At 42.7% G+C, this 57671-nt stretch carries 47 protein-coding genes and 11 tRNA genes (1 of these 58 running past the window's edge); 32 read left to right on the forward strand and 26 right to left on the reverse strand.

The window, feature by feature from the left end; all coding sequences use genetic code 11:
* Window positions 1-5: 5 nt before the first annotated feature.
* The 3 genes from CTN01_RS14740 (at window position 6) to CTN01_RS14750 (ending at window position 331) form a co-directional block, all read left to right on the forward strand.
* A tRNA-Thr gene (locus CTN01_RS14740) sits at window positions 6-81 on the forward strand.
* A gap of 55 nt (window positions 82-136) precedes the next feature.
* Window positions 137-212: transfer RNA gene (locus CTN01_RS14745), tRNA-Phe, on the forward strand.
* A 43-nt stretch (window positions 213-255) separates the two neighbouring features.
* Window positions 256-331: transfer RNA gene (locus tag CTN01_RS14750), tRNA-Asn, on the forward strand.
* Between the two features lie 34 nt (window positions 332-365).
* On the opposite strand, the gene CTN01_RS14755 is transcribed toward CTN01_RS14750, so the two are convergent.
* Entirely contained in the window at window positions 366-566 is a 201-nt protein-coding gene (locus CTN01_RS14755) for a hypothetical protein (RefSeq protein ID WP_045150708.1), read from the reverse strand.
* Between the two features lie 138 nt (window positions 567-704).
* On the opposite strand from CTN01_RS14755, the gene CTN01_RS14760 reads away from it, so the two are divergent.
* From CTN01_RS14760 to CTN01_RS14795, 8 genes are all read left to right on the forward strand, one after another.
* Window positions 705-780 (forward strand) — tRNA-Phe (locus CTN01_RS14760).
* Window positions 781-823: 43 nt separating this feature from the next.
* Window positions 824-899, forward strand: a tRNA-Asn gene (locus CTN01_RS14765).
* Window positions 900-949: 50 nt separating this feature from the next.
* Window positions 950-1025: transfer RNA gene (locus CTN01_RS14770), tRNA-Thr, on the forward strand.
* 55 nt (window positions 1026-1080) lie between these two features.
* Window positions 1081-1156 (forward strand) — tRNA-Phe (locus CTN01_RS14775).
* A 42-nt stretch (window positions 1157-1198) separates the two neighbouring features.
* Window positions 1199-1274 (forward strand) — tRNA-Asn (locus CTN01_RS14780).
* 10 nt (window positions 1275-1284) lie between these two features.
* Window positions 1285-1360 (forward strand) — tRNA-Thr (locus CTN01_RS14785).
* Between the two features lie 57 nt (window positions 1361-1417).
* A tRNA-Phe gene (locus tag CTN01_RS14790) sits at window positions 1418-1493 on the forward strand.
* 47 nt (window positions 1494-1540) lie between these two features.
* Window positions 1541-1616 (forward strand) — tRNA-Thr (locus CTN01_RS14795).
* Window positions 1617-1766: 150 nt separating this feature from the next.
* On the opposite strand, the gene mrcB is transcribed toward CTN01_RS14795, so the two are convergent.
* Both mrcB and hrpB read right to left on the reverse strand, forming a co-directional pair.
* A complete protein-coding gene (mrcB, locus tag CTN01_RS14800) occupies window positions 1767-4244 on the reverse strand; it encodes a penicillin-binding protein 1B (RefSeq protein ID WP_045149829.1) in 2478 nt (825 codons plus the stop codon).
* A gap of 115 nt (window positions 4245-4359) precedes the next feature.
* Window positions 4360-6858: an ATP-dependent helicase HrpB gene (hrpB, locus tag CTN01_RS14805; RefSeq protein WP_045149828.1), complete on the reverse strand. Its 2499-nt coding sequence runs from the start codon at window positions 6856-6858 to the stop codon at window positions 4360-4362.
* 115 nt (window positions 6859-6973) lie between these two features.
* Here hrpB and sfsA point away from each other — a divergent pair, with 115 nt between their 5' ends.
* From sfsA to panC, 7 genes are all read left to right on the forward strand, one after another.
* Window positions 6974-7687, forward strand: coding sequence for a DNA/RNA nuclease SfsA (gene sfsA, locus CTN01_RS14810; protein WP_045149827.1), 714 nt, complete (start codon window positions 6974-6976; stop codon window positions 7685-7687).
* A 129-nt stretch (window positions 7688-7816) separates the two neighbouring features.
* Complete coding sequence (gene dksA / locus CTN01_RS14815; RefSeq protein WP_006647288.1) at window positions 7817-8266, forward strand: RNA polymerase-binding protein DksA; 450 nt, start codon at window positions 7817-7819, stop codon at window positions 8264-8266.
* A 311-nt stretch (window positions 8267-8577) separates the two neighbouring features.
* Complete coding sequence (gene gluQRS, locus CTN01_RS14820) at window positions 8578-9462, forward strand: tRNA glutamyl-Q(34) synthetase GluQRS (protein WP_045130556.1); 885 nt, start codon at window positions 8578-8580, stop codon at window positions 9460-9462.
* 54 nt (window positions 9463-9516) lie between these two features.
* Window positions 9517-10950 (forward strand): polynucleotide adenylyltransferase PcnB, encoded by a 1434-nt coding sequence (pcnB, locus tag CTN01_RS14825; RefSeq protein ID WP_258179843.1) that lies wholly within the window; start codon window positions 9517-9519, stop codon window positions 10948-10950.
* The gene (folK, locus tag CTN01_RS14830; protein WP_045083974.1) at window positions 10947-11432 is read left to right on the forward strand and encodes a 2-amino-4-hydroxy-6-hydroxymethyldihydropteridine diphosphokinase; all 486 of its coding nucleotides are present in this window, start codon (window positions 10947-10949) and stop codon (window positions 11430-11432) included. The genes pcnB and folK overlap by 4 nt, the downstream gene beginning before the upstream one ends.
* A gap of 25 nt (window positions 11433-11457) precedes the next feature.
* Window positions 11458-12252, forward strand: a complete 795-nt coding sequence (gene panB, locus CTN01_RS14835; RefSeq protein WP_045149826.1) for a 3-methyl-2-oxobutanoate hydroxymethyltransferase — start codon at window positions 11458-11460, stop codon at window positions 12250-12252.
* A 10-nt stretch (window positions 12253-12262) separates the two neighbouring features.
* Window positions 12263-13150, forward strand: a complete 888-nt coding sequence (gene panC, locus CTN01_RS14840) for a pantoate--beta-alanine ligase (RefSeq protein WP_045083973.1) — start codon at window positions 12263-12265, stop codon at window positions 13148-13150.
* A 68-nt stretch (window positions 13151-13218) separates the two neighbouring features.
* On the opposite strand, the gene CTN01_RS14845 is transcribed toward panC, so the two are convergent.
* Window positions 13219-13989 (reverse strand): ABC transporter permease, encoded by a 771-nt coding sequence (locus tag CTN01_RS14845; RefSeq protein ID WP_045130555.1) that lies wholly within the window; start codon window positions 13987-13989, stop codon window positions 13219-13221.
* On the reverse strand, window positions 13986-14918 hold the full coding sequence (locus CTN01_RS14850; RefSeq protein ID WP_005371306.1) for an ABC transporter ATP-binding protein: 933 nt from the start codon (window positions 14916-14918) through the stop codon (window positions 13986-13988). The genes CTN01_RS14845 and CTN01_RS14850 overlap by 4 nt, the downstream gene beginning before the upstream one ends.
* A 117-nt stretch (window positions 14919-15035) precedes the next feature.
* Here CTN01_RS14850 and can point away from each other — a divergent pair, with 117 nt between their 5' ends.
* Complete coding sequence (can, locus tag CTN01_RS14855; RefSeq protein WP_005371304.1) at window positions 15036-15725, forward strand: carbonate dehydratase; 690 nt, start codon at window positions 15036-15038, stop codon at window positions 15723-15725.
* A 49-nt stretch (window positions 15726-15774) separates the two neighbouring features.
* Here can and hpt read toward each other — a convergent pair whose 3' ends face one another.
* Window positions 15775-16302, reverse strand: coding sequence for a hypoxanthine phosphoribosyltransferase (hpt, locus tag CTN01_RS14860; protein WP_005371302.1), 528 nt, complete (start codon window positions 16300-16302; stop codon window positions 15775-15777).
* A 224-nt stretch (window positions 16303-16526) separates the two neighbouring features.
* Between hpt and CTN01_RS14865 the strand changes: the two genes are divergently transcribed.
* A complete protein-coding gene (locus CTN01_RS14865; protein WP_045149825.1) occupies window positions 16527-17135 on the forward strand; it encodes a TetR/AcrR family transcriptional regulator in 609 nt (202 codons plus the stop codon).
* 82 nt (window positions 17136-17217) lie between these two features.
* Here CTN01_RS14865 and CTN01_RS14870 read toward each other — a convergent pair whose 3' ends face one another.
* The 6 genes from CTN01_RS14870 to CTN01_RS14895 all read right to left on the reverse strand — a co-directional run bounded on the left by CTN01_RS14870 (window position 17218) and on the right by CTN01_RS14895 (window position 23432).
* Window positions 17218-18255: an ABC transporter ATP-binding protein gene (locus tag CTN01_RS14870; protein ID WP_045149824.1), complete on the reverse strand. Its 1038-nt coding sequence runs from the start codon at window positions 18253-18255 to the stop codon at window positions 17218-17220.
* Window positions 18255-19883 (reverse strand): ABC transporter permease, encoded by a 1629-nt coding sequence (locus CTN01_RS14875; RefSeq protein WP_045149823.1) that lies wholly within the window; start codon window positions 19881-19883, stop codon window positions 18255-18257. Before CTN01_RS14875 ends, CTN01_RS14870 begins: the two co-directional genes overlap by 1 nt.
* Before the next feature lie 166 nt (window positions 19884-20049).
* Window positions 20050-21063 carry a Fe(3+) ABC transporter substrate-binding protein gene (locus tag CTN01_RS14880; RefSeq protein WP_045128640.1) on the reverse strand — a complete coding sequence of 338 codons (1014 nt, stop codon included), beginning with the start codon at window positions 21061-21063 and terminating at the stop codon, window positions 20050-20052.
* 170 nt (window positions 21064-21233) lie between these two features.
* Window positions 21234-22463: an ammonium transporter gene (locus tag CTN01_RS14885; protein ID WP_045149822.1), complete on the reverse strand. Its 1230-nt coding sequence runs from the start codon at window positions 22461-22463 to the stop codon at window positions 21234-21236.
* Between the two features lie 50 nt (window positions 22464-22513).
* Window positions 22514-22852, reverse strand: coding sequence for a P-II family nitrogen regulator (locus CTN01_RS14890; RefSeq protein ID WP_005371288.1), 339 nt, complete (start codon window positions 22850-22852; stop codon window positions 22514-22516).
* 211 nt (window positions 22853-23063) lie between these two features.
* The gene (locus CTN01_RS14895; RefSeq protein ID WP_005371287.1) at window positions 23064-23432 is read right to left on the reverse strand and encodes a YacL family protein; all 369 of its coding nucleotides are present in this window, start codon (window positions 23430-23432) and stop codon (window positions 23064-23066) included.
* A 191-nt stretch (window positions 23433-23623) separates the two neighbouring features.
* Between CTN01_RS14895 and CTN01_RS14900 the strand changes: the two genes are divergently transcribed.
* Window positions 23624-24757 carry a glycerate kinase gene (locus tag CTN01_RS14900; RefSeq protein WP_045149821.1) on the forward strand — a complete coding sequence of 378 codons (1134 nt, stop codon included), beginning with the start codon at window positions 23624-23626 and terminating at the stop codon, window positions 24755-24757.
* Between the two features lie 80 nt (window positions 24758-24837).
* Here CTN01_RS14900 and acnB read toward each other — a convergent pair whose 3' ends face one another.
* The gene (gene acnB, locus CTN01_RS14905; protein WP_045149820.1) at window positions 24838-27435 is read right to left on the reverse strand and encodes a bifunctional aconitate hydratase 2/2-methylisocitrate dehydratase; all 2598 of its coding nucleotides are present in this window, start codon (window positions 27433-27435) and stop codon (window positions 24838-24840) included.
* Between the two features lie 446 nt (window positions 27436-27881).
* On the opposite strand from acnB, the gene CTN01_RS14910 reads away from it, so the two are divergent.
* The gene (locus CTN01_RS14910) at window positions 27882-29801 is read left to right on the forward strand and encodes a methyl-accepting chemotaxis protein (protein ID WP_045149819.1); all 1920 of its coding nucleotides are present in this window, start codon (window positions 27882-27884) and stop codon (window positions 29799-29801) included.
* 70 nt (window positions 29802-29871) lie between these two features.
* On the opposite strand, the gene lpdA is transcribed toward CTN01_RS14910, so the two are convergent.
* From lpdA to ampD, 5 genes are all read right to left on the reverse strand, one after another.
* A complete protein-coding gene (gene lpdA, locus CTN01_RS14915; RefSeq protein ID WP_005371283.1) occupies window positions 29872-31302 on the reverse strand; it encodes a dihydrolipoyl dehydrogenase in 1431 nt (476 codons plus the stop codon).
* Window positions 31303-31497: 195 nt separating this feature from the next.
* Window positions 31498-33399, reverse strand: coding sequence for a pyruvate dehydrogenase complex dihydrolipoyllysine-residue acetyltransferase (aceF, locus tag CTN01_RS14920; RefSeq protein ID WP_045149818.1), 1902 nt, complete (start codon window positions 33397-33399; stop codon window positions 31498-31500).
* Between the two features lie 14 nt (window positions 33400-33413).
* Entirely contained in the window at window positions 33414-36080 is a 2667-nt protein-coding gene (gene aceE / locus CTN01_RS14925; RefSeq protein WP_045083962.1) for a pyruvate dehydrogenase (acetyl-transferring), homodimeric type, read from the reverse strand.
* Window positions 36081-36152: 72 nt separating this feature from the next.
* Window positions 36153-36929 carry a pyruvate dehydrogenase complex transcriptional repressor PdhR gene (gene pdhR, locus CTN01_RS14930; protein ID WP_045083961.1) on the reverse strand — a complete coding sequence of 259 codons (777 nt, stop codon included), beginning with the start codon at window positions 36927-36929 and terminating at the stop codon, window positions 36153-36155.
* Between the two features lie 330 nt (window positions 36930-37259).
* On the reverse strand, window positions 37260-37805 hold the full coding sequence (ampD, locus tag CTN01_RS14935) for a 1,6-anhydro-N-acetylmuramyl-L-alanine amidase AmpD (RefSeq protein ID WP_005371268.1): 546 nt from the start codon (window positions 37803-37805) through the stop codon (window positions 37260-37262).
* A gap of 250 nt (window positions 37806-38055) precedes the next feature.
* Here ampD and nadC point away from each other — a divergent pair, with 250 nt between their 5' ends.
* The 9 genes from nadC (at window position 38056) to mutT (ending at window position 45695) form a co-directional block, all read left to right on the forward strand.
* A complete protein-coding gene (gene nadC / locus CTN01_RS14940; protein WP_045149817.1) occupies window positions 38056-38943 on the forward strand; it encodes a carboxylating nicotinate-nucleotide diphosphorylase in 888 nt (295 codons plus the stop codon).
* Window positions 38944-39257: 314 nt separating this feature from the next.
* Window positions 39258-39704 carry a pilin gene (locus tag CTN01_RS14945; RefSeq protein ID WP_045149815.1) on the forward strand — a complete coding sequence of 149 codons (447 nt, stop codon included), beginning with the start codon at window positions 39258-39260 and terminating at the stop codon, window positions 39702-39704.
* Window positions 39704-41389 (forward strand): type IV-A pilus assembly ATPase PilB, encoded by a 1686-nt coding sequence (pilB, locus tag CTN01_RS14950; protein ID WP_045149814.1) that lies wholly within the window; start codon window positions 39704-39706, stop codon window positions 41387-41389. Before CTN01_RS14945 ends, pilB begins: the two co-directional genes overlap by 1 nt.
* Before the next feature lie 43 nt (window positions 41390-41432).
* Complete coding sequence (locus tag CTN01_RS14955) at window positions 41433-42656, forward strand: type II secretion system F family protein (protein ID WP_045149813.1); 1224 nt, start codon at window positions 41433-41435, stop codon at window positions 42654-42656.
* A 117-nt stretch (window positions 42657-42773) separates the two neighbouring features.
* Window positions 42774-43643, forward strand: coding sequence for a prepilin peptidase (locus CTN01_RS14960; protein ID WP_107342186.1), 870 nt, complete (start codon window positions 42774-42776; stop codon window positions 43641-43643).
* Between the two features lie 3 nt (window positions 43644-43646).
* Window positions 43647-44252, forward strand: coding sequence for a dephospho-CoA kinase (gene coaE, locus CTN01_RS14965; RefSeq protein WP_045149812.1), 606 nt, complete (start codon window positions 43647-43649; stop codon window positions 44250-44252).
* Between the two features lie 64 nt (window positions 44253-44316).
* Window positions 44317-45063 (forward strand): cell division protein ZapD, encoded by a 747-nt coding sequence (gene zapD / locus CTN01_RS14970; RefSeq protein WP_080896225.1) that lies wholly within the window; start codon window positions 44317-44319, stop codon window positions 45061-45063.
* A 7-nt stretch (window positions 45064-45070) separates the two neighbouring features.
* Window positions 45071-45286, forward strand: a complete 216-nt coding sequence (gene yacG / locus CTN01_RS14975; RefSeq protein ID WP_045149810.1) for a DNA gyrase inhibitor YacG — start codon at window positions 45071-45073, stop codon at window positions 45284-45286.
* Between the two features lie 4 nt (window positions 45287-45290).
* Entirely contained in the window at window positions 45291-45695 is a 405-nt protein-coding gene (gene mutT, locus CTN01_RS14980) for an 8-oxo-dGTP diphosphatase MutT (RefSeq protein WP_045149808.1), read from the forward strand.
* A 107-nt stretch (window positions 45696-45802) separates the two neighbouring features.
* Here mutT and secA read toward each other — a convergent pair whose 3' ends face one another.
* The gene (gene secA, locus CTN01_RS14985) at window positions 45803-48538 is read right to left on the reverse strand and encodes a preprotein translocase subunit SecA (protein ID WP_045128625.1); all 2736 of its coding nucleotides are present in this window, start codon (window positions 48536-48538) and stop codon (window positions 45803-45805) included.
* Between the two features lie 429 nt (window positions 48539-48967).
* Between secA and CTN01_RS14990 the strand changes: the two genes are divergently transcribed.
* Window positions 48968-49426, forward strand: a complete 459-nt coding sequence (locus CTN01_RS14990; RefSeq protein WP_039872783.1) for a DUF721 domain-containing protein — start codon at window positions 48968-48970, stop codon at window positions 49424-49426.
* Window positions 49427-49497: 71 nt separating this feature from the next.
* Here the strand turns inward: CTN01_RS14990 and lpxC are convergent, their stop codons facing one another.
* From lpxC to ftsW, 7 genes are all read right to left on the reverse strand, one after another.
* Window positions 49498-50415 (reverse strand): UDP-3-O-acyl-N-acetylglucosamine deacetylase, encoded by a 918-nt coding sequence (lpxC, locus tag CTN01_RS14995; protein WP_005371241.1) that lies wholly within the window; start codon window positions 50413-50415, stop codon window positions 49498-49500.
* Between the two features lie 286 nt (window positions 50416-50701).
* The gene (gene ftsZ, locus CTN01_RS15000) at window positions 50702-51844 is read right to left on the reverse strand and encodes a cell division protein FtsZ (protein ID WP_005371240.1); all 1143 of its coding nucleotides are present in this window, start codon (window positions 51842-51844) and stop codon (window positions 50702-50704) included.
* Window positions 51845-51876: 32 nt separating this feature from the next.
* Entirely contained in the window at window positions 51877-53133 is a 1257-nt protein-coding gene (gene ftsA, locus CTN01_RS15005) for a cell division protein FtsA (RefSeq protein WP_006647325.1), read from the reverse strand.
* A gap of 12 nt (window positions 53134-53145) precedes the next feature.
* Entirely contained in the window at window positions 53146-53931 is a 786-nt protein-coding gene (locus tag CTN01_RS15010) for a cell division protein FtsQ/DivIB (RefSeq protein WP_045083953.1), read from the reverse strand.
* Window positions 53932-54204: 273 nt separating this feature from the next.
* On the reverse strand, window positions 54205-55668 hold the full coding sequence (murC, locus tag CTN01_RS15015) for a UDP-N-acetylmuramate--L-alanine ligase (protein ID WP_045083952.1): 1464 nt from the start codon (window positions 55666-55668) through the stop codon (window positions 54205-54207).
* Window positions 55669-55683: 15 nt separating this feature from the next.
* A complete protein-coding gene (gene murG / locus CTN01_RS15020) occupies window positions 55684-56748 on the reverse strand; it encodes an undecaprenyldiphospho-muramoylpentapeptide beta-N-acetylglucosaminyltransferase (RefSeq protein WP_045149806.1) in 1065 nt (354 codons plus the stop codon).
* Window positions 56735-57671 carry the 3' portion of a cell division protein FtsW gene (gene ftsW / locus CTN01_RS15025; protein ID WP_045149805.1) on the reverse strand. Its footprint extends 374 nt past the window's final position, so only the last 937 of its 1311 coding nucleotides appear in the window; its start codon lies beyond the right edge, outside the window; it ends in the stop codon at window positions 56735-56737. Before ftsW ends, murG begins: the two co-directional genes overlap by 14 nt.

Genomic DNA, 57671 nt, shown 5'->3' on the forward strand with positions numbered 1-57671 from the left:
AGTGTGCCGACTTAGCTCAGTAGGTAGAGCAACTGACTTGTAATCAGTAGGTCACCAGTTCGACTCCGGTAGTCGGCACCATTTATTCTCTTACTCACGTAAGAAATGCAAAAATAGCAATTTAATTGCTGTGTTTGCCTCGATAGCTCAGTCGGTAGAGCAGAGGATTGAAAATCCTCGTGTCGGTGGTTCGATTCCGCCTCGAGGCACCATATTCTTCTCACCTGATTTGTCAGGTAAGATAAAAAAGATAATTCCTCCTTAGTTCAGTTGGTAGAACGGCGGACTGTTAATCCGTATGTCGCTGGTTCAAGTCCAGCAGGAGGAGCCAGTTAAGAAACCTTGTCGCAAGACAAGGTTTTTTTTCATCTTGAATTTGTTAACTTTCCTTTTCCTATTCTATTTTTAAACAAGAATCCCCCCTCTCTCAAAATCATAACTCCACGATCTTTTTTAATCGCCTTACCTGCAATGAGATCTTTTTCAGCTAAAAACTTAATAATTACTCCCCTTTTCTTTCGATATTTCACAAAATAATCTTTAATTATTTCTGTTGCTTGCTTCACAAACTAATGTTCAAACAGGTATCAAACCTCAATAAAAGCTTACTTTTCAAACAAACGGAACAAAAAAGACAAGGTTGATAATTATTTAGAAAAAAAGCATTGACGCAAAGACCGAAAACCTTTTTAATGCGCTCCGTTGCCTCGATAGCTCAGTCGGTAGAGCAGAGGATTGAAAATCCTCGTGTCGGTGGTTCGATTCCGCCTCGAGGCACCATTACTTCCCTTTCGAAGTGTGGTGCAAAGCAACCACAATCTGTTCCTCCTTAGTTCAGTTGGTAGAACGGCGGACTGTTAATCCGTATGTCGCTGGTTCAAGTCCAGCAGGAGGAGCCACTATTTATTTCTTGGCTCAATAGAGCGGGGAAATTAAAAGAATATAGTGTGCCGACTTAGCTCAGTAGGTAGAGCAACTGACTTGTAATCAGTAGGTCACCAGTTCGACTCCGGTAGTCGGCACCATTTTTTCTCTTACTCGCGTAAGAAATGCAAAAATAGCAATTTTATTGCTGTGTTTGCCTCGATAGCTCAGTCGGTAGAGCAGAGGATTGAAAATCCTCGTGTCGGTGGTTCGATTCCGCCTCGAGGCACCATATTCATCTCACCTGATACGTCAGGTAAGATAAAGAGATAATTCCTCCTTAGTTCAGTTGGTAGAACGGCGGACTGTTAATCCGTATGTCGCTGGTTCAAGTCCAGCAGGAGGAGCCAAATAAAGTGTGCCGACTTAGCTCAGTAGGTAGAGCAACTGACTTGTAATCAGTAGGTCACCAGTTCGACTCCGGTAGTCGGCACCATTTATTTTCTTACTCACGTAAGAATGCAAAAGTAGAGATTTAACCATCACTACTTCTGCCTCGATAGCTCAGTCGGTAGAGCAGAGGATTGAAAATCCTCGTGTCGGTGGTTCGATTCCGCCTCGAGGCACCATATTAAAAAGTAACGTCATTGACGTTATACAAAAAAGAACAAAATGTGCCGACTTAGCTCAGTAGGTAGAGCAACTGACTTGTAATCAGTAGGTCACCAGTTCGACTCCGGTAGTCGGCACCATCTTTTGAAGCCTCATCTTTGATGAGGTTTTTTTTCATCTCGATAAAATCAATTATCTATTCTGTTCCTTCGCCTATCTAACAATCATCAGATAAAAAAAAGCCCCACTACAATGAGCGAGGCTTTATCAGTAATGATTAATACACGCGGTTAACCACCAGTGAACATATTTGTGATCCAAGCTGCGGGCTTTTTCGTTGAGCACTGCGCTTTAAGCTGCCCATCCTGATCCCAAACCGGCAAGGTTACATTACCACTACAGTTAGGGGTTAATGTCCCATTCGCTTGCTTATCATACTTCATGGTAGTGATCTGCTTTGGCCATGGTAGCGTTAATGGTGCAGGCTTACGACGGGTTAAGTAATCAGCATAAATTCTTAATGCGCCGCTAGAGCCCGTTAAGCGTACTGGCGTATTATCATCACGCCCAACCCATACCACTGTGACTTCATGCCCATCAGCTCCTGCAAACCAGCTATCACGGTTTTTATCTGTGGTACCCGTTTTACCTGCCAATTTCGCGGCACTAAATTTACTCTGTAAGTAACGTGCGGTACCTTGGCTCACTACCCGCTTCATGTCATAAGTTGTCAGCCATGCTGCTTGCTCTGGTACCACCTGAGAGGCTTTAGGGTAGTTTTGATAAAGAATCCTACCTTTCTGATCAACAACCGCGCGTAATGCCGTTAAATCTGCTCTGCGACCACCACTTGTGATTGTCTGGAACATTTGTGCAACTTCATAAGGCGATAAGGTAAATGAACCTAACAAAATAGACGGCAACTTAGGCACTTCATTACGATCCACCCCCAACTTCGCCATGGTATCAATCACAGTCCCTAAGCCGACTTTTAAACCCAGATTAACAGTCGGCACATTTAATGAATTCGCTAACGCATAATAAAGTGGTACTTGCCCTCTAAACTTACGGTCATAGTTACGTGGACGCCATGAGTTACCTTTACTGCCTCGTAGAACAATAGATTTGTCATCTAAACTAGTTGCTAAGCTAAAACGATTCGGTTGACTTAATGCCGATAAATACACCGCAGGCTTTGCCAATGAACCAATTTGACGACTGGCATCTAATGCGCGGTTAAAGCCAGCATAACCTGGACGGCTTCCGCCGATAACAGCACGCACTTCCCCACTTAAGCGATCAACCACTACCATCGCAGTTTCTACTTTAAGCCCTGCTTTTTTATTTAGCTTAGGTACCATTGATGCGACGCTTTGCTCAGCCGCTTGTTGAGACAATGGATCTAAGGTACTAAATATACGCAGCCCTTTACCTGACTTATAAATATCACCGACATCACGCTCTAATTCACGTTGTAGCTGCTGGAAATAAGCGGGCTGTCGACTCGCAATCTTCGGTGTTTTTTGCACCCCTAACGGGCTAGAGGCTGCCACTTCATATTCAGCCCCCGTAAGGGTATTATTTTTCAACAATAGGCTGAGGACTAAATCACGGCGTTCTAGCGTACGTTCAGGATGTCGCCAAGGGTTAAATTGAGAAGGTCCTTTAACCATACCCACCAGCATTGCTAATTGGGCTGATGTGAGCTCTTCTAATGGACGACCAAAATACAATCTAGCAGCCAATGGGAAACCATGAACTTCTTTACCGCCATTTTGCCCCAGATAAATCTCGTTAAGGTAAGCTTCTAATATCCGATCTTTGCTATAGCGATAATCAATAATAACGGCAATGTAAGCCTCACGAACTTTACGCCATAGGCTACGTTCACGACTTAAAAATAAGTTCTTCGCGAGCTGCTGGGTTAAGGTGCTGCCACCTTGTACCGTTCGACCCGCACGCAAGTTCACAAACATGGCGCGAATGATTGCCAATGGTGATACACCATCATGCTGATAGAAATCTCTATCTTCTGTCGCGAGTAATGCATCAATTAAAAGTGGTGGGAACTCGTCGCGCTTCATAAAAATACGCTGCTCATTACCAGAAAGCCCAAGCATGCCTAACATTTTAGGTTCAATGTTGAAATAACCTAACGAGCGCTTGGTAGTGAGATCTTTAATGCTTGTTAGCGTAGTGCCCGAAAACGTCAGCAACACATGCTGTTTCTTCTCTGCACCTTCAGGAAAATCAAACGGACGTCGGATCAATTCAATCCGAGTTGATGAAGCAGAGTATTCCCCAATACGGGTTGGCGTGCGCACTTTGTGGTATTTCAATAAATCCAATTCACGGCGCACATCCATAATACTGATATGTTGATCAGGGCGAAGTGTTAATACTCGACCATACACAACGGACGGTAAATCCCAAATTTGACCATCCATTTTATTACGAACAATCGTATCAAGGTAAATCCCCACAACCAGCATGGCAGCAACAACCACTAAGCCGATCTTAAAGCTCAACCAACCCAGTTTGCGTAACCAAGGACGATCTGTTTTAACCGACTTTTTTGTTTTTTTCTTGGCAGATCTCTTAGCTGGTGCCTTTTTGGTCGCACTCGCAGCAGGAGTACGTTTAGTGGGCTTTTTTGCTGTAGGTTTTACTGGGGTTTTCTTTCGTGGTGTCGTCGGCTTTTTTCCACCACTGTCTTTGGGTGGTGCAACGTGTTTTCTTGACTGAAAATGAAGAGGCAACTTAATCATAATGCATCAACTAAGGTCATTCCTATATTAAAATAGGAGCAACTACCATTGCTCCTAAAAACGTGATTATGGCTAATAATGAATACTATACCTGATTATATATACAGGTCTATTGCTACATATATTTTTTGGTTTTACGTGTAGGTACATGATTAGCAGGATCATCCGGCCATGGGTGCTTCGGATATCGACCTTTCATTTCCTTTTGTACTTCCTTATACGAGCCCTGCCAAAAAGCGGCTAAGTCTTGGGTAATTTGCAGTGGCCTTTGTGCGGGAGATAATAATTCTAACACCAGTGCCACTTTGCCATTAGCAATACAAGGCGACACTTTTTCACCAAACATTTCTTGTAATTTCACCGCAAGCACAGGTTGCTGTTGTTCATGATATCGGATCTTTATAGTAGTCCCTGTTGGGACTTGATAATGCGTGGGCAGTTGCAAATCGACTTGTTGCTTTTTATCCCAACCTAAATACGCCTCTAATGCGGCAAGTACATCTAACTTAGCGACACCTTTCATGGTTTTGATTCCATTCATATAAGGCAGTAACCAACGATCAGCCGCTTCAAGTAAATCCTCTTCCTCTAATGCAGGTAGCGCTAGTTCAGGTAACCAACGAGCGGCACAACGTGCACGTGTCAGCAACGAAGTGGCTTTATCTGTCCACGTTAATACCGATAACCCTTTGCGTTTTATAGCATTAACCAGCGCTTCATTGGCAAGCGCTGGATCAGGATCTGCAGCAATATCTCGACTAACGATGAGTTTGCCACAATAGATCCGATGTTCAGCACTTAAGCGCCCTTTTTTATCATCCCAATCCAGCCAGTCTTTCTCGGTAAATAACTGAGGGTGCATCTGTTGTAATTGGGCTAAATCAGCAGACACAGCAGAAAATACTCGACTGTCACCTTGACGTGTTTTCACCACATCCGCCACCACCAAGGTATGTTCAGATGCCAAATTTTGATCCACATCGATTATCACACCTTGACCGTTTGCCAACTGATAACGTCCATCATGGTTACGTGTTATCGCAATACGATCAGGAAAACCTGCTGCTAACAATGCACCTAACCATTGGTTATTAACCGTCAACGATGTGCTCTTGGGTTTGTCATCAAGGTATTGATAAAGTTTTTGTTGGATTTGTTTCACACGCTGGCAGTAATGCCCTGCTTTGGCAAGCTTTTGACTTTCCAATAAATGTAATTGAAAACCGAGATCCGGATTGTCCATCCCTCGCAGCGGATCTTCTAATAACGCCACAAGCATGGCTGATGTCGACAATATTGTCTCATCCTGTTGCGCTCGGTAGCGTTCAAGGGCAAAGGCCAGAATTGCGGCATGACGAGGGTCGGCACCTAAACCTTGAATCAATTTTCCTCGTTCAGTTTGTTGGCCTCGCGTATCTATGGCGCCAAGTTGTACCAATAATTCACGGGATTGTTGTAATGCGATTGCAGGAGGAACATCAAGCCATTGTAATTCAGCGGGATCATGACAACCCCACTGCACTAATTCCATTGCCAATGAGGTTAAATCGCTACGTAAAATTTCAGGCTGCGGGGTTGCTGGTTGACGCTGTAGTTGCTCTTCACTGTACATTCGCAGGCAAATACCCGCCGATAAACGTCCTGCTCGCCCTGCTCGTTGCTCTGCCGATGATTGTGCAATACGTACTTGCTGTAAGCGGCTAATACCTGATTTTGGATCCCACTGTGCGATGCGCTCTAACCCACTATCAACTACTAATCGAATACCTTCAATGGTTAAACTGGTTTCAGCAATATTCGTCGCCAATACCACTTTACGTTGCCCATTAATTGGCGCACTGATCGCTTGATGTTGTTGTTCAATGCTCAGTTGTCCATAGAGCGGGCAAAGTAATGTTTCGGCGTCTAAGCGTTCTTTTAGCAATTGTTCTAAGCGTTTAATTTCACCTACGCCAGGTAAAAACACCAACATAGATCCTGATTCAGTGTTGAGTAACTGGCATATTGCTTGCGCCATTTTTTCAATAAGATCTCTTGGCTCTGTTTGCCCAGCGTAGCGATAGTCAACAGGGAAACAGCGTCCTTGTGATTCGATATAGCTCGCCTCAGGCAATAGCGATATTAATTCTTGCTGAGATAAGGTTGCTGACATCACCAGAACCTTTAAATCATCGCGGAGTGCTTGCTGTACTTCTAGTGCTAGTGCTAATGAGGTATCGGCGTGAATAGAACGTTCATGAAACTCATCGAAGATCAGTAAATCAATACCTGTCAGCTCAGGATCCTGCTGCAGCATTCGAGTCATCACTCCCTCGGTGACAATCTCAAGCTTGGTTTTTGCACTGACTTTAGTTTCACCTCGTACACGTAGGCCGACAGTTTCCCCGACCTTCTCACCTAACTGACGAGCTAAATATCCCGCAATATTTCTTGCTGCTAATCGTCTTGGCTCCAACATTACGATACGTCCGGTAAACGTATTTTGTTGTAATAATGAAAGCGGTAGAAATGTCGACTTACCTGCCCCCGGTGGCGCTTTTAAAATCAGCTGAGATGAAGTTGTCAGTGCTGATAATAAATTGGGTAATACGTCTACTATTGGGAGTTGTGACAAGCTGAGTACCTTATGTCATGATCGAATTTATCGGCTAAATGCCCATGCCTTTAATTGCCATTGTAGCGAAAAGGTAACCTACAACGAAAAACAATAATCAGCCACTGAGAGAACTATGAAATTTACGCAACCTTTACAAGCGGCCAAACTGATCAAACGTTATAAGCGTTTTTTAGCCGATATTGAACTTGATAATAGTGACGTTCGTACTATCCATTGTGCCAATACCGGTGCAATGACAGGTTGTGCCGAGACCGGCAGCACCGTTTGGTATTCCACCTCTGACAATCCAAAACGTAAATACCCCAATAGTTGGGAGCTCACTCAAACACTGACTAATGACTGGATTTGCGTAAACACAGCCCAAGCCAATCGATTAGTGGAAGAAGCCATTAAAAATGACGTAATTGATGAACTAACAGGTTACACATCACTGCGAACTGAAGTTAAATATGGCACTGAAAATAGTCGCATTGATTTATTACTTGAGTCAGAAAGTCGACCACCCTGCTATATTGAAGTAAAAAGCGTCACCTTATTAGGGAAAGATAGACAAGGTTATTTTCCTGATGCCGTAACCACTCGAGGCCAAAAACACCTTAGAGAGTTAATGGAGATGGTTGATCAAGGTAACAGAGCGGTGCTTTTATTTGCAGTATTACATTCGGGAATTGATAACGTATCAGTAGCTGATCATATTGATCCAATATACGCTCAGCTATTAACGCAAGCAGTGAAGGCTGGTGTTGAGGTTCTTTGCTATAAAGCAGAGCTCAATAAAGAACAAATCAAACTGACTAATTGTATAGAATTTCGTCATTCAAACTAAAAAATGATGGTTTCTTCACATTGGTATAGAATTGAAGAAAGACAATAATTGCCACAGCCAACCCTTTCTGCTATAGATACCGCCCAAAATTAACCAGTGACGGTTATTAGGTACATTAGGAGATGCTATATGCCAGAGAGCAACGTTAAAAAATCACTAGGCATCCTGGCTATTGCTGGGGTTGAACCTTACCAGGAAAAAGCTGGTGAAGAGTATATGGGTGAAGCTCAACGCGATCACTTCCATAAGATTCTTTCAGCATGGCGTAATCAGCTTCGTGAAGAAGTTGATCGTACAGTAAACCATATGCAAGACGAGGCAGCTAACTTCCCAGATCCTGTCGATCGTGCAGCTCAGGAAGAAGAATTCAGCCTTGAATTACGTAACCGTGACCGTGAACGTAAACTGATCAAAAAAATCGAAAAAACGCTAAAGCGCATTGAAGAAGATGATTTCGGCTTCTGTGACTCTTGTGGTATCGAGATCGGTATTCGTCGTTTAGAAGCTCGCCCAACAGCAGAACTTTGTATTGACTGTAAGACACTTGCAGAAATCAAAGAAAAGCAAATGGCTGGCTAATTACGTCGCCTGCGTTAATGCCTAATTTTAGAGGGAGCGAAAGCTCCCTCTTTCGTTTACACTAGCGTGCGATTTAATTTGTGTCGCGCTATTATTAGCGCGACTTATCCATGTTGATCATTGCTTGCGCTCTAATCACGCTCACTTGAGCTTAAGATTAGCTCGCACCAAACTGAATAAGGTTCTGCGTAAAGAATCTTATTCAGTTTGGAGGGTTGCCTTGCAGCAGTATCCCCTAGCTCTGGTCAACATATTTTAACGCCGAGCCTAGTCTCCTAATCAGGTCTAGGCTGCTTTATTGTTCATAATTTATGACACAGACGACAAAATATATAGGACGCTTTGCGCCATCACCATCAGGGCCACTTCATTTCGGATCATTGATAGCTGCACTCGGTAGTTACTTGCAAGCCAAGTCAAACCAAGGGCGCTGGATTGTCAGAATGGAAGATCTAGATCCTCCACGAGAAATGCCCGGTGCTGCTGATGATATCTTGCGTACCCTTGAAGCTTATGGTTTTGAATGGGACGGTGGGATTATGTATCAAAGCCAACGTCATGATGCATACCAAAGTCAAATCGACCAATGGTTAGCCCAAGGCGATGCTTATTATTGTCAATGTAGTCGTAAAGCAATCAAAGAAGCAGGCGGTTTTTACCCAGGTACCTGTCGTAACCTCAATCAACAGCCTAAAGACAGTGCTGTTCGTTTAAAAGTGGACAAACCTATCACTCTTTTCGATGACCAATTACATGGTCAAATCGCTCTACCAACTGCGGTTGCGGGAGAAGATTTTATCATTCGACGTCGAGACGGGTTATTTGCTTATAATCTTGCGGTTGTGCTTGATGATATCGAGCAAGGGATCACTGAAGTTGTTCGTGGCGCTGATTTAATTGAACCTACGGGACGTCAAATCGGCTTATACCAACAACTTGGTCATGCCCCTGTGAGCTATTTACACTTACCGCTCGCTGTAACAGAAAATGGCAATAAATTGTCAAAACAAAACCATGCACCAGCGATTGATAAAAACAATCCTCGGCCGGCTTTAGTTGCAGCGCTACAATTTTTAGGCCTAGCGCCACCAGCAGAACTTGCTGAACTAACTGTAGAAGACATTTTATTGTGGGGCGTTGAACATTGGCAGCTTAATAAGCTACCAAAAACCACCGCTATCACACTAGCATTCTAAAATAGTCTGCCGTGATATATTATATACGGCTGTTTGTTGAACCAGATGCACATAATGGGGTGTATTATCTTTAATCGAGTAGCCAGCTTTTGCCGTAAAGTATTGAATCGCGACAGTAGTACTCGCGTTCCAGAGGAACAAACTTTGCAAGTTTACCAACGCCAAGAGCACAGCATTTCACGTAAAGATATCAGCGAAAATGCGCTGAAAGTACTATATCGTCTAAACAAAGCCGGTTACGACGCTTACTTAGTAGGTGGCGGCGTACGTGATTTACTACTAGACAAACAACCTAAAGACTTCGATATTGCAACCAATGCAACACCAGAAGACATTAAAAAGCTGTTTCGTAACTGTCGCTTAATTGGTCGTCGTTTCCGTCTTGCCCATATCTTATTTGGTCGTGACATTATCGAAGTGGCAACATTCCGCGGACACCATTCCGACGCCCCTGTACAAGCGACAGCACCAAAAGATAGCAAACAAAAACCACAAATCTCGTCGCGTAGCCAAGAAGGTATGTTACTTCGTGACAACGTCTACGGCACGATTGAAGAAGATGCTGAGCGTCGTGATTTTACCATCAACGCACTTTATTACAGTGTGAAAGATTTTACGGTTACCGATTACGCTAATGGTGTTCACGATCTTAACAATCGCATTGTTCGCTTAATGGGTGATCCTGAAACCCGTTACCGTGAAGATCCTGTACGTATGCTACGCGCAGTACGTTTCGCGGTGAAACTAGATATGGAAATTGATCCTGCAACAGCAGCACCGATCAAAGATCTTGCGCCACTCATGCTAGACATTCCATCGGCACGTTTGTTCGAAGAAAGCCTAAAACTGCTGCAATCAGGGCAAGGTTTAGAAACGTACCGTATGCTACGTGAATATAACCTGTTCCAACAACTTTTCCCTATTTTGGCCGATCACTTTACTGAAGATAACAGCAGCCAAACAGAGAAGATGATTGAGCACATCTTGGCATCTACCGATAAGCGTATTGCAGAAGATAAACGCGTAAACCCTGCCTTTATCTATGCGGCAATGCTGTGGTATCCAATGATGATCCGTGCAGAAGAAGTGTCTTTTGCAAGTGGTTTATCGTTCTACGATGCCTTTATGGTAGCGAGTAACGATATTCTTGATGATCAAGTTCGTACTATTGCGATCCCACGCCGCCACACCACGACTGTTCGCGATATTTGGCAACAACAATTACGTTTTGCTCGTCGCAGTGGTAAGCGTGCGTTTAAAACCATGGAGCATCCTAAATTCCGTGCCGCTTACGACTTCTTAGAAATGCGTGCCCTATTTGAAGGTCATGATGTTAAAGAGTTAGCGCAATGGTGGAGTGAATTCCAAAACGTGGATCGCAACCAGCGCGGTAAAATGGTGCTGAACCTGAATGAAAGTGGCAGTCGCCGCCCACGTCGTCGCCGTCCGCAGCAACGCCGTAAAAAGCCACAGCCGAAATCATCATGATCCGAGCTTATATCGCAATAGGCAGTAACTTGGGCGATCCTATCGCCCAAGCTAATAGTGCCATTGATGCGTTACACGCACATCCCGATATGACGGTCGTTGCTGTGTCATCCCTCTATAGCAGTACACCAATGGGACCGCAGAACCAACCCGATTATATCAATGCCGTGGTAGCAATCGATACCGATTTAGCACCGCTCGCATTACTTGATCAAACCCAAGCCATTGAACTTGAACATGGTCGAGTACGTAAAGATGAGCGTTGGGGACCAAGAACCTTGGATCTCGACATTCTGTTATACGGTGATCTCATGCACCATTGCGAACGTTTAACCGTTCCACATTACGGTATGAAAGTACGAGAGTTTGTACTCTACCCGTTAGCTGAGATAAGCCCTAAGTTAACCCTACCTGACAACACCCCTTTATCCACTCTATTGGATCAGGTAGACCTAAATGGCTTAGCTATCTGGCAAAAATAAAAATCTATCAGGGCGAGGAAAAGCTATGAAGAAAATTACTATCAACGATCTCATGAAATGGAAGCAAGAAGGTCGTAAGTTCGCATCAGTCACTGCATACGATGCAAGTTTTGCTCAATTATTTGAGCAGCAGGAAATGCCAGTATTACTGGTTGGTGATTCTCTTGGCATGGTTTTACAAGGCCGTGAAGATACGCTTCCTGTTACTATAGAAGAAATTGCTTACCACACGCGAAGTGTTCGTGCAGGTAGCCCTAATGCATTACTAATGGCTGATATGCCATTTATGAGTTATGCAACGCCAGAGCAAGCTTGTGAAAATGCAGCAAAGCTAATGCGTGCTGGCGCTAATATGGTCAAACTAGAAGGCGGTGCATGGTTAGCAGATACCATTTCTATGCTAGCTGAACGTGCCGTACCTGTTTGCGCGCACCTTGGTTTAACACCACAATCAGTCAATATTTTTGGTGGATACAAAGTACAAGGCCGTGATATCGACAAAGCCGATGAAATGGTTAAAGACGCTATCCTATTAAAAAATGCAGGCGCACAGATCATTGTTCTCGAATGTGTACCAGCCAGCCTTGCTGAACGCATTACCAAAGCGGTAGAGATCCCAGTGATTGGTATTGGTGCAGGTAACAGTACCGATGGTCAAATTCTAGTTATGCACGATATGTTCGGTATTTCTGCCAATTATATGCCGAAGTTCTCGAAAAACTTCCTAGTAGAAACTGGCGACATGCGTGCGGCTGTCACTAAATATATTAAAGATGTTGAGACAGGTGAATTTCCAGGTTCTCAACATACCTTTGAATAAGGAATAAAAGATGCAAACATTCGCCGAGATTGCCCCACTAAGAGAGCAAATTCGTACCTGGCGCCGTGAGGGTCGCCGTATCGCTTTTGTTCCAACTATGGGTAATTTGCATGAAGGCCACTTAACGCTGATGCGTAAAGCGCGTAAACATGCCGATGTTGTTGTTGCTAGTATCTTTGTTAATCCAATGCAGTTTGATAAGGCAGAAGATCTACAAACGTACCCACGTACGTTAGAACAAGACATTGCCAAACTGAGTCAACAAAATATGGTTGATGTGGTATTCACACCAACGCCGGAAGTTATGTATCCTGCAGGTTTAGACAATCAAACATTTGTTGAAGTACCAGGCCTATCTAGCATCTTAGAGGGCGAATTGCGTCCTGGTCATTTTCGTGGTGTAGCAACCATCGTTAATAAACTTTTTAATATTGTTCAGCCTGATGTAGCCTGCTTTGGTGAAAAAGACTTCCAACAATTGGCACTTATTCGTCAAATGGTTATCGACCTTGAACTGGATATCAAAATTGTTGGTGTGCCTACGGTACGTGAAATGGACGGTTTAGCCATGAGTTCGCGCAATGGCAAACTAACAGTGGATGAACGTCAGCGTGCGCCTGTACTTGCCCGAACTATGCGTTGGATCAGTAGCCAAATGCGTGGCGGTCGTACTGACTATGACGAACTTGTAATCGATGCCAATGATCAATTACGAGCAGCAGGTTTACAGCCTGATAAATGTTTCATTCGTGATGCAGTCACCTTACTGCCTGTAACCGAAGGAACCCAGCAAGCAGTGATCTTGATGTCATCTCAACTAGGTAAAGTCCGCTTGATTGATAACCAAGTTGTTGACTTGGGACCGACTCAAACATCAGATGAAGATGTCGCTGAATAAACGTTAGTAATAACGGTTAATAAAAGAATACCGCTCATTGAGCGGTATTTTTTTATCTAAATATCATGTTATGAACGTAATCCAATACCGCGTGATATTAGATAATATGCCACGCTATACAACGCAATAACAAAAACACTTAAGACAGTAAACGATGTACCAATCCCCACATCAGAGACGCCCAGAAAGCCGTAACGGAAGGCATTCACCATATAAATTATTGGGTTGACCTTCGAGACACCTTGCCAAAATTCAGGCAATAGATTGATCGAGTAAAATACACCACCAAGATAAGTCAGCGGTGTTAGCACGAATGTTGGAATAATACTGATATCATCAAACGTACGAGCAAATACCGCATTAATTAAACCACCTAGTGAGAACACGATAGATGTCATTACCACGGTTGCTACAATCACACCAACATGTGCAATTTGAAGCTTTACAAACAACAACGACACAATCGTAACTAATGTCCCTACGGCTAAACCTCGTAGTACACCACCACCGACATAACCGGCAATAATGATGTAGTTAGGAACTGGCGCAACCAATAACTCTTCAATGTTGTGCTGAAATTTAGCACTAAAAAAAGAAGACGCAACATTAGAATAAGAATTAGTGATCACTGACATCATGATCAAACCCGGCACGATATAGGCCATATAACTAAACCCTTCCATATCACCTATTCGGCTACCAATTAAGTTACCAAAGATAATGAAATACAAGGTCATGGTAATTGCAGGTGGGACTAACGTTTGTACCCAAATACGGGTAAATCGATGGATTTCTTTGGCAATTAAGCTTTTAAAAGCGATCCAATATTGTTTCTTCACGCCTCAACCCCTTTATTATTCTGTGCTTGGTTTACCAAAGTGACAAACAATTCCTCTAAGCGGTTACTCTTATTACGCATCGATTTAACCTCGATCCCTTGCTCAGTTAATTGACTAAATACAGGGTTTAAACTTTCGCCTTTTTTCAGTTCAATTTCCAAAGTCGCACTATCAACCAATAGACTATTGAAGCCAATTAAGTTTGGTGGCGTCTGTTGTGGATTGATATCTAAAATAAACGTTTCTAATTCAAGCTTTCCCAATAAGTGCTTCATTGAGGTATGCTCAATTAATTCACCGTGGTTAATAATACCGATATTACGACACAGCATTTCGGCTTCTTCCAAGTAGTGAGTGGTAAGAATAATCGTCACCCCCTCTTGGTTTATTTTACGTAAAAACGTCCACATAGATCGGCGTAATTCAATATCAACACCCGCGGTTGGCTCATCTAAAATAAGCAACTTAGGTTCATGCATTAATGCACGAGCAATCATTAATCGACGCTTCATCCCACCGGATAAATTACGCGCACGCTCACTACGCTTACCCCATAAATCAAGCTGTGATAAATATTTCTTAGCGCGCTCTTTAGCAAGCGAACGCTCTACACCGTAATAACCGGCTTGGTTTATCACGATTTGCTCAACCGTTTCAAAAGGATTGAAATTAAATTCTTGTGGCACTAACCCTAGCTGATTTTTCGCATCGACTTTTTCAGTATCTAAATCATAACCAAAGATCTTTACTGAACCAGACGTCTTATTTACCAATGAGCTAATGATTCCGATAGTGGTCGATTTTCCCGCACCATTAGGCCCTAATAACGCAAAAAAGTCCCCTTCATCAACGGTTAAGCTCATATTTTTTAAAGCTTCCACACCGCCTTTGTAAGTTTTTCTTACATTTTTTATTTCTAAAGCGTTCATAAATTGCAATCTTTCTGTTACAAAAATAAAAGGAATTATTAATTATCTATCACTAATCCGATTTGCTATTAGCGAAGCTTGTGTATAGTAAGGAACATATCAATATAAGGTATCATCATGGCAGATATTAAGCAGCTCTTCGCAAACAACCTATCTTGGTCAGAGAACATTAAAAATGAAGATCCTGACTACTTTACCGAACTGGCAAAAGGACAACATCCACAATACCTTTGGATCGGTTGTTCAGACAGCCGTGTTCCCGCAGAACGTTTAACGGGGCTTGTCTCTGGTGAATTATTCGTTCACCGAAATGTAGCCAACCAAGTGATCCACACCGATCTTAACTGTTTATCCGTGGTTCAGTATGCTGTTGATGTACTGAAGGTGAAACACATTATTATCTGTGGTCACTATGGCTGTGGTGGCGTTACCGCTGCCATTGAAAACCCACAGCTAGGTTTAATCAATAACTGGTTACTGCATATTCGCGACCTTTACTTAAAGCACCGTACTGATTTAGGTTCCCTTCCTCGTCAAGAATGGGATGATAAACTGTCTGAGATCAACGTGGCTTCTCAGGTTTATAACCTAGGTAACTCTACAATCCTGCAACAGGCATGGGAACGTGGTCAAGAAGTGAAAATTCATGGTTGGATCTACGGTACAAGTAATGGTGTGCTTAAAGATCTTGGCGTGACTTCAACCAGTCGAGAAACACTTGAAGTCGGCTACCAATCGGCAATGACTTCACTGCTGCCACCGTTAGAACAGTCTATAAATGATCATATTACTGAAAAAACAAACTAGACTTCAGAATCTATCATGATAAAAAAAGCGACCCGATGGTCGCTTTTTTTTATTCCGGAACCACTTTACCGATGAAAGGTAAATGACGGTATTTTTGTGCATAGTCGATACCGACACCCACAACGAATTCATCTGGAATAACAAAACCGTACCAATCAACTTTCACGTCAACTTCACGACGTTCAGGCTTATCAAGTAAGGTACAGATACGAATAGAGTTAGGCTCGCGCAGCGATAAGATCTCGCACACTTTATGTAATGTATTACCGGTATCGATAATATCTTCCACAAGCAGTACATCTTTGCCTTTAATGTCATCATCAAGATCTTTCAAAATACGTACATCACGGCTACTTTCCATCGTATTACCGTAGCTTGATGCAGTCATAAAATCGACTTCATGAGGCAAGTCAATCGCACGTGCAAGATCTGCCATGAACACAAAAGAACCGCGCAATAAACCTACCATCACTAGATCTTTTGAATCTTTGTAACATTCAGTAATTTGCTTGCCTAGCTCTTTAACACGTTCTTGAACTTCTTGCTCAGAAATCATTACTTCAATTGTATGTTTCATTTTCTTCTCCATTTGTGCGACTGCACTAGCCATCACAGGCTACTTATTTCAAAGGAATCGCATTGTACCACTCCTCAGAAATAATGCTTATTTAATCAATAGTGTCAATTATCCGAAACACTTTAGATTAGTAATATTTGCCGAACAGTTGTTTATTATGTAATCTAGCCTTATTAAAGCAGATGCATAAACCGTTTTTATACTTAGGCTAGGGATTATTAATTATGGATACGATTACAAAAAAAACCCGTACTCGTCTTTCACCTGAAAAGAGAAGACAACAACTTCTTGATTACTCATTGGAAGTTTTTGCCAGAAGAGGTATCGGCCGTGCAGGACACGCTGATATAGCTGAAATGGCAAACGTTTCTGTTGCAACTGTATTTAATTACTTTCCAACCCGTGAGGCACTGGTTGAGCAAGTACTAATTGAAGTTGAAAATGAGTTTAGTTCATTACTAGAAGAATGTCTGGGCGATAAAAACAAGACACTTCATGCACGTTTAACCTGCATTAGTCACAATCTTATCGATACGGTTTTAGACCAACAAGATTGGATTAAAGTATGGTTTGAATGGAGTACTTCGGTACGTGATGAAGTATGGCCACAATTTGTTGAAACCAACCGTAATAACCTTCACAAAGTACGTGATGCGTTTACTCAAGCTATCGATAACGGTGAAATTACTACCGCACAAAAAGCCGATGATTTAGCGAAATTATTACACGGCATTTGTTACGTAATTTATATCCAAGCGAATTTACTGCCAGATCAAACAGCACTTCAAGAGCAAGCTGAGATCTACCTTGAAGCATTAGCTTTAAATCGCTAATTCAAGTGCATAAATAATAAAGCCTGCATCATGCAGGCTTTATTATTAGCGAAATTGAGAACAACTATTTCTTTGCAAGCAACTACGCAACCGCAAATACCACAGGTAAATGGGGCTCAACTTCAACCGCAACACGATCGCCAACATTCATCAATAAATTTGAATTAACAATCAATTTATAGCCTGAAAAATCAACTGTGTAACGACAACTATCTCCCATAAATTGTTGCTCTATGATCTCACCATCACCATCGCTTTGTAGCATGACACGCAAGTTTTGTGGCCTTAATAGCCAATCAACTGACGTCTCATCAAGTAACGTTTCATTAGACGCTAACGCTAACTCACCTAATGGTGTCAGCAAACGCGTTTGATTTTTTACCGTCGCTGGAAGGTAAGACCCTGTTCCGAGGAAATCAGCAACAAATCGACTGCTTGGCTGATAATACAACTCTGTAGCACTACCAAACTGTTCAATCACACCATGATTCATTACAGCCATTTTATCAGCAAAAGCGAAAGCTTCTTCACGACTATGGGTAACAAAGATCGCTGTCACTCCCTGCGCTTTAAAGATTTTTCGAATATCACGAATCAAACTATGTCGCACTTGTGTATCAATGTTAGAAAATGGCTCATCTAACAAAATCAAATCAGGCTCACACGCCAGTGCACGAGCAATCGCGACACGTTGCTGTTGTCCTCCTGATAATTGGTGTGGATAACGATCCTCTAACCCTGTTAAATGCACCAAGGTTAACATTTCTTGGATTTTGGCTGCGGTACGGGCTTTATCCCAATGGCGTAGACCAAAGGCTATATTTTGCGCCACGGTTAAATGCGGGAACAACGCATAGTCTTGGAAAATCATCCCAATATTACGTTTCTCTGGTGGCAACCATTGCTGCTCATCAACAATTGTCCGTCCATTAATCGACATTAAGCCTTGTTCTAAAGGCAACAGTCCAGCAATCGCTTTTAACAACGTTGTCTTACCACAGCCACTTGCGCCTAACAGGCAAACGATCTCACCTGAGTTAACCGCTAACGATAAGTCTTGCAACACAGCCTGACCATGGTAACTACAGGTTAAGCCGCTAACAGATAATGCATGTTTCATTAGTTCTTTTGCTCCAAAGATCGGTTAACCAATACCAAGGGAATTAAACCCACAACCACCAGCAAAATAGCCGGTAATGCTGCTAGCTCTAGCTGTTCATCTGACGCAAAATTAAATACGTAAGTCGCTAAGGTTTCAAAATTAAATGGCCGCAGCAGCAAGGCTGCATTGAGCTCTTTCATCGACTCAATAAACACCAGTAACCCCGCAATTAAACACCCCCGACGTATTAACGGCAGATGGACTTTTCTCAACATCGCCGTTGAGGCATAGCCCATGGTTTTTGACGCCATATCTAATGATGGCGATACTTTGGTTAAGCTTGTTTCAATGCTACCAATCGCAACGGCAGCAAAACGGACCACAAAGGCAAAAATAATCGCGAATATCGTACCAGAGAAAATTAATCCCGGACGACCTAGCCCTAAGCTAATCGCAATATCATTAACAAGATGATCTGCACTAGTTAGTGGGATCATCACTCCTATCGCCAACACGGTACCCGGTACTGCATAACCTAATGACGATAAACGAATTGGCATTTGGCTAAAGCCATTACCATCAAGGCGTCGATAAAAATTAACCACAAGCCCTAGAATTACCGCTATAACAGCAGCAGTGATCGAGACAAATAAGCTATTTAAGCTGTATTGTTTAAATTCAGGAGTCCAACTTTGGCTAAAATACTCAACGGCGTAATAACTCAGTTGTAGCAGTGGAAAAATAAAAGCACAGCCAACAAGCCCCCAACACCATACAAGTGCTAGCCACTTTTTCCATCCACTTAAGGTGTACTTAACATCCCCATCGTTATCACATTGATGCTGAAACATCTTTTGTTTACGACGACTGAAACGCTCACTACTGATCAAAAAGAAAATAACAAGCAACATGATGGCTGAGATTTTCGCGGCAGCATAAAGATTAGAATAACCGAGCCACGTATCATAAACCGCTGTCGTTAGTGTATTAACAGCAAAATAGCTAACCGTACCAAAATCCCCTAATGCTTCCATAGCCACAAGCGACACACCAACAGCAATAGCTGGACGTGCTAACGGCAGAGAAATACGACGGAAACTTTCCCAGGGTGTGCAACGAAGCAAACGTGCTGATTGCAATAAGCTGACGCTCTGCTCCATAAAAGCAGCACGAACGAGAAGATAAATATAAGGATAAAGCACTAAGGCTAAAACAAAACATGCCCCGCCTAATGAGCGAAGATCAGGAAACCAATAGTCACCAACATGCTGCCAGCCGAACATACTGCGTAAAAAAATCTGAATTGGGCCTGCGTAGTCAAACCAATTAGTATAGAGATAACCAACAATATAGCCGGGCATGGCTAAAGGTAAAACAAGTGCCCATTGAAGTGTTTTTTCGGTTGGTAAACGGCACATTGCCATTAACCAAGCAGTAGGAAGGCCGAAGCACAGAGATAACAGTACCGTACCAAAAACTAAAGCAACAGTATTAAAGGCATAGGTAGGCATCACCGTGTTCATTAGGTGACCAAACACCTCATCTGAATTGCCCATTGCGGTAAAAAATATTGCCAGAATGGGAAAAACCAGTAGCAGGGCAAAGGTCCAACTACCGGCTTTCCAGAACAAAAACTTTTCTTTCATTGACTACTACTTAGTATTTTCCAATATCTCAACCATAAGGAAAAACGGCAAGATTAAGTATCGACATTCCCTAATAATGGGAAGAGGAAACTACCACAACTTATTGCAAAATTTACCAAGCATGATGCAAAAATGGGGCTTAGCGCCCCATTTATTTTGTAACTAATTACAGATCAAACTTCACTTCATCCAGCAGTTTTGTTGCTGCATTGTGGTACTGTGCAATCTTGTCTAGTGATACATCATCAGCTTTAAAATCACCCCAAGATGCAACTAGCTCTGAACGCTTCACACCCTCTTTAACTGGGTACTCATAGTTCACTTCAGCGTACATTTCTTGTGCTTTATCAGAAGTTAAGAATTCCATTAATTTAAGTGCGTTAGCTTGGTTTGGCGCGTATTTCGCCATTGCCATACCACTTACGTTAACGTGCGTACCATTACCTTCTTGACCAGGGAAGTTAATGTAAACCGCTTCAGCCCATGCTTTTTGGTTTTCATCGTTAACCATCTTACCTAGGTAGTAGCTGTTACCAATCGCTAGATCACATAGGCCTTCTTTCACAGCTTGAACTTGTGCGCGGTCGTTACCTTGAGGTTTACGAGCAAGGTTGGCTTTCACACCTTCAAGCCACTTTTTCGTTTCCGCTTCACCATAGTGAGCGATCATTGATGAAACAAGTGAAACGTTGTAAGGGTGCTTACCTGAACGTGTACAAATTTTACCTTTCCACTCAGGCTTGGCTAAATCTGCGTAATCAAAAGAAGCCGGTAGTTTACCTACACGATCTTTTGATGAGTAAACGTTACGAGAACGCAATGTTAGAGCAAACCACTCATCTTCGTTATCACGAAACTGTGCAGGAACATTACCATCAATCAGTTTGCTATCCACTGGTTGAACTAACTTCTTATCAGATAGCTCTACCAGACGGCTAATATCAGTTGTTAGTACAACATCAGCAGGACTGTATTCACCTTCTTGCTCAAGCTTTTCTGCAAGACCTTTTTTAGCAAACTTCACATTAACTTTAATGCCAGTTTCTTTAGTGAATTCGTTAAACATAGGCTCAACTAGGAAAGGTTGGCGGTATGAATAAACATTAACCTCTTCAGCTGCAGTAGCAACTTGAGGAGCGGCTAAACCCATAAGGATTGCTGAAGCTAAAAGCTTTTTCATTGATTATTCCCTTAAACGCAAAATGTAATGATAATGTTTCTCAATAAGATTCATTATACGTAAAACACTTACCTTCGCAATCCAGTAGTTACAATTTATTACAATCAAAAATAAAACTCGCCACCTATTCCTAGGTGGCGAGTTTTTATCTATAAAGTAATTAATTACTTTTATTTTACGCTAACAAATTCTGGGTAAGCATCAACACCACAATCATGTGAATCCATACCTTCCAATTCTTCTTCTTCTGTTACGCGAATACCAACCGTGACTTTTAGTACACCCCATACTGCAAAGCTTGCTGCAAACACCCAACCGAAGATAACCGCAGCACCAAATAGCTGAGTCATAAAGCTTGCATCTGCATTACTAAATGGCACAACCAGTAGACCAAATAAACCACATACACCGTGTACTGAAATAGCACCTACTGGATCATCAATCTTCACTTTATCAAGTGCAATAATACTAAAGACAACTAATGCACCAGCAACCACACCAATAATTACCGCAGCAACAGGCGATGGCGATAATGGATCTGCCGTGATAGCCACAAGACCAGCTAACGCGCCGTTTAACACCATAGTTAAATCAGCTTTACCCCATGTTGTTTTACATACGGCTAGTGCTGCAATGGCACCAGCGGCGGCTGCGGCATTAGTATTTAGGAAGATTTGACCAACAGCTGTTGCGTTTTCAAAGTCAGATACCATTAACTGTGAACCACCGTTGAAACCAAACCAACCGAACCACAGAATAAATGTACCTAATGTCGCAAGTGGCATGTTAGAACCAGGAATTGGGTAAATCTCGCCATTTTTACCATATTTACCTTTACGTGCTCCTAGCAGTATTACACCCGCTAGTGCTGCTGCTGCACCTGCCATGTGTACAATACCTGAACCTGCAAAGTCACTAAAGCCAGCTTCTGATAGGAAACCACCACCCCATGTCCAGTAACCTTCTACAGGATAAATAACCGCTGTTAGTACTACAGAAAAGATTAAGAATGACCATAGCTTCATACGTTCAGCTACTGCACCAGAAACAACAGACATCGCAGTCGCAACGAAGACAACTTGGAAAAAGAAGTCAGATTCTAAAGAGTGATCAGCGCCTTCAGCTTGCGTACCAATTAATGCTCCAAACGAGGGTAACCAACCACCCGCACTGTTATCGACATACATGATGTTGTAACCAACCAGTAGGTACATGGTACAAGCGATAGCATACAAACAAATATTTTTAGTTAAAATTTCAGTAGTGTTTTTCGAACGTACAAGGCCTGCTTCTAACATCGCAAAACCTGCCGCCATCCACATCACTAATGCGCCAGAGATCAAAAAGAAAAATGTGTCTAACGCATAACGTAATTCTATTACTGTTGTTGATAATTCCATGGTCGTCTTCCCCTAATAACCCAATTCATCAATTCTTTTATTGTTGTGAACTACAGTGCTTCTGTATCCACTTCACCGGTACGAATTCGTACCGCGTGTTCAAGATCGTAAACAAAAATTTTGCCGTCACCGATTTTCCCGGTTTGTGCGGCTTTACCGATGGCTTCAACAATGGCATCTAAATTCTGAGCTTGTGTCGCAATTTCAATTTTCACCTTAGGTAAAAAATCAACCTGATATTCAGCACCACGGTAAAGCTCTGTATGCCCTTTCTGTCGGCCAAATCCTTTGACTTCCGAGACAGTCATACCTTCTACACCAACATCGGCTAATGCTTCACGTACGTCGTCTAATTTAAATGGCTTAATAATGGCGTTAATTATCTTCATTGTTTGCTCCTCAAATACCCAATCCTTGATGTTTACAGTTATTTAACAAACAAGCATTATGCCAACTTTTATTTACATTAAAATTCAACAACTTAAGACATTTAAAGAAAATTAACGAAAAAAGGCTGCACCATCACAGTGCAGCCTTCTCACTAACATGAAGCATAAAAACGCCTCAAATCAATTCTATTTTTAAAGCTCGATAAGAAAATTAAAAACGCGCAATAAAAGTACGCCAACCTTCTAACACTTGCTCAAGATCTTCAAAACCACAAACAGAAAGACTTTCTTCATCATAGAAATGAAAATCTTCTTCAAAGTCTTCCTCTTCTTCTGAAAACAGACAGTTAGCTTGAACCAAGGCTTCATTATCTTGCAATAATAGGGTTAATTCCTCCCCTACTAAACGCCATTCTTGGCTACTGTTTTTCATTGCACTAAGTTGATCCATGATGAGATCGAGTTTCTCGGTATCCTTACCTATTTCTTCAATGATCCAACGACCCAAAACTTCATGACCCATAGAGAAAATAGCGTGATAAGTACCGTCCAAGGTATTTTTTTTAAATTCGTAGTCCATACCTTTCGTTCCTCATAGATGATCTTCTTGCTTTAATAAGCTGTAAAATACAGCCTATATGCTGCGCCCATTGTCAGGATCTACTCAAGAAATGCAACTCAATACCACCAGTAGACGCAAATCGTGCTACACAATGACGTAACCATAACAAAAATGATCGTATTCCTTTTCTTCGTTTAGAGCTCATTATTATGAAAATTATTATTGCTCCTGATTCTTACAAAGAAAGCCTAACAGCAATGGAAGTGGCTACCGCGATTGAAAACGGTTTTCGCCAAGTGATGCCAAATGCTGAATACATAAAGCTTCCCATGGCAGATGGCGGTGAAGGCACAGTGCAATCATTGGTGGATGCTAGCAGCGGTCGCATTATTGAGTGCACAGTAACAGGACCGTTAGGTGAACAAGTGAATGGCTTCTTCGGCTTAATGGGGGATGGAAAAACCGCAATAATTGAAATGGCAGCTGCATCTGGTTTACACCTTGTTAGCCCTGAGCAGCGAAACCCTATGTTAACCACCAGCTTTGGTACCGGTGAATTAATCCTAGCAGCATTAGATGAAGGAGTAGAACACATCATCGTCGGCATCGGTGGTAGCGCAACTAACGATGGTGGTATCGGGATGGCACAAGCGCTGGGGGTACGTCTGCTTGATGAAAATAATAAATCAATTAACTATGGCGGCGGAGCATTAGCTCGCTTACACCATATTGATATTAGTGATATCGACCCTCGTCTTGCTAAGGTCAAATTAGAAGTTGCCTGCGATGTAGATAACCCTCTATGTAGTGAAAAAGGTGCATCTCAGGTATTTGGCCCACAGAAAGGTGCAACACCAGAGATGGTAGTGCAACTCGATAATAACCTTGCCCACTATGCTGAAATCATTAAGCGCGACTTAGGTAAAGATGTAAAAGACATAGCAGGTGCAGGTGCTGCTGGCGGTATGGGAGCAGCTTTACTTGGGCTATTTAACGCACAGTTACGTCCAGGGGTAGAGATAGTCATGGATGCGGTCAATTTAGCAGATGTATTAAAAGACGCTGATTTAGTGATCACAGGTGAAGGCCGCATTGATAGCCAAACGATTCACGGTAAAACCCCGATTGGTGTGGCACGTACGGCTAAGCGTTTTAACAAACCTGTCATTGGTATTGCAGGATGTTTATCTTATGACTGTGATGTCGTGTATGACCATGGTATTGATGCCGTATTCAGTGTATTACCACGCTCGGTAGGTTTAGCTGAAGCACTAGCAGAAGCTGCAATTAACGTTGAGCTCACAGCACGTAATGTCGCAGCGATTTACATCTTAGGTCGCTAATAAAAACTTTCCCATACCAACAAAAAACGCCTCGAACATTCGAGGCGTTTTTATTATTAATCAACAACTAAGCACAATGACTAAGCTGGTTGTTGAATGATCACTTCATCCGCTTTCTTAGTGTAATCTTCCATACGGTGGAAGTTTAAGTAACGGTAAGTATCCGCCGCTGTTGCATCAATTTGCTTCGCGTATTCAAGGTATTCTTCCTTAGTTGGAATACGGCCTAAAATCGCACCTACCGCAGCAAGCTCTGCTGAAGATAGGTAAACATTAGCACCTGTACCTAAGCGGTTCGGGAAGTTACGGGTTGATGTTGACATCACCGTCGCTTTATCAGCAACACGTGCTTGGTTACCCATACACAGTGAACATCCCGGAGTTTCAATACGAACCCCTGCACGACCAAAGATACCGTAGTAGCCTTCTTCCGTTAGCTGATCTTTATCCATCTTCGTTGGTGGTGCGACCCATAAACGCGTATCTAGCTGACCACCAAATTTCTCAAGCAGTTTACCTGCTGCACGGAAGTGGCCAATGTTCGTCATACATGAACCGATAAACACTTCATCAATTTGTGTACCTTGAACGTCAGACAGTAAACGCGCATCATCCGGATCATTTGGCGCACATAGAATTGGCTGATTGATATCTGCCAAGTCAATTTCAATCACGTGTGCGTACTCTGCATCATTGTCTGCCGTCATTAGCTCAGGATTAGCTAACCACTCTTCCATTGCGGTAATACGACGCTCAATGGTACGACGATCGCCGTAACCTTCAGAAATCATCCACTTCAGCATCACGATGTTTGAGTTTAAGTATTCTGCAATCGATTCTTGAGAAAGCTTAACGGTACAACCTGCCGCACTACGCTCTGCCGATGCATCAGATAGCTCAAATGCTTGCTCAACCGTTAGGTGCTCGACACCCTCGATCTCCAGTACTCGACCAGAGAATTCATTGATCTTACCTGCTTTCTCAACGGTCAGTAGACCTTGCTGAATCGCGTAGTATGGGATCGCATGAACAAGATCACGTAGCGTGATCCCTTCTTGCATCTCACCTTTAAAGCGAACCAGAATAGATTCAGGCATATCTAACGGCATAACACCTGTTGCCGCAGCAAAAGCGACAAGGCCAGAACCAGCTGGGAATGATATACCTAATGGGAAACGGGTATGTGAGTCACCACCTGTACCAACAGTATCAGGCAGTAGCATACGGTTTAGCCATGAGTGAATAACACCATCACCAGGGCGAAGTGATACACCGCCACGATTCATAATGAAATCAGGTAATGTGTGGTGAGTGTTAACATCAATTGGTTTTGGATAAGCCGAGGTATGACAGAACGACTGCATCGTAAGTTCAGCAGAGAAACCAAGACATGCTAAGTCTTTTAATTCATCACGAGTCATAGGACCTGTGGTATCTTGCGAACCTACCGTTGTCATCTTAGGCTCACAGTAAGTGCCAGGGCGAACGCCTTCAACACCACATGCTTTACCTACCATCTTCTGCGCTAAGGTATAACCTTTACCGCTATCTTCAACCGCAACAGGACGACGGAAAATATCCGATGATGGTAAACCAAGTGATTGGCGCGCACGATCTGTTAGACCACGGCCGATGATCAATGGAATACGACCACCCGCACGTACTTCATCAATCAGTACATCCGTTTTTAACTCAAAAGTAGAAACTAGCTCATCGCTTTCGTGACGACGAACTTCACCTTTGAATGGATACACATCAATCACATCACCCATCGCAAGTTGAGTCACATCAACTTCAATCGGTAGTGCGCCTGCATCTTCCATCGTATTAAAGAAGATAGGTGCGATCTTACCACCTAGTACATAACCACCCGCACGCTTGTTCGGTACATAAGGAATATCATCACCCATGAACCAAAGTACGGAGTTAGTTGCAGACTTACGAGAAGAGCCAGTACCTACAACATCACCAACATAAACAAGCTGATGACCTTTTTCTTTTAACGCTTCGATTTGCTTGATCGGACCAACAGAACCTTGCTGATCAGGCACGATACCTTCGCGTTCATTTTTCAGCATCGCAAGCGCGTGAAGTGGGATATCTGGACGAGACCATGCATCAGGTGCAGGTGATAAGTCATCAGTATTGGTCTCACCTGTCACTTTAAATACAGTCAGGGTGATTTTTTCAGCCAATGCTGGTTTTGATAAGAACCACTCAGCATCAGCCCATGATTGGAGAACTTGCTGAGCAAATGCGTTACCTGCTTTTGCTTTTTCTTCTACATCGTAGAACGCATCAAACATTAATAAAGTATGAGATAACGCTTTAACTGAAATAGGAGCTAGCGTGTCATCATCAAGCAGAGAAATAAGTGGTTCGATATTGTAACCACCTTGCATTGTGCCCAGTAACTCTGCGGCTTTTTCTTTACTTACGATAGGTGATTGCGCGTCACCTTTAGTGATCGCTGCAAGGAAACCCGCTTTTACGTATGCCGCTTCATCAACGCCTGGGGGAATACGATTTTCTAGTAGATCCAGCAGAACACTTTCTTCGCCTGCTGGCGGATTTTTTAGTAACTCAACAAGAGCGGCAACCTGTTCAGCATCCAATGGTTTAGCAACAACCCCTTCAGCAGCACGCTCTTCGACGTGTTTACGGTAGGCTTCAAGCACGACATATTCCTCATATTACGGCCTAGCTCTAGTGACTAGACATCCTTGGAAGTGAATGATCTCTGGATTATTATCAATCTTGTTTTGCTAAATACCTTCTGAGCAAAATTCATTTAGTAGAGACCAAATCTGTGTAAACATCATACCATTGTTAACTTAAACTTAAAAACTACTGCTTTTTTACAACATTCACATTTTAAGAAAATTCTTTGTTCATAATGGGTAAAGCGATCCTAAATATTTATAACGCATAAAATAAAAGTCGCTTATTTCATATTGGTTTTATTTTCTCTTTTTTAGCTACAGGTCATATTAAGTGACATAAATCACTAAAGTTTTGTAACAAAATTGCAGATACATAACGGCGTATTTTCATTTCATTGATCAGTATTGCGTTGTCACGTTGTGCATGGTCTGTTCATTTGCTCATAAATATAAGCCGTTTTATGAATTACAAACATTTAAGTATCAAATCTAAACTGATCATCGCGATAACGATGGCGGTTCTTGCCTCTACGACTCTCGTCAGTGTACTCAGCCAAAACCAAGTCCGTACTGCGATTACCAATCGTATATTAGACCTCGAATTACCCGCGATTTTGCTGCAAATTCGTAATAATGTAGAAAAAGAAGTTATTCAACTTCAATCTGCTGCAGAGCAACTGGCCAATAACAGCTATGTTGTCGATAGCGTATTAGATAACAAAGCGCCACAAGATAAGACTCGTTTAGTTCAGGAACTACAAAGTATAAAGAATCAATACAACCTACTCGATGTCTCTATTGCTAACAGAAATAACGGTGACTATTGGAATCAAAATGGTTTTCTTCGTCAGTTAACGCCTCAACAAGATAGTTGGTTTTTTGATGCTGTACGCAGCAATCAAGCTCGTAGCTTAAGTATTTTTCGTGAGAATAATGGCGAGGTAAAACTGTTTGTTAACTACCAACAGCCCAATGGCGACACATTAGCAGGACTGTCTAAGTCACTTGATGAGATGGCGAGCTTTATTAGCCAATTTAAAATAGAGCAAACAGGATTTGTATATTTAGTCGATAGTAAAGGGACAGTTAAGATCCACCGCGATAATAATAAGATGCTAAATCACAACTCAATCTCTACACTGTTTGATTCCAATATCGCATCAAAATTATTAAATAAACAAAGTTTTAGCGTAGTAGAAGCGACGAATAATCAACAAGATGTGTTCTTAGCTGCTAGCTATATTCCTGCAATGGATTGGTACGTTATTGGCGAACTACCAAAACAAGAAGCGTTTGCAGCACTTACCTCCATTCGAAATCAAGTTATCCTCTTTACAGGTATCATTGCAGCCATTTTCATTGTTGTTGCGATTTTCCTTGCTAGTAGCATTACTCGCCCTATTCAACAACTTGCGGCGATGTTTAAAGATCTGGGTGAAGGTGATGGCGATTTACGTCACCGCTTAACAGTAGAAGGAAATGATGAGATTGCACAATTATCATCAGGGTTTAATGGCTTCATTGGTAAAATCCACCACTCAGTAACAGAAGTAGCAGAAACCGGAAATTCACTGCGCCAAGCAGCAGAATCTGTCGCCCACCAAGCTCAACTGACACTGGATAATAGTCATAGCCAACGAGATAGAACCCTTCAGGTTGTCGCTGCAATTAATGAAATGGGGGCGACGGTTAATGAAATCGCCAGTAACGCCGCATTAGCTGCAGAGTCAACCCAACAAGCAGAGCAGCAAACCCATGATGGCCAAACCGTTGTTGGTGAAGCACGTAATACCATAAATCAACTGTCATCGGATATTAGCCAAGTTAGCGATGTCATTGACTCACTGGCAAGTAATACCCAGTCGATTGGTAGTATTTTAGATGTGATCCGTGGGATCTCAGAGCAAACTAACCTACTTGCCCTTAATGCCGCTATTGAAGCCGCGCGTGCAGGCGAGCAAGGTCGAGGATTTGCGGTCGTGGCCGATGAAGTGCGCAACCTTGCTAGTCGTACTGCCGACTCTACCGACGAGATCCAAGCGATGATCAACCGCCTTCAGCAAGAAGCATCCAATGCAGTGGTTGCGATGGAGCAAAGCCGTCAACTGTCTGAAAATGGTGTCTCTGCCTCCGATCAAGCGTCTGTCGCCTTAGTTGCGATTTCTGAACGTATTAGTTTAATTGCCGATATGAATACTCAAGTGGCTACTGCGACAGAAGAGCAATCAACCGTGGTACAAGATATTAATTGTAATATTGAAGAGATCAACGAAACGACTCAAATGACCGCAGATACAGCAGCACAACTGGCTGATTCAAGCCAAGCATTGCGTCAACTATCACAACGTCTGGATCATATGGTTAGTACGTTTAAGTTGTAATCGCAAACACAATATCCAGATAACAAAAAAGCGCCCTAAGGCGCTTTTTTATTATTATAACAAGTAGTAATTACTTCTTACGCTTTACCGCTTTTGCATTTGGAAGGTCAGTGATAGAGCCTTCAAATACTTCAGCAGCAAGACCTACTGATTCGTGTAGTGTTGGGTGAGCGTGGATAGTTAATGCGATATCTTCAGCATCACAACCCATCTCGATCGCTAGACCGATTTCACCTAGTAGTTCACCACCGTTAGTACCTACGATAGCACCACCGATCACACGGTGCGTGTCTTTGTCGAAGATCATCTTCGTCATACCGTCAGCACAATCAGATGCGATAGCACGGCCAGATGCAGCCCATGGGAATGTAGCAACTTCGTAGTTGATACCTTCTGCTTTCGCTTCTTTCTCAGTCTTACCAACCCACGCAACTTCTGGCTCAGTGTACGCAATTGAAGGAATAACTTTAGGATCGAAGTAGTGCTTCTTACCAGAAATAACTTCAGCCGCTACGTGACCTTCATGCACACCTTTGTGAGCCAACATTGGTTGACCAACAACATCACCAATCGCGTGAATGTGAGCAACGTTAGTACGCATTTGCTTATCAACGTTAATAAAGCCACGCTCATCAACATTGATACCCGCTTTTTCAGCGTCAATTAGCTTACCGTTTGGTACACGACCGATAGCAACAAGAACAGCATCGTAACGAACAGGCTCAGCAGGTGCTTTTTTGCCTTCCATCGTTACATAAATACCGTCTTCTTTTGCTTCAACAGCTGTTACTTTAGTTTCAAGCATCAGGTTGAATTTCTTCGCGATACGCTTAGTAAATACTTTAACGATATCTTTATCCGCAGCAGGGATCACTTGATCGAACATCTCAACAACGTCGATTTGAGAACCTAGCGCGTGGTAAACCGTACCCATTTCAAGACCGATGATACCGCCGCCCATAACAAGTAACTTCTCAGGTACTTCTTTAAGCTCTAGCGCATCTGTTGAATCCCAAATACGTGGGTCTTCATGCGGGATGAATGGTAGTTCGATTGGGCGAGAGCCCGCCGCGATAATCGCGTTATCAAAGTTAACTGTTGTTGGGCCATCTGCGCCTTCAACAACAATGCTGTTAGGGCCAGTAAACTTACCGTAACCATTAACAACATTTACTTTACGCATCTTAGCCATACCGCCAAGACCGCCAGTTAACTGAGTAATTACTTTATCTTTCCACAGACGGATCTTGTTGATGTCTGTTTGTGGTTCACCAAAAACAACGCCGTGCTCAGCCATTGCTTTTGCTTCTTCGATAACTTTCGCTACGTGAAGTAATGCTTTTGATGGGATACAACCCACGTTAAGACATACGCCACCTAGTGTGTTGAATTTTTCAATTAGAACCGTATCTAGACCTAAGTCAGCGCAACGGAATGCAGCAGAGTAACCAGCAGGGCCTGAACCCAACACCACTACCTGGGCTTTAATTTCTTTACTCATTATGACCTCGTTGTAAGTCTTATATCCCTAACAAGCTATCAGGTAACTTTTACGTATTTGTATACGTTTATCTTTCAGATGGACAACAAGTCTACAGACCTGTTAACAAGGTGAAAAATAAATTACCGCAGCCTGTGAGCTACACAACAATTCCATGCCTACGCATTGTAGGCATGGCGTTGTGGATGTGAAACCTTAAAGTACTAAACGACGGATGTCTGATAGACAGCCATTTAGGTAAGTGATGAAGCGCGCACCTTCAGCACCATCAATCACACGGTGATCGTATGATAGTGATAGTGGAAGTTGTAGACGCGGTTCGAACTCTTTACCGTTCCATACTGGTTTCATTTCAGACTTAGATACACCTAGGATACCTACTTCTGGTGCGTTCACGATTGGTGTGAATGCAGTACCACCTAAGCCACCAAGGCTTGAGATAGTGAAACAGCCGCCTTGCATATCAGATGCAGTTAGCTTACCAGCACGTGCTTTCTTAGAAATAGCCATTAGCTCTTCAGATAGCTCGTAGATACCTTTCTTGTTCACATCTTTAAATACAGGAACAACTAGACCGTTTGGCGTATCTACTGCGATACCGATGTTCACGTATTTCTTCAGAATCAAGCTCTCACCATCGTCAGATAGAGAAGAGTTGAATGAAGGGAATGCTTCAAGTGCTTTAGCAGCCGCTTTCATGATGAACACAAGTGGAGTGATCTTCATGCCAGAATCTTTCTTCGCTTCGATAGCATTCTGCTCTTTACGGAATGCTTCAAGTGCTGTGATATCTGCGTTATCCCACTGTGTAACGTGAGGGATCATTACCCAGTTACGGTGTAGGTTAGCGCCAGAGATCTTCTTAATGCGAGAAAGTGGCTTAACTTCAGTTTCACCAAACTTGCTGAAATCAACTTTCGGCCAAGGTAGTAGACCAAGAGCCGCACCGTCACCTTTACCTGACGCAGAAGCTGCTGCACCAGACTCAAGACGCTTAAGTGCATCTTTAACGAAGTTTTGTACGTCTTCTTTAAGAACGCGGTTCTTACGGCCAGTACCTTTAACTTTCGCAAGGTTAACACCGAACTCACGAGCTAAACGACGAACAACTGGTGATGCGTGTGCGTATTCGTTGTTTTCAACGAAATCACCTGTTGCTGCAGGCGCTTCAGCTTTTGCTGGAGCCGCCGCAGGTGCTGCTGCAGGAGCAGGCGCTGCCGCTTGAGCGACAGGAGCCGCTGCAGGTGCTGCAGGTGCTGCACCAGCAACTTCAAATACCATGATTAGTGAGCCAGTAGAAACCTTATCGCCTTCTGCGATCTTGATTTCTTTAACTGTACCAGCGAATGGTGCAGGAACTTCCATAGAAGCCTTGTCACCTTCAACAGTGATTAGCGATTGCTCTTCTTCCACTGTATCGCCAACAGATACCATGATTTCAGTAACTTCTACTTCGTCGCCACCGATATCAGGAACATTAACTTCTTTCGCTGCAGATGCCGCAGGTGCTGCTGGAGCAGGCGCTGCCGCTTGAGCAACAGGTGCTGCTGCAGGAGCAGAACCAGCCACTTCAAATACCATGATTAAAGAACCAGTAGAAACCTTGTCGCCTTCTACGATTTTGATTTCTTTAACTGTACCAGCGAATGGCGCAGGAACTTCCATAGAAGCCTTGTCACCTTCAACAGTAATTAGAGATTGCTCTTCTTCTACTGTATCGCCAACAGATACCATGATTTCAGTACATTCAACTTCATCACCACCGATATCTGGAACATGAACTTCTTTCAGTTCAGCCGCTGCTGCTGGAGCTGGAGCAGCAGGTGCTGCTTCAGCCGCAGGAGCAGGTGCAGCGTCAGCTGCACCCTCGGCTTCGAAAATCATGATTAGAGAACCAGTAGAAACCGTGTCGCCTTCAGCAACTTTGATTTCTTTAACGATACCCGCTTGAGAAGCAGGAACTTCCATTGAAGCTTTATCGCCTTCAACAGTGATCAGTGATTGCTCTTCTTCAACCTTGTCGCCAACGCTAACAAGAATCTCAGTTACTTCAACCTCATCCGCACCGATGTCTGGTACATTAATTTCGATTGCCATTTTTAATTTGCCTCTTATGCGTATAGCGGGTTGATCTTGTCAGCGTCGATATCGAACTTAGCAATTGCGTCTACAACTACAGCGTTATCAATATCGCCACGTTTAGCGAGTTCAGAAAGTGCAGCAACAACAACGTAGCCAGCATTCACTTCGAAGTGACGACGTAGGTTTGCACGGCTATCAGAACGACCGAAACCATCAGTACCAAGAACCTTGTAAGACTCAGATGGCATGAATGCACGTACTTGTTCTGCGTAATTCTTCATGTAGTCTGTTGCAGCGATTGCAGGCTCAGAACCCATTGCAGTTGTTAGGTAAGGAACCTTCTTCTCTGCTGTAGGGTGAAGCATGTTGTAACGCTCACAATCTTGACCATCACGAGTTAGTTCGTTGAATGATGTTACAGAGTAAACATCAGACGCTACACCGTACTCTTCGCTTAGGATCTGTGCCGCTTTACGTACTTCGTTCATGATAGTACCAGAGCTCATTAACTGAACTTTAGACTTATCACCAGCGTGAGACTCAAGCTTGTAAATACCCTTACGGATGCCTGCTTCAGCGCCTTCTGGCATTGCTGGCATTGCGTAGTTTTCGTTCATTACTGTTAGGTAGTAGTATACGTTCTCTTGATTTTCACCGTACATGCGACGAATACCGTCTTGCATGATAACCGCTAGCTCGTAAGCAAACGTTGGATCGTAAGAGATACAGTTAGGTACTGTGTTTGCAAGAATGTGGCTGTGACCATCTTCGTGCTGTAGACCTTCACCGTTCAGTGTTGTACGACCTGCAGTAGCACCTAGTAGGAAGCCACGTGCTTGTTGGTCACCTGCTAGCCATGCCATGTCACCAATACGTTGGAAACCGAACATTGAGTAGTAGATGTAGAATGGGATCATTGGAAGATCGTTGGTGCTGTAAGATGTTGCAGCAGCAACCCAAGATGCCATTGAACCTAGTTCGTTGATACCTTCTTGAAGTACCTGACCAGATGTTGCTTCTTTGTAGAAAGAAACGATGCCTTTATCTTCTGGTGTGTAAGTTTGACCATCTGGGTTGTAGATACCAACCTGACGGAACAGACCTTCCATACCGAACGTACGCGCTTCATCACAGATAATTGGAACGATATTCTTACCGATCGCTTTATCTTTAAGAAGAATATTTAGTGCACGAACATAAGCCATAGTGGTTGAGATTTCACGCTTTTGCTCACTTAGTAGTGGTGCAAATGCATCAAGCTCAGGCACTTTAAATTCTTGAGTGAACTTAGGGCTACGCTTAGGTGTGTAACCGTGTAGCGCATCACGACGAGCGTGTAAGTAGTTGTACTCAGCTGAGCCTTCTTCCAGTTTTAGGTAAGGCAAAGTCTTAAGTTCTTCTTCAGAGATAAGATCTTGTAGACCTAGACGATCACGTAAGTATTGAACGTGAGTCATGTCCATCTTCTTAACACCGTGAGCGATGTTCTTACCTTCAGCCGCTTCACCCATGCCGTAACCTTTAACAGTCTTAGCTAGGATCACAGTTGGCTTACCGCTTGTTTCTTTTGCATTGTTAAATGCTGCAAATAGTTTCGAAGAATCGTGACCACCACGCTTCAATTCGAAGATTTGCTCATCAGTCATGTCAGAAACAAGTGCCGCTGTTTCAGGGTACTTACCAAAGAAGTGCTCACGTACATAAGCGCCATCTTTAGATTTGAATGTTTGGTAGTCACCATCGATAGTTTCGTTCATAAGCTGTAGTAGCTTACCAGACGTATCTTTCGCTAGTAGTGCATCCCAGTTGTTGCCCCAGATAACTTTAACAACGTTCCAACCAGCACCTTTAAATAGACCTTCAAGCTCTTGAATGATCTTACCGTTACCCATTACTGGGCCGTCTAGACGCTGTAGGTTACAGTTGATTAGGAAACATAGGTTGTCTAGTTTCTCACGCGCAGCGAAAGAAATAGCACCACGTGATTCTGGCTCATCCATCTCACCATCGCCCAAGAACGCATATACGCGCTGAGCTGAAGTATCTTTAAGGCCACGACCTTCCAGGTACTTAAGGAAACGAGCTTGGTAGATCGCAGAAATTGGACCTAGACCCATAGAAACCGTTGGGAACTGCCAGAATTCAGGCATTAGTTTAGGGTGTGGGTATGAAGGAATACCTTTACCATCAACTTCTTGACGGAAGTTATCTAGCTGCTCTTCAGTTAGACGACCTTCAACAAACGCACGAGAGTAAATCCCTGGAGAAATGTGACCTTGGTAGTAAACCAAGTCACCGCCATCAACATCGTTAGGTGCACGGAAGAAGTGGTTGAAACATACTTCGTAAAAAGCAGAAGCAGACTGGTAAGAAGCCATGTGGCCGCCTAGGTCTAAATCTTTCTTAGAAGCACGTAGAACGATCATGATTGCGTTCCAACGGATGATAGAACGAATACGACGCTCTAATGTTACATCACCTGGGTACGCTGGTTCTTGTGCTGCTGGAATTGTGTTGATGTAGTTTGTGTTTACGCCAGTCGGCATATCTACACCATCTAAACGAGCTTTTTCTAATACTTGCTCAAGTAAGAACTGTGCGCGTTCTACACCTTCTTCACGGACAACTGATTCAAGTGCTTCAAGCCAATCTTGAGTTTCCAGTACATCCACGTCACTTTTCATGACTTCAGACATGCGATCTATCCTTTCGTTGATAATCTACTAACAATGTCGCGACTAGGTCTAACTTCGTTTTTAGGTATGAAGTTAAGACTCTAACCCGTCCTTGCGCTGTTGAATCCGACGAAGAGAGCGTTCACGCCTGCTATCTTCACGCGATAAATCCAACAAGGTTTCCTCGATGTAAGCCAAATGTGCGTGCGATGCTTCACGGGCCTTTTCAGGCTCACCAGAAACAATCGCCTGCACAATATTAGCTCGGTGCTTTCTTACTTTCTCCACCACTTCAGGTCGGCGGTTTAGGAGTTCGAAATTTTGTAATACGTTTTGCTCAAGTAGCGGCGCTAAACTACGAATAATATGCAGTAACACCACATTGTGAGCCGATTCTGTTACCGCAATAAGATATTGCATCACTGCGCTAGCTTCTAAGGGTAAATCCCCTTGTTGCTGCGCGTCTTGAATACGCTGATGACAATCGCGAATGCGAACAAAATCTTCTTCGTTACCTCGCAATGCCGCAAAATAAGAGGCTAAGCCTTCTAGTGCATGGCGAGATTCCAATAAATCTAATTGTGTTTCCGGATGAGTCGCTAATAAATCCAATAAAGGTTCAGAAAAGCTTTGCCATAACTTTTCTTTTACGAATGTCCCGCCACCTTGACGGCGAGTAAGCAAATGCTTTGCTTCTAAACGTTGGATCGCCTCACGAACGGAAGGACGAGAAACATCGAATTGTTTTGCCAACTCTCGCTCTGGAGGTAATTGCTGACCTGGGGACAAAATTCCCTCTAAGATCAAGCGCTCCAATTCCTGCTCAATAGCATCAGAAAGCTTTGGTTGTTTAATGCGTTTATAAGTCATTTTTATCGACGCTTCTTATATTAAATCCGTTTCATAAAGACCGAATCATCGGATAATTGGTATTACCAATTATTTTACAGGGGCAAAGTGTACAGAAATAAATAAAGATGTCCACACGCAACTTGATTGAAATCATAGAACGAAGAAGGTTTTAACAAAATTTTAAACTTTTGATACATTGCTAAAACACTGAATCTTCAGAGCTAGAAACAGCCAAGCAACGAAAAAGGAGAAAGGAAGAGATAAAAAGCGGAGTGATTGTAGAAATTGGTCAGACCAATGTGACCAATTTCCATTCGTAAATAAAACTTTAGTCTAATAACTGCCCTTTTAAAGCTGTTTTTTAAACCTTTGCCAATCAAAAGATAAACCGGGATCGGTTTTTCGTCCAGGGGCAATAAATTCATGCCCTGTTACACGATTTCGAGTAATGGCTGGGTAATTAGACATCAAAGATTGAGTCAATTTTGTCAGCATTTGATATTGCTCAGAAGTATACGGTAGGTGATCTGTACCTTCCAATTCGATACCAATTGAAAAGTCATTACACTTATCCCGATCTTCAAACTTTGATACCCCCGCATGCCAAGCACGCTGATTAAAAGGCACAAACTGCACTATCTCACCATCTCGGCGGATCAAACAGTGAGCAGAAACACGAAACTGATGAATAATTTCAAAATACGGATCATCAGCAGGGTTTAATTGCCCAGTAAATAGCTGCTCAATATAAGGCCCACCAAATTTACCCGGCGGTAAGCTTATATTATGTACCACCAGTAATGACATCTCGTCATGAGGTCGCGCATCACAAAAAGGGGACGGTACACGCCTTGCTGTCTTTAACCAATGATCATCGTTAATCAATAACGTCATAATCCATCTTCTATTTACGTGTTACTAAAACCAAACAAGCAGGTAAAGTATCATTAGCTTATATTGAAAAGCCAATTTCCTCTCATCGCTTTTGCCTATCGCAGTAATAGATAGAAACAACCAAATATTTCGATATTAACATTCGATTAACCCGTATTCACTTTATCCTACTCCTTTCTCACGGTATGATTTGCACCATCATTCGCAGCACTTTTGCTGCTAAACGCGCAATGGATACAAGAAGACAGATATGGAACACAAACACGATAGTAGTGCTCGCCTCGCTTACCTTAAACAACTTCTCCCAATCGAAATCAGCCGTACTGTTGCCGATACACTTCGTGAAGATTTAGGTGGCGAGATTGATGCCAATCTCGATATTACTGCCAATCTAATTCCTGCCGATAGCCAAGGCGTTGCCACCATCATTACCCGTGAACATGGTGTGTTTTGCGGCAAAATGTGGGCAGATGAAGTATTTAAGCAACTCGGTGGTGAAGTAAATATTGATTGGCACGTAGAAGATGGTGATGTCGTCGAGCCTAATCAAACCTTGTGTACCCTATCAGGCCCGTCACGAGCGCTGCTTACTGGCGAGCGTAACGCGATGAACTTTATTCAAACCCTGTCAGGTTGCGCGACATTAACCGCTGAATATGTCAAACAACTGGAAGGTACCAACACTCGTCTGCTTGATACCCGTAAAACCGTTCCTTGTCTGCGTAGCGCATTAAAATATGCAGTAACTTGTGGCGGTGGCTTTAATCACCGTATTGGCGTGTTTGATGCCTACCTTATAAAAGAGAACCACATCATTGCTTGTGGTGGCATTGAACAAGCCATTGCTACAGCCAAACAGCTTAATCCAAATAAACCCGTCGAAGTTGAAACTGAAAGCCTTGCAGAGCTAAAACAAGCCATTGAAGCAGGCGCTGATATTGTGATGCTGGATAACTTTACCTTAGAGATGATGCGTGAAGCAGTCGCGTTTAACGCAGGACGTGTGGCATTGGAAAACTCAGGGGATATTACCCTAAGCAATATCCGAGAATGTGCTGAAACGGGGGTGGATTATATTTCGGTTGGTGCACTGACTAAGCACGTTAAAGCAATGGACTTATCAATGCGTTTTAAGTAACACCTCTCCACTATCAGTTTTTTGTGACATAAATATTTAACTGATACCTTTATTTATAAAGAAAGAGAAAAATACCCACTGATTTTTCTCTTTCTACTTCACATCTCACTGAATTTTATAAAAATTAAATTACGAGCGATTACTCGCTTTGATCTTTGCAACTTCTGCAACGCCTGATTTTTTTTTACCACCCGTGCCGAGCTATCCCTTTTTCATTATTCACTCTAACAATAAAGCCCCTATTCTGAATTTAATTCCATTCGCGAATTTATGACGTTAACTCATTTATTATTTTGTTACTTAAGGACAGAGAAATGAAAAAACAACAGGGTTTTACACTTATTGAATTGATGATCGTGGTAGCAATCATCGGTATCATCTCAGCTTTTGCTATTCCAGCATACTCAGATTACACACAAAAAACTCGCTTAGCTGGTACAGTTGCAGGAATAACTAGCTACAAGACTGCTGTCGCTCTTTGTGGACAAGAAAATGGAGCATTTACTACTTGTAACCATAATACGAATGGTATACCGGACACTATTGCAGCAAATAATGCAGGTGCAACAATTAACTATGTCGATGCTCTTACTGTTGCAAGTGGTGCTATCAATGTAACAAGTACAGGGGTAAATAGTAGTAATGCCAAAATGGTATTAACTTTCACGCCAACACTTAGCGATGGTGCGATTCGTTGGGGTATTACAGGTACAGGGTGTGCATCAGCAACAAATACTCGTGGAATAAATTGCAATAACTAATGCAAACCAATCTCGCATCTATCTTGGCTCAAGCGAATTTAATAAGCCCAGAGCAAGAACAACAAGTGGTCGAGTTTGTAACGGCGGAAGGGATGAACGTCCCGACCGCCTTAACCCGTTTAGGCATATTGAGTGATGTAGATTTAGCCGATAACTTGGCTAATTTATTTGGATTACAAAAAGTCGATGTTCACCACTACGACTATGACGGTTGTTGTCAAAGTGTCTACCAACGTGAGTTAGTATTACGCCATCGCGCACTGCCATTAACTCAAGATGCCAATAGCCTATTTCTAGGGGTTAGCGATCCCACCAATATGGATGCGCAAGACGAGTTTCGTTTTGCGGTCGGAAAAACCGTTGAGTTTCTAGTATTAGAAAACAAACAATTAGAATCTGCTATTCGCCGTGTTTACGGTAGTGATATTGGTGAAACCAACCACAGCAAACAGGTCAGTGATGCCGATTTAGGAGAGCTGGTTGATATTAGTGATGCTGAACTCGATGATGCTACCGATTTAAGCCAAGACAGCGCCCCAGTTACCCGTTATATCAACCAAGTGTTATTAGATGCAGTGCGTCGTAAAGCCTCAGATATTCATTTTGAGCCTTATGAACACAACTACCGTATTCGCTTTCGTTGTGACGGTATATTGCATCAACATTTAACTCCCCCAGCCAGTTTGTCGCGCCGTTTATCGACCCGTTTAAAGGTAATGTCGAAGCTCAATATTGCCGAGCGTCGCCAACCACAAGATGGACGAATAAAGCTAAAGCTCTCTGATAATTTGGCGATTGATTTACGTGTTTCTACCTTGCCGACGCTATGGGGTGAAAAAGTCGTACTACGGATATTAGATAGCTCGGCCGCTAATCTTAATATTGATATTTTAGGCTATAACGATAAACAAAAATCTGATTATTTAACTGCCCTTGAGCGTCCACAAGGGATGATATTAATTACCGGCCCAACAGGTAGCGGTAAAACCGTCTCGCTATATACTGGGCTCAATATTTTAAATACCGATGAGCGCAATATTTCTACCGCTGAAGATCCAGTAGAAATTAACCTGCCCGGTATTAACCAAGTACAGATTAATCAGCAAGTCGGTTTAAGCTTTGCTGATGCGTTGCGTTCATTTTTGCGTCAAGACCCTGACATTGTGATGGTAGGGGAAATTCGTGATTTAGAAACCGCTTCTATTGCAGTAAAAGCCGCCCAAACCGGGCACTTAGTATTATCGACTCTGCATACGAATTCTGCCGCCGAAACCATTACCCGTTTAACCAATATGGGAGTGGAAGATTTTAACCTCGCCTCATCACTGAGCTTAATTATCGCCCAACGTCTTGCCCGTCGCTTATGTAAAAGCTGCAAACAACCGCACCCGCTTGATCCAATTACCTGCCAGCGATTAAACCTGCCGCAAAACTCCAGTGTATATAAAGCCAATAATGCAGGGTGTGATGATTGTAATAAAGGCTACGCAGGACGTGTCGGTATTTATGAAGTCATGGTATTTAGCCGCGAGATCGCCGAAGCCTTAATGACCAATGCCACCGCGCTGCAATTAGAAGATATTGCCGCCCAGCAAGGGATGAAACGACTTAAAGAATCCGGCATTGAAAAATTAACTGACGGCATTACCAGCCTTGCTGAATTACAACGAGTACTACAGTTATAACCTTCCCTACTTTGTATTAATTGTTTGATAGAGAATTCCGCTTATGAGTACAGCAGCCACTAAAATTCGTTATTACAACTGGCGGGGAACCAACCAAGCAGGACGTAAAGTCTCTGGCACCACTTTAGGCTTTCAAGAGCAAGAAGTACGTCACCAACTGCTTGAACAGAAAATTGTGGTCAAAAAAATCAAGAAAACCTCGCCCTCTTTTTTAACCAAAATGCGCGATCAAATGAAAGGGGAAGATGTCACTGCAGTAACCCGTCAGCTTGCCACCATGATCGAATCTGGCGTACCTGTAGTGCAAGCTCTGCAACTAATGGCAAGCAGTTATAACAAAGCTGAAATGCGTGCTACTTTGCTGCAAATTACCACCCAAGTCGAATCTGGTGCATCACTTTCTAGCGCGATGCGCTCAAGCTCGCCGCTATTTGATAAGTTCTTCTGCGATCTAGTCGCGACTGGTGAGCAAACTGGTCACCTCGGTCAAGTCTTTGCGCGCATTGCGGTGTACCGTGAAAAAAGTGAGGCTATGCGTAAAAAAGTTATTAAGGCGATGATTTATCCTGCTATGGTGACTTTAACAGCCATCATTGTTACCGTTTTAATGCTGGTGTTTGTTATTCCGCAGTTTGCCCAAATATTTTCAAGCTTTGGCTCAGAATTACCACTATTTACTCGTATTGTTGTTCAAGCATCTGATTTACTTATTGCTTATGGGATATATTTAGGTGGTGGAATTGCACTAACCATTTTTCTTTATCGTTATTTTTATAAAAAGTCTTATGAATTCAGGCTAAAAGCTAATAAATTTGCCTTAAAATTACCCATTTTCGGTAACGTATTATTAAAAGCGACCATTGCCCGTTTTGCCCGCACCTTAGCCACTACTTTTATGGCGGGTATTCCTTTGCTATCCGGTATTCAATCAGCAGGAAGAACCTGTGGTAACTTGTATATCGAAAAGGCCATTGAAGAGGTTTACGAAAGTACCGCTGGCGGTATGCCACTATATTTAGCCCTACGTCAATCAGGCGTTTTTCCCGAGCTCATGCTGCAAATGGTAATGATTGGCGAAGAATCTGGTTCACTCGATGACATGCTGAATAAAATGGCACAAATCTATGAGGCCGATGTTGATAATACCGTTGATAACCTCGGGCAAATTTTAGAGCCTTTTATTATTATTATTTTGGGTGGCTTAATTGGTGGCTTACTGATTGCTATGTATATGCCAATCTTTACTTTAATGAGTGTTATCGGTTAAGACTATTTTTATTAATCACCTTATAAGTTTATCGCTGTATTCATTCCCATAATCATCGGCTAGGATCACCTAGCCGTTTGCCTTACAATAACCGCCTAATTTTTAAGAGATCCTCACATGGCAGTACTTTCCTATTACCCTTGGTTATATCCCCTTTTTGCCGTTATTTTTGGTCTGTTGGTCGGCAGTTTTTTAAATGTGGTGATTTATCGCTTGCCGATCATGATGGAACGCCAATGGCGTAAAGAGTGCCAAGAGTGTTTTCCTGAAATGGATAACCAGCCAGACGATTCGGTCTTTAATTTAAGTGTGCCACGTTCACGCTGCCCACACTGTAATCACGCCATTAGCGCATTGGAAAATATCCCAGTGATCAGCTGGCTTGCTCTCGGTGGCAAATGCAAAGAATGCAAAGCGCCTATTAGTAAACGCTACCCAACAATTGAATTACTGACCGCGGCAATGAGCTTAACCGTATCACTGATGCTGCCACCAACATGGTGGGCAATCGCGGCGATCTTTTTCACCTTCGCCTTAATTGCGCTTACCTTTATCGATATCGATAAAATGCTACTGCCCGATCAAATTACCTTACCACTAATGTGGGCGGGTATTTTGCTCTCTGTAATGGGTATTAGCCCTGTATCACTAACTGATTCGGTGATTGGTGCAATGACAGGTTATTTATCGCTATGGAGTGTGTTCTGGGTCTTTAAATTACTGACTAAAAAGGATGGTATGGGCTATGGCGACTTTAAATTACTTGCCGCATTAGGTGCTTGGCTTGGCTGGCAATTGCTGCCGTTTGTAGTGTTGCTCTCTTCTTTAGTCGGCGCGCTGTGCGGTATTGTATTACTGAAAATGCAAGATGCCGATAATCAAACCCCATTCTCATTTGGCCCTTACCTTGCGGTTGCGGGTTGGATTGCATTGTTATGGGGTGAGCCTATAGTGAATTGGTATGTTACCTCGTACTTAGGAATGTAAATTATGAGTATTGTCATTGGCCTAACTGGCGGAATTGGTAGCGGAAAAACGACGGTTGCTAACTTATTTGCTGATAACTACGGCATTGATATTATTGATGCCGATATTGTTGCGCGAGAAGTCGTCGAGCCGAATACCGTCGGTTTAAACGCTATTATAAAAAAATTTGGCGCTGGTATTTTACTTGAAGATGGAACCTTGAATCGGGCAAAACTGCGTGAAGCTATTTTTAGTCAGCCTGAATTAAAGCAATGGTTAAATGAGCTACTTCACCCATTGATCCGTGAAAAAATGCTCCATGATATTAAATTGAGCAAATCACCCTATTGTTTATTAGTCGTGCCTTTGATGGTTGAAAATAACCTACAAACCCTCACCAACCGTTTACTGGTTGTTGATGTCGATGAGCAAACCCAAATCGAACGTACGCAACAACGTGATAATGTCTCTGTTGAGCAAATCAAAAATATCTTAGCGAGCCAAGCAACTCGCCAACAACGGTTGGATGCCGCAGATGACGTCATTACTAATTTTGGTGATAGTCCAGCATTAACATTACAAATCGCGCAACTTCACAGGCAATATCTCAAAATGGATCATGATCTGTAGTAAAATGGCGTCTTAACTATGATAATTCTTATTACGATCTTGGCTCCTGTTTGGTATTCCCTTTATGCAAACTACGCAAATGACGCACTATGAACACCCTTTGACGGAGAAAGTCCGTATTTACTTACGCCTTGATTATCTCTTGCGACAAATGCATCACAGCAGCAACCAAAATGATCCTTGGCAATATAAAATATTCTTCCATGCCCTTTTTGATTTACTTGAGATCTTAGACCAAGTACAAGTTAAAACCGATCTTGCCAAAGATATAGAGAAACAACGTCAACAACTGATGAATTGGTTAAACATTGATGGTGTTGACGAGTATGCACTGCAACAAATGATCGATTCGATGGAACATGCGCATAAAGCGTTAATTTCATCTCCTCGCCTAGGACAAAACTTACGTGAAGATCGTTTTCTTTCCAGTATAAAGCAACGTTTCTCCATTCCCGGTGGTAGTTGTTGTTTTGATCTACCTTCATTGCATCACTGGCTGCATCTTAGCGATGAGCATAAACAAAAAGCAATGAAAGACTGGTTACATGAGCTTTCAGAGCTTGATGAAGCACTCAATCTCTGGTTGAGGTTAACCCGAGAAAGCGCACAATATAAAACCAATCATGCCCGTAATGGCTTCTTCCAGTATGACGCTGAAGATGCATGTTTATTACGGCTAGAAATTTGCGCTAAAGATGGCGTTTATCCTATGATATCGGGACATCGTAGTCGCTTTGCTATTCGTTTCTCTCCCTTTGTGGAAGGAGATCCTGTCGCAAGCGATATTGAATTTAAATTAGCCATTTGCTGAGGTTTTTGTGTCTCAATCAACAACCGATACCAACATTACTGTCGTAAAGTGTCCTACCTGTAAAACTGAAGTGGTTTGGGGTGAGCAGAGTCCATTTCGTCCTTTTTGCAGTAAACGCTGCCAATTGATCGATCTTGGCGAATGGGCGGAAGAAGAAAAATCTATCCCAGGCGCACCTGATCTATCAGATTCTGATGGTTGGTCTGAAGATATGGGTTATTAACAGTATGGATAAGAAGCAAGTTTGGATTGCGGCAGGCATTATTTTAGATTCAGAGAAAAAGCATATTTTCATTACCCGCCGTGCCGATAAAGCGCATCAAGGCGGCTTATGGGAGTTTGCTGGCGGAAAAGTAGAAACAGGTGAAACAGCAAAGCAAGCAGTGATCCGTGAGCTACAAGAAGAAGTCGGTATTCATGCCACTGACGTTGAACCTTTTATTGCCCTTGCTCATGATTATTCAGATAAATCACTAAAATTTGATTTCTTTCTGATCCATCAATTTGATGGCAAAGCCTTTGGTAAAGAAGGTCAACCGGGTGAGTGGGTCGCTATCAATGCATTAGCTAATTACCCTTTCCCTGATGCTAATAAACCTGTGCTAGATAAGATACAGCAATATTTTGCCTAATGAATTCGCTTAAAGATCGACTAGAGTCTGAATCTTTGACCTTGATTTTAAGCCAATAAAAAAGTCGCCCGAGAGCGACTTTTTTAATATCTACAATATGATCAATCTTAGTTGATCTTACCGTGACATTGCTTGTACTTCTTACCAGAACCACAAGGGCAAGGCTCATTACGGCCTACTTTACGCTCTTCACGCTCGTAAGTACCTTGTTGAGCTTCTACCTCTTCATCTGATGATTCATCAGTGATTTGGCTTTCTGCACTTTGATGTTGGAACTGTTGACGACGAGCTAGCATTTCTGCCATTTGGCGACGTTCTTCTTCCATGCGATCAACTTCTTCCTGCTGCTGTACACGTACCTTACTTAAGATAGCAACAACATCACTCTTCAAGTTATCTAGCATTTCTTCAAACAGTTCAAACGATTCACGCTTGTATTCCTGCTTAGGGTTCTTTTGTGCGTAACCACGTAGGTGAATACCTTGACGCAAGTGATCCATTGCCGCTAGGTGTTCTTTCCATAGCGTATCAAGGTTCTGTAGCATCACTGTTTTCTCGAAGTTACGTAGCACTTCAGCACCAACAACTGATTCTTTCTCACGGTAAACTTCAAGCGCTTTTTCTACAATGCGCTCACGAAGTGCTTCTTCGTAAAGTTTATCTTCGGTATCAAGCCAGTGTTGAATTGGTAGCTCAAGATCGTAATCATCTTTCAGACGTGTTTCTAACCCTTTGATGTCCCACATTTCTTCAAGCGATTGTGGTGGAATGTAGCTATCCATTAATGCATTTAGCACGTCTTCACGGTTGTGCTCAATCATTTCACTGATATCTTCAGCATGCATTAATTCATCACGTAATTCGTAAACCACTTTACGCTGATCGTTAGCAACATCATCAAATTCAAGCAACTGCTTACGAATATCGAAGTTACGACCTTCAACTTTACGTTGGGCGTTCTCGATAGCCTTTGATACCCAAGGGTGCTCAATCGCTTCGCCTTGCTCCATACCTAACTTCTTCATCATGCCCGAAACACGATCTGAAGCGAAGATACGCATTAAGCCATCTTCCATAGATAGGTAGAAACGAGAAGAACCTGCATCACCCTGACGACCCGCACGACCACGTAGCTGGTTATCGATACGACGAGATTCGTGACGCTCAGTACCAATGATGTGCAAGCCACCTGACGCTAATACCGCATCGTGCTTTTCTTGCCATTTCGCTTTGATCTTCGCGATTTGATCTTCAGTTGGGTTATCTAGCTTTTCAACATCAGTCTTCCACGAACCACCTAGCATGATATCGGTACCACGACCGGCCATGTTAGTTGCAATAGTTACCGCACCTGGCGCACCAGCTTCTGCGATAATATCCGCTTCTTTTTCGTGGAATTTTGCGTTTAGTACGTTGTGTTTAATGCCTTCTTTCTTAAGCGCATTAGACAGTAACTCTGATTTTTCAATCGATACCGTACCCACCAAACAAGGCTGACCGTTTTGTACACGCTCTTTAATATCTTGGCTAATTGCAGCAAACTTTTCAGTTTCTGTCATGTAAACCAAGTCACCGTTATCGATACGTGCCATTGGACGGTTAGTAGGAAGTACAACCGTATCTAGATCGTAGATAGACTGGAATTCAAACGCTTCAGTATCAGCCGTACCTGTCATACCAGAAAGCTTATCGTATAAGCGGAAGTAATTCTGGAAGGTAATCGATGCTAACGTTTGGTTCTCATTTTGGATCTTCACGCCTTCTTTCGCTTCAACGGCTTGGTGAAGACCTTCTGACCAGCGACGACCTGGCATTGTACGCCCAGTGTGCTCATCAACGATGATAACTTCATCGTCTTGAACGATGTAATCAACGTCTTTTTCAAATAGCACGTGTGCACGTAAACCCGCATTTACGTGATGCAATAGGCTAATGTTCGCTGGAGAGTACAAGGTATCGTGCTCTGCCATTAAGCCATTTTTGATTAATAGCTCTTCAACAAACTCCTGACCATTTTCAGTTAGATAAGCTTGCTTCGATTTTTCATCTACTGTGTAGTGACCTTCGCCACGGTACTCTTCGCTATCTTCTTTATCTTGACGAACAAGTAGAGGAATTAGTTCATTAATCTTAATGTACATTTCAGAGCTGTCTTCAGCAGGGCCTGAAATGATAAGCGGAGTACGTGCTTCATCAATTAAGATGGAGTCAACTTCATCGACTACGGCGAAGAAACGTTCGCGTTGAACACGATCTTCTGGGCGGAATGCCATGTTATCGCGCAAGTAGTCAAAGCCAAATTCGTTATTCGTTCCGTAAAGAACATCTGCTGCATATGCTTCTTTTTTCGCAGGTGGTGACATATTAGGTACGTTTACACCTACAGTCATGCCGAGGAATTCAAATAACTCGCGGTTAGTTTCGGCATCACGTGCTGCTAGGTAATCGTTCACGGTTACGATATGAACGCCTTTACCTGTTAAAGCATTTAAGTATGAAGGAAGAGTTGCAGTCAGAGTTTTACCTTCACCGGTACGCATTTCTGCAATTTTACAATCATTCAATACCATGCCGCCAAGCAGCTGGACATCGAAGTGGCGCATACCGTAAATACGCTTGGATGCTTCACGAACGGTCGCGAAGGCTTCTGGTAGTAGTTGATCTAGCGTTTCACCTTGCTCTAAACGCTCACGAAATTCAGCTGTTTTTGCTTTCAGCTCATGATCTTGTAGGCTTTCAAATTGAGGCTCTAGCTTATTGATTTGATCAACAATTTTGCGCATACGACGCAGAGTGCGGTCGTTACGGCTACCGATAACTTTAGTCAGTAGTTTTGATAACATGGCGATGCCGTTTTCTCTTTGTTATATCAGCGTATCTATTGCTGAATCGCTTAATCTGGTTTCATTCTCTGGGGGACCGTAAGCAATCCCTGTCCCACTAGAATCGCCACAATGGTGACTAAGAGGATAATCCTGAAACTGTGTCATACTAACATTGTGCCATGAAAACCACTTTTCAAGGGGTCTTCATTAATAACCATCACCACATAAAACGAGATAGCAATTTAACGCTTAAACACGACGGTGACAGTAACAACACTTGCAGGTACATCTTTCAAGTTATATTAACCTATATGAGTGATATAATAAGTCATATTAGTGTCATCGCCTATGGGAAAAGCAGGCTTAGCACTTTTTATATTCGAAAAATTAGGATCATATCCGCAATTTTTCAACTTTGAGCAACATCATTACTTAGGATCACTGACGATGAGAGATCGCCGTCCCCAAACTACCGGGGATCTTTTAGAAGAAACTGGGCTTAATAATATTCAACAACGAGCTATCGCATTAAGTCAGTTAAATACTGCGGTAAAGCAACATGTTAATTGTGCTGAACATTGCCGTGTAAGTAATTATCGTCAAGGAATATTGATTATAGAAACCGAGTCTGCTGCGTGGTCGATGCGTCTTAATTACGAACGCCACACTTTGATGATGAAGTTACGAGAAAAACTATTGCCTAAGTTGCAAGATATTGAAATAAAAGTGAACCCTTCTCTTGCTGCGGTACATAAACAGCGACAAGAAAAAATACCCGATATTATACAAAAGCCAATCACAGAAGTTGCTGCCCAGCATCTCTTAGCAACGGCCGCAAGCGCACCTGAAAAAGTTAAAAAGCGTTTAGAACGCCTTGCCCTGCTGGCACAAAAACAAAAACGCTAGTGTAAATAAAACCCATATACAAAAACGCCGAGCAACAGCTCGGCGTTTTTTAATTCTTTTCGCATTTGGTATTAAGCGAGAACCATTCCTGGTTGAGCAAAAGTAACCGGTACCTGCTGCTCATCTTCAAAAGTGGACCATTCATAGGCTTCTTGATCAGCAAGTACTGCACGTAGTAATTGGTTATTTAACGCATGTCCTGATTTATAAGCACGCATCTCACCAATAATGTTATGACCACACATGTAGAGATCACCAATGGCATCCAATACTTTGTGAGTCACTAACTCATTGTCAAAACGCAAACCGTCATCATTAAGAATACGATAATCATCCAGTACAATAGCGTTATCGAAACTACCACCTAAACATAAGTTTTGTGATTGTAAGTATTCGATATCACGCATGAAACCAAAGGTTCGAGCGCGACTGATATTTTTAACAAAAGACTTACTTGAAAAATCTAACACTAGACGCTGCTGATCTGATTCAATCGCAGGGTGGTTAAACTCGATAGCAAAATCCAGACGGAAACCGTTATAAGGAACGAGTTCCGCCCATTTGTCGCCATCTTCAATGCGAACAGGTTTTTTGATACGTAAAAAACGCTTAGGCGCATTCAACGTTTCAATACCTGCAGATTGAAGCAGGTAGATAAATGGGCTCGCGCTACCATCCATAATAGGAATTTCCGGTGCGTTAACTTCGATAATCACGTTATCGATACCCATACCTGCTAGTGCTGCATTCAAGTGCTCAACCGTTGAAATACGCACGCCCTCTTCATTTACAAGAGCTGTACATAACATGGTATCGCGCACAGAGTCTGCATTTGCAGGAAAATCCACAGGAGGATTTAAATCTGTACGACGATAAATCACGCCTGTATTAGCGGCTGCAGGACGCAGAATAAGCGTCACTTTACGTCCAGAGTGGAGACCCACACCAGTCGTTTGCACAATGCTTTTAAGTGTACGTTGTCTGATCATCTGCTCATATCTCAACTGTTAAACAAACTTTTGTCACAAAGCAACAAGGCTAAATAACACCCATTATCAAGTACAATTACGCGAAATGGGCATAAATAATACCATAAGCTACTAAATATCCAAAATAATTTGAAATAGGCTAAGTAAGTGCCTTTAAACTAATCGTCAAAGGCACAACTAAGTTACTGATTATCTAGCTATAAAAACCATAATATTTCAATATGGATATATTTATTATCATTGAGTCTTTATATATTCAATCAGCACCACCGATTAACTATAGATATTAGTCAGCTTGTTTACGCAAAAATGCAGGAATATCTAAGTAATCATGATCAGCTTGTGGCTTAGCCGCCGTCGCTTGACCATCATTATTAGTTACTGTCTTTTCTTCAGCAACAACTGTTTTTTCTTGTGCTACTGTCGCTTGAACAGGCTTAGATGAAGTCACTAACGTAATATCCGCTTTCACTTCTTTACCAATACCTGTAGCAACAACTGTTACACGTAGTTCATCAGTCATATCTGGATCTAAAGATGTACCGATAACAACAGTTGCGTTATCAGAAGCGAATGCTTTCACTGTGTTACCCACAGTTTCGAATTCGTCTAGACGCATGTCCATACCTGCAGTGATGTTAACAAGAACACCACGTGCACCAGCTAGATCGATATCTTCTAGTAGTGGACTAGAAATTGCCATTTCAGCCGCTTCTTCAGCACGGTCGTCGCCAGAAGCAACACCGCTACCCATCATCGCATGACCCATCTCAGACATTACTGTACGTACGTCAGCAAAGTCGACGTTGATCATACCAGGACGTGTGATTAGCTCAGCAATACCTTGAACAGCGTTCTTAAGAACGTCGTTTGCTTTAGCAAAAGCGTCAAGCAATGTGATTCCACGACCAAGTACTTTTAGTAGCTTTTCGTTTGGAATCGTAATCAATGAATCAACATGCTTAGAAAGCTCATCGATACCTTGCTCAGCAAAAGCCATACGCTTCTTACCTTCGAAGCTAAATGGTTTAGTCACCACAGCAACAGTAAGAATACCTAGCTCTTTTGCCACTTCAGCAATGATTGGAGCAGCACCAGTACCAGTACCACCGCCCATACCAGCAGCAATGAAGATCATATCAGAGCCTTCTAGCTCTTTTTTGATTGCTTCACGGTCTTCTAGTGCAGAATCACGACCTACTTGTGGGTTAGCACCCGCACCCAAACCTTTAGTGATATCACCACCGATTTGAATAACTGTACTTACGCTTGTTTTACGTAATGCTTGTGCATCAGTGTTAACACTAATGAACTGCACGCCTTCGATAGATTCACGTACCATGTGATCGACAGCATTACCGCCGCCGCCGCCAACGCCAATGACCTTAATTACCGCTTCATCAGACATTTCCATCATCGGTTCAAACATGTGTTCTCTCCGTTATCCTGTTCGCATCAGGTTTAAAATTCTTTTTTTAACCAACCACTAATTCGTGAAAATAAACCAGTAACTGAACGTTTCGGTTCTAGCTCATTTTCATCAAATGATTGACTGTCCTTTCCGTAATGCAGTAATCCTACTGCAGTTGCATAAGTTGGGGCCTGAACATAGTCAGTTAAACCACTTAACTCTAAAGGTTGACCAATACGCACTTGGTGACGGAACACCCGTTCTGCACATTCAGTCAAACCTTCCATTTGTGCAGCGCCCCCGGTTAGGACGATGCCCGCGGCTAAGTGGTGTTTAACACCCGCTTCACGCAACTGTTCTTGTACTGTTAACAGCTTTTGATTAACCAGCCCCAGCAATTCGCTGTAACGAGGCTCTATCACTTCTGCTAGTGTCTGGCTTTGTAAGCTACGAGATGGTCGACCTCCAACACTTGGGACATCAACCTTAGCATCTTTACTCACCAATTCACTCAGCGCACAGCCGTATTTCACTTTAATATCTTCAGCGTCACCCGGCGGTGTACCAAATGCATAAGCAATATCACTGGTTACTACATTACCCGCGTACGGAATGACTTCCGCATGACGTAATGCACCACCAGACCAAATAGCAAGATCCATCGTACCGCCGCCAATATCGACAACACATACGCCGAGCTCTCGCTCATCCGGTGTCAGTACAGCATAGCTTGATGCTAATCCTGAGAAAATCAGATGATCAACTTTCAAGTCACAACGCTCTACTGCTTTCACGATGTTTTTCGCCATGTCATTGTGACAGGTGATCAAATGAACACTGGCTTCCATACGAACTCCTGATAGACCAACAGGGTTTTTAATCCCCTCCTGATAATCAATAGCAAATTCCTGAGGAATTACATGTAAAGTTCGTTGTTCATCGCTTAATTTTACTGACTTCGCCGTATGAATAACATTATCGACGTCGTCTTGTGTTACTTCTTTTTCAGAAATTGGCACCATGCCTTTTTCTGTTTGGCAACTAATATGTTTACCAGATAACGACAAGTACACGGAACTGATTTGGCATTCAGCCATTAATTCAGCTTTATCAACGGCTCGTTGCACTGACTTAACAACAGATTCAAGGTCATTGACCCCGCCTTTATCCATTCCGCGTGACGGACTGCTTCCCATACCGATAACATTCACAGTGTTATCGGGCAGCACTTCCCCAACCAAAGCCGTAACTTCGGATGTGCCGATATCAAGACCAACAATAAGTTTTTGATCTGCAGCCTTAGTCATTAACACACGCTCTTATTTGGTATCCGACACATGAGCATCATGTTCCGGTATTGTTTTCCAACCCACAGCTGCGCCAGTATCATAACGCAAATCCACATATTCTATCGGTTTATTCAGCTTTACTAATTCTGGATAAATTTCGATAAAACGCTTAAGACGCTCCATTCGAGCCTCTCGGCCCAAGTCAAGCATAATCCCATTGGCTAATAAGATTCGCCAAGCTCGACGTTCATTCAATGATAACGACGCGATACTTAAGCCAGCGTTCTTCAGTAAGGGACGCATTTCTCGCAACGCTGCTAATACTTCTTCACTGCTGGCCTCGGGGCCAGAGAGATTAGTAAGGTTTAAATCTGCAACTTGCTCAGCAGGCGCTTTAAAGACTTGGCCTTCTTTATTAACCAAATATTTATGATCCCATTGCGCTACTGGTTGGTTTTCTACAATGAAAACTTTGATCGTATCAGGCCATTGTTTTCGTACTGCAGCATGAGCAACCCACGGCAGTGCCTCTACATGAGCCTGAATAGTATTAACATCTTGGGTCATAAAGGTACCAAGATGATCAATTGTTAATATCGTCTGGCGTACATTGTCTTTGGTTAGATAATGCAATTGTCCTTGAATCACTAATTGTGACAAGGGTAGACGGTTAGTATCTGTCATCCAGCTTTTTGTTGCACTGAATAACCAAACCGTAAAACCAATGACAAAGAGGAAAAACGCCAATCCACCCCAGCGTGACCACTTTTTTGGCGATGGATGCATATACTCTTGCTCTACGACTTCTTCAGTCATTGTTTACTCTTCGCTTTACTCATTCAGCTTAACCTTACCATATAGGTATAAATTAGCCGTCAGCTATCTCAGATGTAATAAGCAAAGTCAAACGATTATACCGAGCAACTCGACCTACTCCAACACTCATGAGGCGTTTTATGTGCACAACCTGAGAATAATTTTCTATATATCCATCAAAATATCGAGAAAAACAAAATAACTGGCTATTGTGTACACAATCCATAGCCAGCTATTATCATTTTCGACGTATATATGTTGTCATATACTAATTTATACGTCTTTTTTCATTATCTCGATATTCAACTTCATTTCTGCTAGCTGACGCGCTATTTTGCCGACATCACCTGCACCTTGTGTCAAAACTAAATCATCATTTTGAATAATATTTGCAAGAATAGCTGGCAACTCTTCTGCTTCAGGTACAAAAATAGGATCAATTCTGCCACGAGATCGAATAGTACGACATAACGCTCGACCATCAGCCCCTGCAATAGGTGCTTCACCAGCAGAATAAACATCAAGCATCACTAATACATCAACTTGATCAAGCACATTAGCAAAATCATCATAGAGATCGCGAGTACGACTATAACGGTGGGGCTGGAAGATCATCACTAAGCGTTTATCTGCCCAACCTGCACGCGCAGCTTGAATCGTTACATCAACTTCGCTTGGGTGATGGCCATAATCATCCACCAGCATTACATTACCATTGCCCGTTTCAAATTCACCTAAATGATCAAAACGTCGACCTGTACCTTCAAACTCAATTAACGCGCGCATGATCGCGTCATCATCAACGCCTTCTTCTGTAGCTACAGCAATCGCTGCAGTTGCATTTAAAGCATTATGCTTACCTGGAATATTCAAGGTAATATTAAGCGCTGGTTTATCTTTACGTAATACAGTGAAATGACCTTGCTGTCCCGTCTGCGTATAATTAGTGATGCGAACATCAGCGTCTTCTGCAAAGCCATAAGTTAGCATTGGACGACCAACACGCGGCAGTAATTCACGTACCACAGGATCATCAATACACATTACCGCCAACCCGTAAAATGGTAGGTTATGCAGGAAATCAATGAAGGTTTGCTTTAAAACTTCAAAATCGCCGCCGTAAGTGTCCATATGATCAGCTTCAATGTTAGTGACCACACACACCATAGGTTGAAGATGTAAGAAAGAGGCATCACTTTCATCAGCTTCTGCGATTAAATAACGGCTACAGCCTAAACGTGCGTTTGTCCCTGCACTTTTTACTAATCCACCATTAACGAACGTTGGATCTAAGCCAGCTTCAGAATAAATCTGTGTCGTTAATGCTGTCGTTGTTGTTTTACCGTGCGTACCAGCAATGGCAATACCATGACGATAGCGCATTAATTCCGCTAACATTTCAGCACGGCGTACAACAGGAATACGCAATTCAGTCGCCGCCATCAGCTCAGGGTTTTCTTTGCTAATTGCCGTAGAAGCAACAACAACGCTAGCACCTTGAATATTTTCAGCTGAGTGACCAAAAAAGATCTCTGCACCTTTCGCTGTCAAACGGTTTGTTACAGCATTAGGCGCAATGTCAGAACCACTAATACGGTAGCCTTCATTTACAAGTACTTCAGCAATACCGCTCATACCTGCACCGCCAATGCCAACAAAGTGAATTCGCTCAACACGGCGCATCTCTGGCACCATTGTACGAATTTTTGCTAATTGCTGGTTATCCAGTTTACTCATCACTTTGTTCCCGTATTAATTTTTTACTAGTGATTTAATCACGTTAGCTACTCGTTCATCGGCATCAATAATAGCAGCCTCTCGTGCTGCACACGCCATTTTTTCAAGCGTATGACGATCTAATTGTTCGATCTCTTGTGCTAAACCTGACACCGTTAAATCCATTTGCTCAATCATTTTTGCTGCGCCACATTGCACCAAGTGATCAGCATTGAGTGCCTGTTGACGATCTTTGTGCATAAATGGAATAAAAATGGCACCAACACCCGCAGCAGACAATTCAGAAACCGTTAGCGCCCCAGAGCGACAAACTACTAAATCAGCCCAACTATAAGCTGCAGCAACATCATCAATAAACTCGGTAACTCTGTGAGGTGTGGTGGTTTGTTCGTTATAAGCTTGTTCAGTTGATTGCTGACTACCTTTACCGGCTTGGTGCCAAATAGTAACGCTATCGCCTAGCACCTTTGCTACTTCAGGCATAGTTTGATTCAAAATGCGTGCACCTTGACTGCCACCCATCACTAAAATACGAATCGGCCCTGTACGCTCAGCAAATCGTTCAGCTGGAGCGGGTAAAACTGTCACATCATGGCGCACAGGATTACCTACTACTTCTTTATTAGCAAATGCACCAGGAAATGCCTGTAGCACTTTCGCGGCAATTTTAGACAACCACTGATTTGTTAAACCAGCCACGGCATTTTGCTCATGCAATACGACAGGAACACCCGATAACCAAGCTGCAACACCGCCAGGACCACTAACATAACCGCCCATGCCAAGTACAACATCAGGCTGCCATGCTTTAATATATTTACGGGCTTGTAAAATAGCCCCCACAATCTTAAATGGTGCGGTAAGTAAACGCAGTACACCTTGACCACGTAAACCTTTTACTTTAATGAAGTCGATTTCAATACCATGCTTAGGTACTAAATCTGCTTCCATACGATCTGCGGTACCTAACCAGCGGATTTCCCATCCTTGTTGTTGCAATTTTTGCGCAACTGCAAGACCTGGGAAAACATGACCACCAGTACCACCCGCCATTACTAATAAACGTTTATTCTTTTTCATGAGCGTCTTTTTTATCATTATTTAATTGAGTAGGCTCACTAAGTAAAGCCTCAGGATCGGTAGCAACTTGCTGTACCGCTCCGTCCAGATTATCAAGCGCTTCATCATCAACTTCAGCCGGCTCTGCTGACTCAAACTTCTCCGCGACGCGCTGCTCAAAATCAATACGAATAAGAATGGCAACCGCTGCTGCCATAATAAATAAACTAGAACCACCGTAACTGATAAGTGGTAACGTTAGACCTTTGGTTGGAACAATACCTGCTGCTGCACCAACATTTACGAGGGTTTGGAATGCAAACCAAAAGCCGAAACCAAATGCCAGAAATCCACCAAACAACAAACCACTTTCAAGACATTTACGACCAATCACTAAGGCCTTGTAAACCAGAGCAAACAGTAAACACAGTACAACAATAACGCCAGCTAAACCTAACTCCTCAGCCAATACCGCAAATACAAAGTCTGTGTGTGCTTCAGGAAGATAAGCCAACTTTTGTATTGAGTTACCTAGGCCTTGTCCGAACCATTCACCACGACCAAATGCCATTAATGACTGAGTAAGCTGATAACCACTACCGTAAGGATCTTGCCATGGGTTAAGAAATGACGTCACGCGGCGCATACGATAGGGTTCTAAAACGATCAAAAAGGCTATACCTACAAGAGCGGTACCTAGCATCATTAAAAATTGCCAGAGTTTTGCACCAGCAATAAATAGCATACCGATAGTGGTAACGAACATTACTACCGATGAACCTAAATCGGGCTGCATCAGTAATAGCACACAAAGAATCCCCAATACAGCTAGCGGTTTTAAGAAGCCAATGAAGCTACCGCGCACTTGGTTATATTGTCTGACGAGGTAACCTGCGAGAAATATAAATAAAGAAAGCTTGGCAACTTCGGCTGGCTGAAGGTTA

It is taken from the genome of Photobacterium angustum (genome assembly GCF_003026365.1).
GTDB classification, from domain to species: Bacteria; Pseudomonadota; Gammaproteobacteria; order Enterobacterales; family Vibrionaceae; genus Photobacterium; species Photobacterium angustum.

Excerpts from the sequence above, each read along its gene's own strand:
- aceF (WP_045149818.1), bottom strand. The coding sequence starts at position 33,399 with ATGGCAATCGAAATTAATGTACCAGACATCGGTGCGGATGAGGTTGAA.
- pdhR (WP_045083961.1), bottom strand. The coding sequence starts at position 36,929 with ATGACTTATAAACGCATTAAACAACCAAAGCTTTCTGATGCTATTGAG.
- mutT (WP_045149808.1), top strand. The coding sequence starts at position 45,291 with ATGGATAAGAAGCAAGTTTGGATTGCGGCAGGCATTATTTTAGATTCA.
- lpxC (WP_005371241.1), bottom strand. The coding sequence starts at position 50,415 with ATGATCAGACAACGTACACTTAAAAGCATTGTGCAAACGACTGGTGTG.
- lpdA (WP_005371283.1), bottom strand. The coding sequence starts at position 31,302 with ATGAGTAAAGAAATTAAAGCCCAGGTAGTGGTGTTGGGTTCAGGCCCT.
- murG (WP_045149806.1), bottom strand. The coding sequence starts at position 56,748 with ATGAAAAAGAATAAACGTTTATTAGTAATGGCGGGTGGTACTGGTGGT.
- CTN01_RS14945 (WP_045149815.1), top strand. The coding sequence starts at position 39,258 with ATGAAAAAACAACAGGGTTTTACACTTATTGAATTGATGATCGTGGTA.
- sfsA (WP_045149827.1), top strand. The coding sequence starts at position 6,974 with ATGAAATTTACGCAACCTTTACAAGCGGCCAAACTGATCAAACGTTAT.
- pcnB (WP_258179843.1), top strand. The coding sequence starts at position 9,517 with ATGGGGTGTATTATCTTTAATCGAGTAGCCAGCTTTTGCCGTAAAGTA.
- CTN01_RS14885 (WP_045149822.1), bottom strand. The coding sequence starts at position 22,463 with ATGGAATTATCAACAACAGTAATAGAATTACGTTATGCGTTAGACACA.
- coaE (WP_045149812.1), top strand. The coding sequence starts at position 43,647 with ATGAGTATTGTCATTGGCCTAACTGGCGGAATTGGTAGCGGAAAAACG.
- panC (WP_045083973.1), top strand. The coding sequence starts at position 12,263 with ATGCAAACATTCGCCGAGATTGCCCCACTAAGAGAGCAAATTCGTACC.
- can (WP_005371304.1), top strand. The coding sequence starts at position 15,036 with ATGGCAGATATTAAGCAGCTCTTCGCAAACAACCTATCTTGGTCAGAG.
- aceE (WP_045083962.1), bottom strand. The coding sequence starts at position 36,080 with ATGTCTGAAGTCATGAAAAGTGACGTGGATGTACTGGAAACTCAAGAT.
- CTN01_RS14960 (WP_107342186.1), top strand. The coding sequence starts at position 42,774 with ATGGCAGTACTTTCCTATTACCCTTGGTTATATCCCCTTTTTGCCGTT.
- dksA (WP_006647288.1), top strand. The coding sequence starts at position 7,817 with ATGCCAGAGAGCAACGTTAAAAAATCACTAGGCATCCTGGCTATTGCT.
- folK (WP_045083974.1), top strand. The coding sequence starts at position 10,947 with ATGATCCGAGCTTATATCGCAATAGGCAGTAACTTGGGCGATCCTATC.
- CTN01_RS14875 (WP_045149823.1), bottom strand. The coding sequence starts at position 19,883 with ATGAAAGAAAAGTTTTTGTTCTGGAAAGCCGGTAGTTGGACCTTTGCC.
- ftsZ (WP_005371240.1), bottom strand. The coding sequence starts at position 51,844 with ATGTTTGAACCGATGATGGAAATGTCTGATGAAGCGGTAATTAAGGTC.
- zapD (WP_080896225.1), top strand. The coding sequence starts at position 44,317 with ATGCAAACTACGCAAATGACGCACTATGAACACCCTTTGACGGAGAAA.
- panB (WP_045149826.1), top strand. The coding sequence starts at position 11,458 with ATGAAGAAAATTACTATCAACGATCTCATGAAATGGAAGCAAGAAGGT.
- CTN01_RS14850 (WP_005371306.1), bottom strand. The coding sequence starts at position 14,918 with ATGAACGCTTTAGAAATAAAAAATGTAAGAAAAACTTACAAAGGCGGT.
- murC (WP_045083952.1), bottom strand. The coding sequence starts at position 55,668 with ATGAGTAAACTGGATAACCAGCAATTAGCAAAAATTCGTACAATGGTG.
- CTN01_RS14990 (WP_039872783.1), top strand. The coding sequence starts at position 48,968 with ATGAGAGATCGCCGTCCCCAAACTACCGGGGATCTTTTAGAAGAAACT.
- hpt (WP_005371302.1), bottom strand. The coding sequence starts at position 16,302 with ATGAAACATACAATTGAAGTAATGATTTCTGAGCAAGAAGTTCAAGAA.
- CTN01_RS14955 (WP_045149813.1), top strand. The coding sequence starts at position 41,433 with ATGAGTACAGCAGCCACTAAAATTCGTTATTACAACTGGCGGGGAACC.
- CTN01_RS14910 (WP_045149819.1), top strand. The coding sequence starts at position 27,882 with ATGAATTACAAACATTTAAGTATCAAATCTAAACTGATCATCGCGATA.
- pilB (WP_045149814.1), top strand. The coding sequence starts at position 39,704 with ATGCAAACCAATCTCGCATCTATCTTGGCTCAAGCGAATTTAATAAGC.
- CTN01_RS14890 (WP_005371288.1), bottom strand. The coding sequence starts at position 22,852 with ATGAAGATAATTAACGCCATTATTAAGCCATTTAAATTAGACGACGTA.
- CTN01_RS14900 (WP_045149821.1), top strand. The coding sequence starts at position 23,624 with ATGAAAATTATTATTGCTCCTGATTCTTACAAAGAAAGCCTAACAGCA.
- secA (WP_045128625.1), bottom strand. The coding sequence starts at position 48,538 with ATGTTATCAAAACTACTGACTAAAGTTATCGGTAGCCGTAACGACCGC.
- gluQRS (WP_045130556.1), top strand. The coding sequence starts at position 8,578 with ATGACACAGACGACAAAATATATAGGACGCTTTGCGCCATCACCATCA.
- nadC (WP_045149817.1), top strand. The coding sequence starts at position 38,056 with ATGGAACACAAACACGATAGTAGTGCTCGCCTCGCTTACCTTAAACAA.
- CTN01_RS15010 (WP_045083953.1), bottom strand. The coding sequence starts at position 53,931 with ATGACTGAAGAAGTCGTAGAGCAAGAGTATATGCATCCATCGCCAAAA.
- ampD (WP_005371268.1), bottom strand. The coding sequence starts at position 37,805 with ATGACGTTATTGATTAACGATGATCATTGGTTAAAGACAGCAAGGCGT.
- CTN01_RS14880 (WP_045128640.1), bottom strand. The coding sequence starts at position 21,063 with ATGAAAAAGCTTTTAGCTTCAGCAATCCTTATGGGTTTAGCCGCTCCT.
- CTN01_RS14895 (WP_005371287.1), bottom strand. The coding sequence starts at position 23,432 with ATGGACTACGAATTTAAAAAAAATACCTTGGACGGTACTTATCACGCT.
- CTN01_RS14870 (WP_045149824.1), bottom strand. The coding sequence starts at position 18,255 with ATGAAACATGCATTATCTGTTAGCGGCTTAACCTGTAGTTACCATGGT.
- mrcB (WP_045149829.1), bottom strand. The coding sequence starts at position 4,244 with ATGATTAAGTTGCCTCTTCATTTTCAGTCAAGAAAACACGTTGCACCA.
- CTN01_RS14865 (WP_045149825.1), top strand. The coding sequence starts at position 16,527 with ATGGATACGATTACAAAAAAAACCCGTACTCGTCTTTCACCTGAAAAG.
- ftsA (WP_006647325.1), bottom strand. The coding sequence starts at position 53,133 with ATGACTAAGGCTGCAGATCAAAAACTTATTGTTGGTCTTGATATCGGC.